Source organism: Rhizobium sp. 05L429 (genome assembly GCF_056397645.1).
On record NZ_JBFTNV010000003.1, the window covers coordinates 229,184 to 286,422 of the forward strand.

A 57,239-nucleotide genomic window follows, 5' to 3' on the forward strand; every position below is an offset into this window, starting at 1 on the left:
CTGCTGCTTGGCTACGGCTCAACGCCGCTTGGACCTGATGGAAAGCTGCGCACGACATCTGACGAGGCCGTCCAGGCAGCGACAATGTATCAGCGGCTGATGACGAAGGCGGCACCCGTCGGCGTTTCGGGTTTCAACTGGGCAGAAGCGCAGTCGGCCTTCCTGCAGGGCAAGGTCGGCATGTGGCTGGACGGCGTCGGCTTTGCTCCGCCGATCGAAAACCCCGAAAAGTCCCGCGTGGTCGGCAAGGTCGGTTACGGTGTCATGCCGAAGGGACCGAAGGCCCAGGCCGCTGCAACGACGGGTGACGGTATTGGCGTCACCGCGGCCAGCAAAAACAAGGAAGCAGCCTATCTGTTCTGCCAGTGGGTCGTTTCCCACGAAATGGGTGCACGCCTTCTGCAGGCTGGTGCGGGTGTTCCGTTCCGTAACTCGATTCTCGAAGATCAGAAGGTTCGCGAAGGCGTCACCATGCCGAGCGCCTGGGTCGATGCGGTCGTGGGCTCAGCAAAGGTTTCGCAGCTCGCCCTGCCGGTCATCATTCCGGTCACCGAGTTCCGCGACATCTACGGCGTCGGCCTGACCAACATGATCAGCGGCGCCGATCCGGCAGCAGAACTGAAAAGCGCAACGGCGCAGTTCGAACCCGTATTGGCCCGAAGCGAGGGATAATGGCGTCCGTAAGCATGGAAACCACGCGGTCGAAAGGCACCGTAAATGGCCGGAGCAAGCCTGGCAGGCTTGCTCCGAACTACTGGCCCTTCGTTGTCCCGGCACTCGTCGTCATTGCCGCGGTCATCGTCTTCCCGTGGGTGTTCACGCTCTGGATGAGCGTGAACAGCTGGACGCTGGGCCAGTCGGTGGTTTTCGCGGGGCTGGACAATTACAGCCGGCTGCTGGTGGACATGCGCTTCTGGGAATCGCTGTGGCACACCACGCTCTATACGCTGCTTGCGGTCGTCGCCCCGCTGTTTCTGGGTACACTGGCAGCCCTGATTTTCGACGCGCAGTTTCCGTTCCGCGGATTGCTGCGCGGCATTTTCGTCATGCCGATGATGGCGACACCCGTTGCCATCGCGCTGGTCTGGACCATGATGTTCCACCCGCAGCTCGGCGTGCTCAACTACCTGCTCTCCCTGATCGGAATCGGGGCCCAGGAATGGATCTACAATCAGATCAGCGTGATTCCTTCGCTCGTGCTGGTCGAAACCTGGCAATGGACGCCGCTGATCATGCTCATCGTGCTTGGAGGGCTCGCTGCCGTTCCGCGCGAACCCTATGAAAGTGCCGAGATCGACGGGGCAAATGCGTGGCAGAAGTTCCGCTATCTGACACTGCCGATGATAGCGCCCTTCCTGATGATCGCCGTCATCATCAGAAGCATCGATGCGGTCAAGAGCTTCGACATCATCTATGCGATGACGCAGGGCGGTCCCGGCACGGCCTCCGAGACGATCAACATCTATCTCTATAATACGGCCTTTTCCTATTACGACATCGGCTACGGGTCGGCGATGGCGGTCGTGTTCTTCATTATCATCGTCGCGCTTTCCTTCGTGCTGATGATGGTCCGGCAGCGCGCCAACTGGTCCGACACGGAGTCACGCTGATGAAACGCAAGACGATCGACCGCATCGGGCTGCTGTTTGTCGCCCTTGTCATGGTCTCGCCGGTCATCCTGTTTTTCCTCTGGATGATTTCGCTGTCGCTGAAATACGAAATCGACAACGGCGCCTACCCGCCGATATTCATCCCCGAGCGTTTTGCCTGGACGAATTACCTGAAGGTTTTCGAGGAGAACAATTTCTTCCTCTATTTCTGGAATTCCGTGTTGGTGACCGGTGGTGCGACTTTGCTTGCTCTGCTTATCGGCGTGCCCGCCGGCTATGGAATTGCGCGCCTGAAAGCGGAGCGGTCGGCGATGGTCATCATGATCGCCCGCATGACGCCTGGCCTGTCCTTCCTGATACCGCTTTTCCTGCTGTTCCAGTGGCTCAACCTTCTCGGCACGCTCTGGCCACAGATCATCATCCATCTCGTCGTGACGGTGCCGATCGTCGTCTGGATCATGATCGGCTATTTCGAGACGACACCGATGGAACTGGAGGAGGCAGCCAGCATCGATGGGGCGACATCCTGGCAGGTTTTCCGTCTGGTGGCGCTGCCGATTGCCAGGCCCGGCATCGTCGTCGCCTTCATCCTGTCGGTCATTTTCTCCTGGAACAACTTCGTGTTCGGCATTGTGCTTGCGAGCCGCGAAACCAGAACCCTGCCCGTCGCGGTCTACAACATGCTGTCATTCGAGCAGGTCAGTTGGGGGCCGCTTGCCGCGGCCGCGCTGATCGTCACGCTACCCGTGCTGGTGCTGACGATGTTTGCGCAAAAGCAGATCGTCGCAGGCCTGACGGCGGGCGCCGTTAAGGGCGGCTGAACCAAGCACCGAAAGGGACAATCAACATGGCTAATGTGAACATTCGAAACGTCCAGAAGCGCTTCGGTGCCGTCAACGTCATCCGGGACATCAGCGTCGACATCGCCGATGGGGAGTTCGTCGTTCTCGTCGGCCCGTCCGGCTGCGGCAAGTCTACCCTGCTGCGCATGATCGCCGGGCTCGAAGAGATGAGCGACGGAGAAATCCGGATCGGCGTCCGGGCCGTCAGCAATCTGCGGGCGCGAGACCGGGATATTGCGATGGTCTTCCAGAACTATGCGCTCTACCCGCATCTCAGCGTCGCCGACAATATGGGCTTTGCCCTGAAGCTGAAGAAGACGGATGCGTCGGAAATTTCTCAGCGGGTCAACAAGGCCGCAGGCATCCTCGGCCTCGAAAAGCTGCTCGATCGCTATCCGAAACAGCTCTCGGGCGGCCAGCGCCAGCGCGTCGCCATGGGCCGCGCACTGGTGCGCGATCCGCAGGTCTTCCTTTTCGACGAGCCGCTTTCCAATCTCGACGCCAAGCTGCGCGTGCAGATGCGTGCCGAAATCAAATCCTTGCATCAGCGCATCAAGACAACGACGATCTACGTCACCCACGACCAGATCGAAGCCATGACGATGGCCGACAAGATCGTCGTGCTGCATGACGGCGTGGTCGAGCAGGTCGGAGCTCCGCTTGAGCTTTACGATCGGCCAGCCAACCTCTTCGTTGCCGGTTTCATCGGCTCACCGTCGATGAATTTCATCGATGGCAGGATCGAAGAGGGTGTTTTCCGGACGGAGAAAGGCCTGACCTTGCCATTGCCTGATAGTATCAAGAGTGCGCCGCCTGCCGGCCAGTTGATCTATGGTATCCGCCCGGAGCATATTCGCGCCAGCCAGGGCGGGATTGCCGGTCGCGCCGAGATCGTCGAAGGAACGGGATCGGAAATCTTTGCCAAGCTGGATTGCGGCGGCGAACAGATTTCTTGCCTCTTCCGCGAACGTTTGGCGATCAATTACGGCGACACCGTCTCCATCTCGATCGATCCGGCAAGCGTCCATCTCTTCGACAAGTCGACTGGTCGGCGCGTTTGAACCCGATCGCTCCTGGTATGGGCAGCAAGCCGCGCCACGTCCTGTGCGTCGGGGCGGCCGTCCTGGATACGTTGTTTCGGGTCAGGACAATTCCGCAGACGCCCGGCAAGGTCCTGCCCTACGAGATGCTGCAGGTGGCTGAGGGAATGGCTTCCAGTGCGGCCTTTGCCGTCGTGCGCCTCGGCGGCATGGCAAGTCTCTGGAGCGCCGTCGGCGACGATCAGGCCGGGCAGCAGATCCTGTCGGAACTGGAGCAAGCGGGCATTGATGTCCGCGGCATCGTCCAGGCTCCCGGTGCCCGCTCAGCCGTTTCGACAATCCTCATCGACGATAACGGAGAGCGCCTGATCGTCCCCTTTTACGACCCGCGCCTGCATGAAGATGTAAGGGACGTAACGGCCGACGATCTCGCCGCATTCGATGCCGTGCTGGTGGATGTCCGTTGGCCCGCTTTCGCCCTCAAGGTCCTGTGCACCGCCAGGCAGGCGGGCAAGCCTGCGATCCTTGACGGCGATGTCGCCCCGCCTGAGGTCATCGACATGCTGGCGAGACAGGCGGATCATATCATCTTTTCCGAGCCTGCAGCCCACAGCCTTTCAGGGATCAGTGATCCTGCCGCCATGATCCCGCTTCTGAAGCTGCGTTATCCGCAGGCATTGGTCGTCGTTACTGCCGGCGAGCGCGGCAGCTACTGGTGGGACGAACAAGCAGCCTGCGTCGCCCATATGCCTGCGTTTCGCGTCAAGACCGTCGACACGCTTGCGGCCGGAGACATCTTCCACGGCACCTATGCGCTGGCGATTGCCGAAGGACTATCGATCGACAGTGCCATTCAAATGGCTTCGGCCGCCGCCGCATTGAAATGCAGTGTCTTTGGTGGACGGCTGGGCGCGCCCGACCGGGCTGGTGTTGCGGCCTTGTTGCGGCACGCTGGTTTCACGGAAACAGCTGACGCCTAGCGCCTGCGGGCAAACGAGATAAACCTCAGTCTTGGCTCACATAGGCGAGGTAGCGCTTCTTGCTCGGCTGCAGGTGATCGACACAGAGCTGCGCCAGAACCCAGTTGTCCCTGCCCTTCAGCATCTCGATCATCAGCCGGTGATGTTCATGCGAGATCTGCAGCGATTCCTTGCTCGACATGGAATTGGCGCGCACCGGCAGGCTGAGGCGCATATAGAGCTCGATCGACTGCACGAGATGTGAATTGCCGCAGGCGCCGAAGAGCGTCAGGTGAAACCTGTCATTCGTCTCGTGCACACCGCGCAGATAGCCGGATTCGACGTATCGGCCATGCTCTTCGTGCAAGACCGTCAATTCAGAGATCAACTCGTCAGGCGCCGGCAGCGGAATCCAGAGTGCCGCCTGCCGCTGCAGCAATTCGCGCACGTCATAGATCTCCTGCACCTGCCTTGATGTCAGCGAACGCACGGTGGCGCCCTTGTTGCGCTCGCGTACGACGATGCCCATCGTCTCCAGCTGGACGATCGCCTGGCGCGCGAAGTGTCGCGTCACATGGAAGCGCGCAAGCAGCGTGTCCTCCGTCAGGCGGGTGCCGGGGGCCAGCCGTCCGAAGATAATGTCCTCTTCAAGTGCGCGCACGATGCTCAGATCGTCGTGCTCGATCTCGTCTTCACGGCTTTCATTGAGCGTCTGCATCAACAAGTTCTCCGGCAATGCGCCATCTTATCGCGGTTTGCGTTCGGGGTCGAACCGGCTCTGCCGATAGATGTCTTCGACGAGCGCCAGCGTCTTCAGATTATCGTCAGGCACCGTCTCCATCGCCGCACGGCCCTCCAGCCCGTCGAGGAAATGCGCAATCGTTGCGTCGTAAGCGCCCTGATAGACGGCATCCGCATCGAACTCCTCCACGCGCCGCATATGACCTTTTGCAGAAAGACGACTTCCATCCAGTTCCAGCGTTGCCTGCGTGCCGGATATCCGCAGATGGTCGCGCGGTGCCGGCGGCGCGCCGTGCACTGCCAGATTGGCGTTTACCGTGACGATCACCCCGTCGTCCAGACGGCGCAGGACGACAGCGGCGACATCTTCGGCAATAATGTCGTCATTGCTGCGCTCGAGCCTTGCGGCGACCACTTCCATTTCGCCCAGCAGGTAGCGAAGCGCATCCAGATGATGAATCATCACTTCCATGACCAGCAGACGCTGCTGCCTGCGGAAAAACGGCTGGCGTATAAGGGCAGGCCTGTTCCCGTCGGCGTCGGCAATCATGCCGCTCGAGAAGAATTCAAACTGAACCTGCCTGATATTGCCGGCCAGGCCTTCATCCAGCCAAGCCTTTAGCCGGCGGTAATAGGCGCGAAACCGCCAGTTCTCGTGCACCATCAGACGGATGGAAGATGGCAGGCCTGCAACGAGGGCGACCGCTTGATCATAGTCGGGCGCGAGCGGTTTTTGGCAGAGGATATCGATGCCCTTTGCCGCTGCCAGTCGCACGAGATCCACATGCGCCTCGCGCGGGGCGCAGATATCGACGGCGTCGAGCGCTTCTTCCGCCAGCATAGCCTCTGCGCTCGCGTAATTGCGAGCAATGCCGAACTTGCCGCTTTTGGCCGCGCGGGCTTGCCCAGAGGGATCGGCGATCGCCACGATCTCCGCACGAGCCGACTGCTTTGCCCACGCAGGCAGGTGATAGTCGCTGACCCAACCAGCCCCGATGACTCCTACCCGCCTTCGTTTTACATCCACGACAAACCACTCCCGTTCCATTTTATCGATAATTTAGCCTTCATCTCCCAGAAAGCCAATGCACACAATGAAGGAAAAACTGTAAATACCTCGAATTATCTTGAGTTTTCTCAATTAAATTCCATGACGAGAGCAACAGGCGCAGCCGCAACCATATCTTCTTTATTGACAATCTCGCATATCGCTTTAGGCTTGGCCTCGACTTAAGGGATGAGGGAGGAACAATTGTCGAGCGGTCTTCGTCGCAAGCTGACGAGTTACGGCGATCAGGGTTTTTCCCTTTTCCTGCGAAAGGCTTTTATCAAAGCCATGGGCTATTCGGACGATGCTCTGGATCGCCCGATCGTTGGCATTGCCAATACCTACAGCGATTTCAACCCGTGCCACGGCAATGTCCCACAGCTCATCGAGGCTGCCAAGCGCGGTGTCATGCTGGCGGGTGCCATGCCGATGGTCTTTCCGACCATATCCATCCATGAGAGCTTTGCCTCGCCGACCTCGATGTATCTGCGCAACCTGATGGCGATGGAGACAGAGGAAATGATCCGTGCCCAGCCGATGGATGCGGTGATCCTCATCGGCGGCTGCGACAAGACCCTGCCGGCTCAGATCATGGCGGCCGCCAGCAGCGAGATCCCGGCGATCTTCCTACCGACCGGGCCTATGGCTGTCGGTCATCACAAGGGCGAACGGCTTGGCGCCTGTACCGATTGCCGCCGCTTCTGGGGACGTTTTCGTGCCGGCGAAATCGATGAGGCCGAGATTACGGACGTCAACAACAAGCTCGCCAGTTCCGTCGGCACCTGCACGGTGATGGGAACGGCAAGCACGATGGCCAACCTGACAGAAGTAATGGGTCTTTGCGTGCCGCGGGCGGGATCGGCGCCAGCGGCTGAATCCGAACGTGTGCGCCTCGCCGAGGAGACCGGACGCGTCGCCGCCGGCCTGGCAACCGATTCGGATGCGCCCCTTGTGCGCGATATCCTGACACCTGCGGCGATCCGTAACGGTCTCGTCGCGCTGCAGGCGATGGGTGGCTCCACCAATGCCGTCGTCCACCTCGCCGCCATCACTGGCCGGCTCGGCCAACGTCTCGATATGGCCGAGCTTGACAGGCTCGGCAAGATCATCCCGCTGCTGGTCGATCTTCAGCCCTCCGGCCAGCATTATATGGAACAATTCCACGAGGCCGGCGGCGTGCAGGCGCTGCTGAAGGCCGTGCGCCACGAGATCGACGGCAATCAGCGGACGGTCTATGGAAAAACAATCGGCGAGGTGATCGATAGCGCCCCCGACGAGCCGGGTCAGACCATCATCCGCACGGTAGAAAAGCCACTGAAACCCATCGGCACGATTGCCGTTTTGTCCGGTAACCTCGCCCCCCGCGGCGCAGTCATCAAACAATCGGCCGCATCAAAGGACCTGCTGCAGCATGAGGGGCGGGCTGTTGTCTTCGATTCCGTCGAGGACATGACTTTGAGGATCGATAGCGAAGAGCTGGACGTGAGGGCCGATGATGTTCTCGTGCTGCGCAACGCCGGTCCCAAGGGAGCGCCGGGCATGCCGGAGGCCGGCTATCTGCCGATCCCGCGCAAGCTCGCGCGGCAGGGTATTAAGGATATGGTGCGCATCTCCGATGCCCGAATGAGCGGCACTGCCTTCGGCACCATCGTGTTGCATATCGCACCGGAGGCCGCCGCCGGCGGACCGCTGGCAATCGTCAGGACGGGCGACCGCATCCGCCTGGACGTCGCTGAACGGCGAATAGACCTTGTCATCGACCAGGCCGAATTCGACCGGCGCATGGCAGAACTCGGCGACGTATCCAGAGCCGAACCACCGCGCGGCTATGCGAAGCTTTACCATACCCGCGTGCTGCAGGCCGACGAAGGCGTGGATTTCGATTTCCTCCAGCATGAGGAGTTTGAGGCGAAATGAGCATGGTGGATAGCGAAGCGCCACCCTGCCTTCCCCGCCTGCCGCTGACGCGCCTTCCGTCAAACCCGCTGCCACAGGACACGATCGACACGCATTTCCACGTCTTCCGTGCGGATGCGCCGCTCAATACACCGCGAAGCTATACGCCTGACATCGCAACGACTGCCGACTGGATCGCCTTCGCCGACCAGCTCGGTATCGGCAGGGGCATTCTCGTCCAGCCAAGCGTCTATGGACTTGACAATCAGGTGCTGATCGAGGCGCTAACTGCCTTCCCCGACCGCCTGCGCGGTATCGTCGTCATCGAGCCCGATGCGAGCCCTGGCGAGATTGTCCGACTCGACCGGCTTGGTGTCCGCGGCGTGCGCATCAACACCCGTAACAAGGGCGGCCTGCCGCTTGCCGCCGCCGAAACGCTTGCATCGGAAATACGCGATTTCGGCTGGTCGCTGCAGCTGCAGGTCAGCCCGGAACAGATCACCGGGCTCGCTGGGCGTCTGCGGGATCTTGAGGTTCCTTTCGTCATCGATCATCTGGGCTTCATACCGCTCGCCGACGGTGCTTGGCGGCAGCATCTGCCGGCGCTCCAGCGGCTGGCCGATAGTCCCGGCGGCTACATCAAGCTGACAGCCCCCTACCGGCTGACGCGCGAGCGCGGCTATCCAGGTTTTGCCGAAGTGGTGAAGGCGCTTGGCACCAGCCATCCGGAAAAGCTGCTCTGGGGCAGCGATTGGCCGCACACCGAACTCTGGAGCGATATGCCTGATGATGCCGAGTTGATAGACGGGATGCAGGACGCCATTGGTACCCCCGCGCTTGCCCGCAAAATCTTCGTCGAAAACGCCAAAAAACTCTTCTTTGATCGCTGAACGGCAAATGCCTTGACGATGGCCAAGAGCACCTATGTGATTGTTGTCGCACGCTTTGCCGGAGCGGCTGCGAGTCGGCAGGTGTCATGATCCGCGCGATCTGGGCGGTTGGGGGAAATGTGAGCAAGAGCTACGATTTTATCATTGCCGGCGGCGGGTCTGCTGCCTCCGTTGCGGCCATGCGGCTGGTGCGGGATTTCGGATTTTCGGTGCTGATCATTGAACGCGGGCCGCGTGACACAGCAAAGCTGATGTCCTTTCCAGCCGGCTATATGAAATATCTCGCCCGCGACGATTTCCTCGAAATGCACCATACGGTGCCACAGCCACAGCTTGGCGGCCGTGGGCCGATCGTGCCGGTCGCCAGGGCGCTCGGCGGTGGCAGCGCGGTCAATGCCATGGTCTATATGCGCGGCCAGAAGGAGGATTACGATAGCTGGTCCGCCTATCTCGGCAACGGGACCGAGTGGTCTTATGCCGACATGCTGCCGCACTTCAAAAATATCGAGGCCAATAGCCGCTTCAACAACGAATTCCACGGCATTTCCGGCAATCTGCGCGTTTCCGAGCCGCGCCATATCTCGGATACGACCGAGGATTTCATCCTCGCCGCGCAAGGGCTCGGCCACCCCTATAATCCCGATTTCAACGGCGTCAGGCAGAATGGCGTCGGCATCATGCAGCACACCTTCGCCAAATGGGGTCGCCGGACCGAGCGGTCGGATGCGAAGAAAGCCTTTCTCGATCCGCTGGCTAGCGACAAGAAGCTTGAGATTATTACAGAAGCGCGCGTCGACCGCCTGATCATCCGGAACGGCCGCGCGGTCGGCGTTGCCTATACGCGGGGCGGCCAGACCCACGAAGCCACGGCCGAACGTGAGGTGCTTGTCGCGTCGGGAACCTATAACAGCGCCAAGCTGCTGATGCTTTCAGGGATCGGCCCTGCCGATCACCTGCGCGAACACGGCATCAAGGTGGTCGCCGACCTGCCCGGCGTCGGCGCCAATCTGCAGGATCACCACGAAGTTCCCGTCATCGCCACTACGAAGGGCAAGTCCGGCTATTTCGGCGAAGACAAGGGCTGGCCGATGGTCCGCAACGGCTTGCAATACCTGCTCTTCGATTCCGGGCCTGTGACGACGACGGGGATCGAATCGTGCCTCTTCTACGACCCCGATGGCGGCGAGCGGCCGACGATCCAGCTCTATTGCGCACCGATCGTCTATCTCGATCGCGACGTCTCCTCTGCCAAGCCGACCTGGGGCGTGACTTTCACCTCCTGCCTGCTGCGGCCAAAGGCACGCGGCAGCGTGAAATTGCGCTCGGCCAATCCCGCCGACCAACCGCTCGTCGACTGCAATTTCTTCGGAGATCCCGATGATCTGCGGCTGACTCTCGCGTCCTTGAAGACGGCGCGGCAGCTTCTGGAAACGGAACCCTTCCGCTCGAAGATCGCAATGGAGATCCTGCCCGGTAAGGCGCTGCAGGACGAAGACGCGCTGACGAAATTCGCAGGCCAGACCGTCAAGACGAACTATCATCCCTCGGGCAGTCTGCGCATGGGGCCGGAGAGCGACCCCATGGCTGTGGTCGACGGTACGCTGAAGGTCCGCGGGCTCGAGGGGCTGCGGGTGATCGATTGCTCGATCATTCCCTTCATCCCGTCAGGCAATACAAACGCACCGGCCATAGCGATCGGCTCCAAGGCAGCCGATATGATCCGCAGGGATTACCATTGAATGCCGCTCATTTTGACGCTATATAACGTCAATAACATTGGCATGGAGATGGATCATGGGCCTCGCGCAATATGCGGATGATGGGCTGTTTGCACCGCGCAAGATTGCCGATGCTTTCCGCACGACCAGTGAGGAGATTGCTCGCACCGCCGGTCTCGGCAAGGATGCCATCCAGCGCAAGGATCGCATCCGTTCCGACAAGACGCAGCGACGCCTGCGCGAAATGATCGAAGTCGTCAACAAGGCCGAACCCCGCTTCGGCTCGGCGCTGATGGCCTATGCCTGGTATCGCTCCGAGCCATTGTCCGGCTTTTCGGGCCAGACAGCCATGCAGCTGGTCCGCGACGGACGGGCCGACGAGGTCATGGATTATATCGATGCGATCGACGCCGGCGTTCACGCCTAGTCGCTTATGATGCGCTACCAAGGAAAGCTCTACCGTGCGCTGAACCCGGTCTATGCGCGCCAGCCGCTTTCCGGTCGCGGCGCCGAACTCTATGGCGGCCGGTTCAATCCCAAGGGGATGCCGGCGCTCTATACGTCCCTGTCAGTTCTGACGGCGCTCCGGGAGGCCAACCAGGTCGGCAGCCTGCAGCCGACCACCCTCGTCTCCTACGAGGCCGAGATCGAGCGCATCTTCGACGTCAGGGACGAGACCGCCCTTCAGGCGTTCGGAATGGACGCTGCAGCGATTACCGGGGCGAGCTGGCGCGACGAGATGAAGGTGAATGGAGAAGCAAGAACGCAGACCTTTGCGCGCCGGCTGGTGTCCGACGGCTATCACGGACTGCTGGTCAGAAGTTTTGCTCCCGCGGCCAGAATCGACGATCTCAATCTCGTGCTGTGGTTATGGAGCGAGAAAGCTCCCTGCCGCCTGACCCTGATCGACGACGAAGGCAGATTGTCCTGACCGCGTGGCGCGACCAGCGCCGGCTATGTAACCGGCGCTGATCGTCTATTGGTCTCTCAAGCGGCACGGACCTTGCTCGGCCGCGCCCATTCCGGCAGCCAGTCGCCATGAGTGGCAAGCAGCTCATCCACCAGCGACCAGATCTGGTCGAGGTCGAGTTCGGCAGCCGTGTGCGGGTCCATCATTGCGGCATGATAGATGTGCTCCGGGTTTTCCGTCATCAGCGCCTGGACCGTCAGTTCCTGGACGTTGATGTTGGTGCGCATCAGCGCGGTCAACTGCGGCGGCAGATCGCCGATATAGGTCGGCTGGATGCCGGAGGAATCGACGAGGCACGGCACTTCTGCGGCGCAGTTTGCCGGCAGCGAGGTGATGCAGCCATTGTTGCGGACATTGCCGTAGATGACCGAGGGTTCGCCAGTCCAGACCGAATTGATGATCGAGGAGGCATATTCCTTTGATGACTGGACCTCGATCTTCTCGGCCGAGCGATAGGTTTCCGCCTGCCCCTTCCAGCGGGCGATCTGCTCGATGCAGCGCTTCGGATATTCATCGAGCGGAATGCCGAATTTCTCGATCAGGTCCTCGCGGCCTTCCTTGATGAAATAGGGCGTGTATTCGGCGAAATGCTCCGAGCTTTCGGTGACGAAATAGCCGAGCCGCGTCAGCATCTCGTAACGCACCTTGTTGGGGCAACGCGGGTTCCAGCCGGGCTTCGGCGCACGTCCCTCACGATAGGCGCGCACGAGATCGGGATAGAGGTTCTTGTAGGAACCATCCGGCTGACGATGCTCAAACTTCAGATAGAAGGCCATGTGATTGATGCCGGCCGAGCGGTAGCGGATTTCCTCGTAGGGAATGTCGAGGTCGTGGGCGAGTTCCATTGCCGTGCCCTGCACGGAGTGGCAGAGACCGACCTGCTTGATGTCAGGATATTTCTCTGAGATCGCCCAGGTATTGATCGCCATCGGGTTTACATATTGCAGCATGATGGCGTTCGGGCAGACGGCGCGCATGTCCTCGCAGATCTTCCAGAGATGCGGCACGGTTCTGAGACCGCGCATAATGCCGCCGACGCCGAGCGTATCGGCGATCGTCTGGCGCAGGCCGTATTTCTTCGGCACTTCGAAGTCCGTCACCGTACAGGGCTCGTACCCGCCGATCTGGAAAGCGACGACGACGAAATCGGCACCCGACAGCGCCTTACGCTGGTCGCCATAGGTTTCCGCCTTCGCCTTCACGCCAAGCGTCGAGATCAGCTTGTTGACGACGATGGCGCTTTCTTCAAGGCGCTGCGGGTTGATATCCATCAACGCGATCGTGGCGCCTGACAGCGCCGGACGCTGCAGGATGTCGCCAACGATGTTCTTCATGAAAACGGTGGAGCCAGCTCCGATGAACGCTATTCTGGGATTTGCCATATGAACCTCCGGCATTCTGAAATCAGGCTACGTCAAAAGCGGCTTTGACGAGCCGTTCGGTGTAGGGTGTCTTGGGGTTGGAAAGGACTTCGTTGACAGGGCCCTCTTCCATGATCTTGCCGCGCTGCATGACGATGACACGGTGGCAGAGGGCGCGCACGACCTTCAGGTCATGCGAAATGAAGAGATAGCTGAGGCCCCGCTCATCCTGCAGCTTGCGTAGCAGTTCGATGATCTGCGCCTGAACCGACAGGTCGAGCGCCGAGGTGGGCTCGTCGAGCAGGATGAATTCCGGCTCCAGCGCAATTGCCCGCGCGATGGCGATGCGCTGGCGCTGGCCGCCGGAGAATTCATGCGGGAAGCGCGAGAGGATATTGCCCGGCATGCCGGCGGACACTAGCGCTTCGCGAACCCTGTCCAGACGTTCACCCTTGGTAGCGCCGAGCTTGTTGACGACCAGCCCTTCCTCGATGATCTGACCGATGGTCATGCGCGGATTGAGTGACGAGAACGGGTCCTGGAAGACGACCTGCATGCGCGAGCGCAGGGGCCGCATTTCCGCCCGTGACTTGCCGTGGATCGGCTGGCGATCGAAATAGATCTCGCCATTGTCCGTGTCGCTGAGCCTGAGCAACGCCTGGCCGAAGGTCGTCTTGCCCGAGCCGGATTCACCGACCAAGCCCAGTGTCTCATGGCGCCGCAGCGTCAGATTGAGGCTGTCGACGGCGACCAGTTCGCGCAGCTCCGGCTTGAAGAAGCCGCCATGGCGCATCATGAAGGAGACACGCACGCCACGGGCGTCGAGAATGATATCCGATCCCTCCGGTAGTGGATTGGCCTGGCCGCGCGGCTCGGATGCCAGCAGATGCTTGGTATAGGGATGCTGGGGATTGGCGAAGAGCTGCTCGGTTATATTGTGCTCGCGCATCTCGCCATGCTGCATCACGTAGACATAGTCGGAGAACTTGCGCACGACCGTCAGGTCATGAGTGATGAGGATCACCGCCATCCGCAACTCCGTCTGCAGATTGCGGATGAGATTGAGGATCTGCGCCTGGACGGTGACGTCGAGCGCCGTCGTCGGCTCGTCGGCGATCAGGACATCGGGATCATTGGCAAGCGCCATGGCGATCATAACACGCTGCCGCTGGCCGCCCGAGAGCTGGTGCGGATATTGCCGCAGCCGCGCTTCAGGATCGGGGATCTGCACCTGCTTCAAGAGTTCCAGCGCCTTGGCATCGGCCTGCTTGCGGCTCATCTTGCGGTGGACGCGGATTGCCTCGACGATCTGGCTGCCGATCGTATAGATCGGGTTCAGCGAACTCATCGGCTCTTGGAAGATCATCGAGATCCGGTCGCCGCGCAGCTTGCGGCGAGCCTTCTCGGAGAATTTCAGGATGTTGGCACCGTCATATTCGACGCTCGAGCGCGGCGAGATGACCGCACGCTTGGACAGCAGCCCCATGACGGTGCGCGCCGTCACCGACTTGCCGGAACCGGACTCGCCAACGATGGCGATGGTTTCGCCGCGGTAGAGCTGGAAGGAAATATCCTTCACGGCCTCGACGGTGCCGTGCTCGACCTTGAAATTCACGCCGATATTGCGCGCGTCGATAACAGGACTTTCCTTGCGTCCGTCATGGTCGTGACGGACGGGCGGGGCGAAGGAACTGACGAGAGCAAGAGCCATCTTCATCACCTCAATAGGGATCGACCGCATCGCGCAGACCGTCGCCCAGCGCATTGAACGCAAAGACGGTGATCAGCACGAAGGCGACGGGGGCGAGAATCCAGGGATATGTTCCGATGACGGAATAGTTCGCCGTATCCTGCAGCATCAGGCCCCAGGAAATCAGCGGCGGCTTCACGGCAAAGCCGAGGAAACCGAGGAAGGATTCGAGCAGCACGACGCTCGGAATGTGGATGGTGACGGCGACGATCACGTGGCTCATCACGTTCGGAAAAATATGCTGGAAGATGATGCGCCGGTCGGTGGCGCCAACCGCCATCGCCGCCCGTACATATTCGATGCGCGCCAGCGCCAGCGTCTTGCCGCGCACCTCGCGCGACATCTGCGCCCAGCCAAGCGCCGACATGACGAAGATCACGAAGGCGAGGAAAACATTGGTCGGCGCGGTGATCGGGATCAGCGACGTCAGCGCCAGATAGAGCGGCAATTGCGGGAAGGCGAGCACCAGCTCGACGAAACGCTGCACCCAGACATCGAAGGCGCCGCCGTAATAACCCGAGACCATGCCGACGGTGGTACCGACGACCGTGACGATAAAGACTACTGTCAGTGCGATCATCAGTGAGATGCGCGAGCCGATGATGGCGCGCGACAGGACGTCACGACCGAACTTGTCGGTGCCGAGGAAATGCACCGGCTGGCCATCGACCGTGCCGAAGAAATGGCGATTGGCCGGGATGAGACCGAGTAGATTGTAGTCCGCCCCCCTGACGAAGAAGCCGAGCAGACGCGGATTGTCATAGTCCAGGCCGACGACCGGCTGGAAGGTAACCGGATCGAGTTCTTCGGAATCCGCCAGCGCATAGACGCGCGGCCAGACAAGATTGCCTTCCTTATCATGGATGCTGATGAGCTGCGGCGGCGCAAAGCCGACATCGGTCGCCTTTGGATCCAATGGCGCAATGAAATCGGCAAATATCGCCATGATGATCAGCAGGCCGACAAGGATGAGGCCGATCATGCCGGTCCAGGAGCGCCGCAGGCGGCGCCAGACCAGCGCCATATAGCTCTCATTGCCGTGGCCGCTATTCTTAACTGCCTCTTCATGCGGCGGGGGTGGGGAAGAGTCGAAGGCAAACATATCAGGCTCCTCCATATTGACGGACCCGAGGATCGAGCATGACAAGCAGCATATCGGCGATAATGTTGCCGATGATCAGCGTTGCCGACAGCACCAGCATGAAGGTGGCGGTGACATAGACATCACCGATCGCCATGGAGCCGACGATGGCCGGACCAACGGTCGGCAGGGCAAAGATGATCGCGGTTTCGATCTCGCCGGTCAGCATGTAGGGAAGCACGACGCCCTGATACATGACAAGCGGATGCAGCGCGTTCGGAACGGCATGGCGCATGACGACCGCGCCACCCGAGAGCCCCTTGGCACGTGCCGTCTCAACATATTGGGCATTCAGCGTATCGAGCAGGTTGCCGCGCATGACGCGCATATTGTAGGCCAGCCCGCCGAAGGTAGCGATCGCAACGACCGGCCAGACGTGGCTGACGAGATCCATGAATTTCGCCCAGGACCACGGCGCCCCGCCATATTGCGGCGAGAAGAAGCTGCCGATTTCCGTGACGTTGAACTGGAAGACCAGCAGGTAGACGATGATCAGCGCCATCAGAAAGCGCGGTACCGTCATGCCGAGGAAGGCGACACCCGAGAGCAGGTTGTCGATCCAGCTATATTGGCGAGTCGCCGCCCATATGCCGAAGCTGATACCGAGGATCGATGCGAAGATGTGGCAGACCAGCGCCAGGGCCAGCGTGCGCGGCAGGCGCTCGCCGACCACATCGGCAACCGGCTTGTTGTAGAACATGCTGTAGCCAAAATCGCCTTCGGTCACGATGCCCTTGATCCAGTTCACGTACTGGATGACCAGCGGCTTATTGAGTCCATGTTCGACGCGGTAGGCCTCGGCCTGCGCATCGGCCTGAGCGAAGGAGGCTCCGCCCTGATTGATCAGCTGCGAGCGGATGTAGTCGGCATAGTCGCCGGGCGGCGCCTGAATGATGGCAAAGGTCACCACGCTCAGGATGAAGAGGACGGGGATCGCCGAAGCGATGCGCATGAGCAGGAATCGTAACATCGAACGGTTCGCTTCTCCTTGCCGCCAGTCGCTCGTCTCCAGCGCGGCCGGCTCGTTGATTCTGACCGGCCGCGCGCTGCACGCGCGGCCGGAAGTTTCGTCTTTCGGGAGGGAGCTCTTAGTTCACGGGACCCTTGTCTCCGGGCTTGCCGGGAAGCTGACCAGGGAAGAGTTCGTACTTGCCCTGCTTGTCAGCAGCCACCCAGAGGCGTTCGCGGATGACGGAGTCTTCAGCCCAGTTGAACATCATGATCGGCGTGCCCTCAGGGATGTTCGAAAAGCGCTTGTTGATAATCAGCGCGCCCGGATATTCCGTGAGGCCGACCGTATCGACATGTTCGGTCGCGGTCTTCTGGTACTGCTTCATGAGCGCGACACGTTCGTCATTGTCCTGGCTCGCACGGAACTTGTTCACGATGTCGGCAAGGTCCTTCTCGTAAGGCAGGAGATCGAGCTGGTCACCCTTGCCGGCGCGATGGTGCCAGCTGGTGCGTGGGCCGACAGCGGCAAGCTGTTCGGTATTCTGCACCACGGAGGCGAGCTCCGACGTATTACGCTGGATCAGCCAGTCGAACTGGCCGGCATAATGCGCATTGTCGCGCTTCGGACCATCAAGAGCATTGATGATGACCTTGATGCCGAGCTTCTCCATCTGGCCGACGACACCTTCGGCAAGGCTCTTGTCGGTGGCATAGCCGTTATTGACGAGAAGCACGATTTCGACGTCCTTGCCGTCTCCGGTTCCGGCCGGGAAGTTCACGAAGCCGTCGCCATCCGTATCCTTCAGGCCGACCTTAGCAAGCAGTGCCTTGGCCCCCGCAAGATCGAAAGGATAGTAAACCGTCGAATTGCGGTCATAGAAGCTGGTGCCCGAAGACAGACCGCCTGCATAGATCGCCGTGAACGGTCCCTTGACGAGAGAGTCGCCGATCGCCTTGCGGTCGAACGCCATAGTTACGGCCTTACGGAAGTCTTCATTGCGATTGAGCTCGCGGATTGCCTGGCTGCGGGCATCCGGATCACCCCAGCCATTGGCAGAGAGGTTCATGCGCAGGTTATAGCCGATGAGGCGCGGACCGAAGGCGAGACGCGCCGGAGCGGTCTTTTCGGCGGCGCGCTTCAGCGACGCCACGAAGTTTTCCGGCTGCTCGAGGTTCGAGAAGTCGGCGGAGCCGGCAACGGCCTGCACGTCACGGTCAGCCCAGGTCGAGAGCTTGTAGTGCAGTTCGTTGAGATAAGGCAGCTGATTGCCCTTCTCATCGACCTTCCAGTAATAGGGGTTGCGGCGCATGACGATGATATCATCAGGCCGGTATTCGACCGGCACCCAGGCGCCCATGACCGGCATATTCATGAATTCCGGCGGGAAGGCATTCTTGAACTGGTCGTAGGTGTTCTTCGAATATTTCGGATGCTGAGGCTTGAGGATGTGCGACGGCCCCGGGCAGAAGTTCGGATAGGCCATCGTATAGAGATACTGCTTCGGGAAGGCTTCCTTGAAGGTCCATTCGACCGTGTAGTCGTCGATCTTCGTGAGCGTGGTTCCCTCGCCGAAAGCCTCCGGCGACGCACCGCCGCCGAGCGGCGAGACGTTCGGATCGATGACTTCGTCTTCCCAATAGAACATGATGTCATCGGCATTGAATGGCGCCCCGTCTGACCACTTGGCGCCTTCCACCAGGTGCATGGTCAGCTTGTGGCCGTCCTGCGACCATTCCCAGCCCTTGGCAAGGTTCGGCAGCGGCTCGGTATCCTTGGCCTCGACCTGGAAGAGCGGCGCGGTGCGCGTCAGGCATTCGGAGAGGCCGATATCGATGCCACCCCAGCCCTGTGTCTGGCCGGCACCGTAATTCCAGCCTTCCGGCCGGCCGCCGATCACATGGCGCATCGTATCGCCGTAGACGCCGGTGCCATCAGGCATATTTTCGGTCTTGAAGACCATTGGTTCCTTTGGAAGGCGATCCTTGACTGCCGGAAGCTTGCCGGTGGCGACGAAGTTTTTCGTCAGCCAGTCCGGTTCGTGATATTCCGGCAGCGCCTTGAACTCCAGAATGGAGTCGCGGGACACATATTTGATCTTGCCTTCCGCCGGGAACGCGGGCGGAGCCGGAGGTACTGTCGGCTCGGATGCGTAGGCATTGATGGCGGCGACTGAAACGCCAAGCGCCAGTCCTGCCAGGATGCCGATCTTACGGAAATTCGTCATCGTCTCTCCCTCTTGTTCGGAGCGCTTGCAGCGTCTCCGCTTCTCCTCAAACGGCGATGGAAAAAGCCTCGGTGCGGCGGATCTTCCTCCCGTAGACCCTGCCGCAGCTTCCTCCATCCACGACTTAAACGGCCTGCTTCAGCGCCGCCTTTTCGACGCGAAGTTCTTCAATGGAGCGAACATTGCGGCGTGCAGCCCCTTCCCACTCCCTCGTCTTGACCTTTGAATTCGCCAGCCGCTCCTTGGCAGCCGGCACGGCATCGGCATATTGCGGCAGCCAGCGGGCCTGGGCGACGACCATTTCGTCGACCATCTGCCAGACCTCCTCCGGCGTCGAGACGGCGCCGACCAGCGGATCGTGCAACACCGCGAGCTTCAGGAGATCGATATCGCCTGATATTGCCGCATGCACCGACATGCGCTGGACATTGATCGACGAGACACAGGTCGCCGCACAGGCTTCCGGAATGGTGATGCCGGAGACCATGTTAATACCGAAACGATCGACGAAGCCGGGCGACTCGATGATGGCGTCGGACGGCAGGTTGGTAATGACCCCGGTATTCTTGACGTTGAAGTGGCCGCGATAGACCCGGCCGGTCTCCAGCGCCTCGAGAATGTGGCTCGCGTGTTCGTTGGAGCGCTTGGCCGGATCGATCGGCTTTTCGGCCGAAGCGAGGAATTGCGGGAATTCCGTCTCGAACCAGTTGCGGGTCTCGGTCGAGTGGCGCAGATAGCCGCCGGTTTCGCCGTGGATCCAGTCGGACATGTCGATCCAGCGGGTAATTTCGTCCGGCCGCTTGCGGTACCAGGGCAGGTATTCGGAGAGATGGCCGTTGCTCTCGGTCGAATAGACGCCGAAGCGCTTCAGCACGTCGATGCGCAGCTTCTCCTGCTGCGAATAGACCGGGTGCGCCTCGAAGGCGGCAATCAGCTCGTCCTTGCCGATCTTGCGGCCGTTGAGGCGCAGATCGACGAACCAGGTCTGGTGGTTGATACCCGAGCAGATGTAGTCAAGCTCGCCTTGCGACTTGGCGCCGAGCACTTCGGCAATCTGCTCCGCACCATGCTGAACGCCGTGGCAGAGGCCGACCGTGTCGACCTTGCCATACTCGATGGCCGCCCAGGTATTCATCGCCATCGGGTTCGCGTAGTTCAGGAACTTCGCACCCGGTGCTGCGACCTCCCGGATATCCTTGCAGAAGTCGAGGATGACCGGAATGTTGCGCTGACCGTAAAGAATGCCGCCGGCGCAGATCGTATCGCCGACACACTGGTCGATGCCGTATTTCAGGGGAATTCTGATATCGTCGGCATAGGCTTCCAGCCCGCCGACGCGCACGCAACTGATGATATAACGTGCGCCTTCAAGCGCCTTGCGGCGATCCGTCGTCGCTGTCACCTTGGTCGGCAACTTGTTTGCCTCGACGATCTTGTCGAGAATTGCCTTGATCATCTGGAGGTTATGCTCGCTGAGGTCGGTCAGCGCGAATTCGATGTCCTTGAATTCCGGCACGCAGAGAATGTCCGTGAAGAGCTTCTTTGTGAAGCCGACGCTGCCTGCCCCGATAATAGCGATTTTGAAACTCATATCCTTCACCTCGATCCGATCAAATGCTAGGTAGAAAGGCGGTTAAGGAGGGCTGGTCGGCACGCCTTGCGTATGTCGTCCAAAATACAGAAAATCGTACCTGTATTCCTCCCGGCCGTTCTTTCGACCGTGATCTCTTCCTCTTGTGAGACGGGATTATGCGCATATTCGGCAGGGCGGCCAGAGAAGGATTATGCTTTCGAGGGTAATTTTGTGCTGCAGGAATTGATCGCCAACGGACAGTCGATGAGGACGGTTTCGCTGCCACGCGGACGCCAGCGTCTGCACGCCATGCCGACGAGCGCCGGATATGAGGTGCGCGAGGCCGAAACCTATGACTGGGACGGTAGAAAGCGCGGCCAGACGCCGTTCACGGTGCTGCAGCATACGATCAGCGGCACCGGCCGTCTGCGCTACCAGAACCGCAACTACAAGCTCCAGAGCGGCGATACGATGATGGTGATGGTGCCCCACAATCACCGCTACTGGCTCGAAAAGGGCGAGCGCTGGGAATATTTCTGGATCTCGATGAACGGCGAGGAGACGCTGCGCATCCACAAGATGGTGCTGGCTTTAGCAGGGCCGGTGCTGAAACTGCAGCAATCGACCGTCGATCATCTGGCAGATTGCAGCCTGCGTCTCGTCAGGGGTGCAAACACGCCGGGCTCCGCCTCGGCGATCGCCTACGAAGCCGCCATGGCGTTATACGACGACATCTTCGGAGCGCCGGCCTTCATGGCCGAACAGAGCGTCATGCAGCCCGTGATCGACCATATCAATATCAATCTGGAAAAAACGCTCCCGGTCAGCGAGCTTGCGGCGATCGTCGGTTTGAGCCGCGCGCACTTCTCCCGCAGCTTTGCGGAAAGCGAAGGTGTGCCGCCCGCCGAATATGTCCTGCAGCAACGGTTGCAGCGCGCCGCAAAGCTGTTGACCAAGGCGGACTTCCTTCCGGTCAAGGAAGTCTCGATCATGTGCGGCTTCGAGGATGCGAACTATTTCGCCAAGGTCTTCCGGCGCGTTTATGGCATCACGCCAACCGAATTCCGCACGACAGGCATGTATGCGAGCATCGGCCGCAGCCGGTAGGGGTTGGAAACCGATCGGACTATCCCGCAAACGCCCACGCGCTATCGAAGTTTAAGGGGGCGGCATTTTGTGGCGTCATGTCGAACCGCGACGTGCGGGTTGCCTAAACTAACCGGCATGTCGAACGCAATCTGCACGATCGCGTCGATGGGAATGTCAGTACTATCGCCGGCGCCGCACATGCTCGACCAGGGCACGCAGCTTCGGGGCGAGATTACGCCGGTTGGGAAAGTAGAGGAAAAAGCCTGCGAACGACGGGCAATACTCTTGCAGAAGAGGCACCAGTTCGCCGGATGAGACATAAGGCCTGAAGGTCTCTTCCATGCCAAACGTGATGCCTCCCCCCGCCCGGGCCGTGCGGATCATCAACCACATGTCATTGGTGGTGATCTGAGGATTCACCGCCACATCGAACTCACGTCCATTCTCGCCAAACTCCCAACGATAAGGTGCGGTATGGGGTGCGGGACGCCAGCCGATGCAGCGATGCTGGGCCAGTTCCGAGGGATGCGAGGGCTTCCCGAAACGCTCGAGATAGGAAGGCGCGGCAAACGCGCACTGACGTTGCTCGCCGGATGCCGGGACGGCGATCATATCCTGGTCGATCACTTCGCCCAGCCGCACCCCCGCGTCATATCCCTCCGCCACGATATCGAATTCCTCGTCCGTGACGGTCACATCGATTTGAACGGCAGGATAGGCGTCAGCAAAGCCCGACAGCAGCGGCCCTGAGATGAACCGCTCCGCAATCGAGGACACTGCCAACCGCAAAAGGCCGTTCGGAGCGATTTCCTGATCGGCGGTGGCCTCAAGGGCTAGACCAACTTCGGAAATGGCCGGCGCCACGCGCTGATAAAGTTGCTCGCCAGCTTCCGTCAAGCTGACGCTCCGTGTCGTTCGCTGAACGAGTGCCACGCCGAGCCGGTCTTCGAGGCGACGGATCGTCTGGCTCACCGCCGACCGCGTAACACCCAGATGCTCGGCGGCCGCGCGGAAACTCTTCGCCTCCGCGACGGCCAGAAAAACAGAGATGCCATTCAGATCCACAGCCATTGGTTAGATGAAGTTACCAGAGTGGTTATGATTGGGCAAGTTGTCCGCTCTTTTGGGAGCCTGTACGTTTGGCTCGGTAAATTGGAGATGGCAGACAAGATGATGCTGAATAACTACAAGCTGCTGGGCCGTTCGGGCTTGCGCGTTTCGCCCATAAGCCTGGGCACCATGACCTTCGGATCGGAATGGGGTTGGGGTGCCGACAGTGCCGAAGCCCGTCGTATCTTCGATCTGTATGTCGATCGGGGCGGCAACTTCATCGATACTTCGGTGAACTATACCAACGGCGGCGCCGAACGCCTCCTCGGAGAATTCGTCGGCGACAAGCGTGAGCGGCTCGTCATCGCGACAAAATTCACGATGTCACGCGAGCCCGGCAACCCCAATGCGGGCGGAAACCATCGCCTCAACATAATACGGTCTGCCGAGCAGAGCCTCAGACAACTCGGAACGGATCGCATCGATCTCTTCTATCTGCATGGATGGGACATGACGACCCAGCCGGATGAGGTGATGCGCGCCCTCGACGATCTCGTTCGGTCGGGAAAGATCCTCTATCTCGGCATCTGCAATACGCCCGCATGGCGGGTCGCGCAAATGCAGACGCTCGCAGACATGCGCGGGTGGTCGCCCTTCGTCGCGCTCCAGATCGAGTACAGTCTTGTGGAACGCACCGTCGAGCACGAGCTCCTACCGATGGCCGCAGCCTTGGGCCTCGGCGTCCTTCCGTGGTCCCCGCTAGGGGGCGGCGTGCTGACCGGCAAATACTCCCGAGCGGACGTTCAGGATTCACGAGAGGCAGCCGTGTCCCCCAGCCGCAAGGGCGTTATCGCTTCGTCCGGGCATCTGAACGAGCGCTCGATCGAGATTGCGCACGAGGTTCGCGCGGTTGCCGAGGAAGTGGGGTCGACACCGTCCCGGGTGGCCCTTGCGTGGACACTGGCGAACCCCTCGGTTGTGTCCCCCATCATGGGCGCCCGCACTGTTGCCCAGGCAGAGGACAATCTCGGCGCTTTGGACGTGGTGCTGTCGCCAGACCACCTCGATCGCCTGAACCGGGTAAGCGACCCAGATCCGATATTCCCGGCCCGTTTCGTGGAACGCCCATTGGTCCAGCAACTCATCTTCGGCGAAGCTTCAGTGGCTCGCCGCATCTGAGCAGACAAAGAGGACCAACATGCATGAAGGCGTGCGGCCACGGCGGTCTTTCTCGCTCTTCATCAACCCGAAGAAAGGAATGATACCATGACCTTTTCCTCACTGCCTAACCACCTTGACAGGGCGTGCCGCAAATTGCTGGTCGCTTCAGCATTCCTGGCCATCATCGGACCGGCGCATGCCGAAACCGCGCCAGGCGCCGGTGTGGAAATCCAGGACACCGCCGTGGAGACACAGAACAAGGCCATCGTTCGCACGGCATTCGAGAAATGGCGTGCAGGTGGCAACGTCTTTGCCGAGCTTCTCGCGCCCGACGTCGTCTGGACAATCCACGGCTCCGGCCCGGTGGCCGGCACCTACCGCAGTCTCGAGGACTTCGTCGAGCGAGGGTCAGGGCCTCTTACTAGCCGTCTGACGACCCCCGTGTTGCCGCAGGTGCATAATATCTTTGCGGATGGAGACATGGTCATCATCCGCTTCAACGGGTCGGCCACGACAACCTCCGGCGCACCTTATCGCAACCAGTTCGTTTGGATATTCCGGATGAAGGACGGCTCTGTTGTCGAGGCCGAGGCCTTTCTGGACCTCGTCGCCTACCAGCAGGTTGTCGAAAACAACGAGCCGCGTGCACGATAGCGGTCACAGTCCGGCTGTGGTTCGGCCTCTCGCATCGCCCGCCGGACCCTGCGCACACTGCAATTCATCATCGCAACCAGAATATCAACAGGCGTTGAGGAGCCCGACCATGAGGTATGCATTTGCAGTCCTGATGACGGCCACGTTCTTGAGCCAATCCGTACAAGCTGAGGAAGCCAACTTGAAGACAAACCATCCCTATACCGGCATGTGGGTGACCGATGACGGTCATGTTCGCCACGAACTTCTGCCGACCGGGCGTTATGTCGAGGCACGCGGTAGGCGCGAACGCGCCTATGAAGGGCGTTACGAAGTAATCGGCGTACATATCGAATATTGGGACGACACCGGCTTCACGGCCGATGGCGACTTCGTCGACGCAAACACCCTGCACCACGGCGGCATGGTTTTGCGCCGCCTTACGGACCGTACAAAACGCTAGCTGCGCCGTAAAAATGACATCCGCCGTTTTGGCACCGAGTTCCTCGCCTTCGTTGTCGGGGACAATCGCAAGAGCCTTGGCATGACACAGGATGAATTTTGGCAAGACGCTGGAGATCGTGCGCCGCATGTGTCCAAGGGCATGCAATGCCGGTGCATCTAAAGTTCGTACCATATGCGCGGGTCTTCACCTGACTGGATCATAAGCCAGCGAAGATCCGCATCCTTCCAGTTTCGGATCGCATTTGTCCGGTTGTCGAGCACCAGGTCGCCACGATCGGTCTTAACGACCAGAACCGCATGGCCCTTGCCGGTGGGCGTCTTGGTGACGGCGATACGCAGTGCCTTCGACGACCAGCCCATCGCGATCAGGTGGTCCCGCTTCGTCAGCGCAAAATCCTCGCAATCGCCGGACTTGACGTTCACCTGCCAGACATCCCCCTGATCGGATCGGTCGTCAACCGGGCGGATCGAGCGGTTGACCGAGGTGTTGACGGCCTGAAGCTGCTTGTCGGCAGAAGGGGTCAAGGGGATTTCGGAAGCCTCGCCGCGAGCAGTACACTCATCTGGATATCGCGCGCAAAACATCACATGCGCAAAAGGGGCGGCAGTCCGGCGTTTTTCGAGAATATAGCTGAATACCGGCGCCGTCTTCAAGCCGCGAGCAGCGCCAGCAGGACCGTCGGCTTCGGCAGTCTGAACAGCTAGCAGCGATGCAAGTGTCGCAACGATTGCCAGTTTGTGCCTAGACATTTGCTACCTCCGTGCACCAGTTCAACGACCGAGGCACAAGTCAATTGCCATCGGTGAAGGAACAGTCTCGTTCGATTGGCTGGAGCTATGTCCAGGATCGATGATTTCAGGCCTATGTCTCCAGAAACGATCGTCTTTCAAATACAACCATATGAATCTGTGATGGCAGATAACAATTTAAACTAGCGCACCGGATGGCCGTTTTCAATGGCGGCGACAAGCTGCCGGTTTAAAAAGCCAAGTAAACCGAACTAGGGGATCGTCACTCGATCAGGTTGTCGGCCATTGCACACTACCTCCGCGCCCGTCATGATGTTCTCACCCTCAGCGTAGACGGACAGACATGCGCATCTTCCTCGTTCGACACGGCGAATCTCTCGGCAACATCAGCGAGAGCGCCTACCGGCAGTTCGGCGATCACAATGTTCCGCTGACGGAATGGGGTTACCGGCAGGCGCTGGCGGCCGGGCGTGGCATCGCTTCGTATCTTGCAGCGCTGCCTGCCGCTGCGCCGAGGGCGACCATCTGGCATTCGCCATATCTGCGCACGCGCCAGACCAAGGACGCGATCGTCGAGGCCTTGCCAGCGGACACCATCAGCGATGTGCATGAGGATTATCTGCTACGGGAGCAGGATTTCGGCCTGTTTACGGAAATCTACGACCGCGCCGAGCAGCGGCGCAAATTTCCGGAAGAATTCGAGAAATGGGCGCGGCTTCGCAACAACAGCGGCAAGTTCTATGCCCGCCCGCCTGATGGAGAGAGCCGGGCAGATGTCGCCCAGCGGGTACGGATGTTTTTGCTGACCGTCATGCATGATATCGGCAAAGGCAACGACACCGCTGTTATCGTCGGCCACGGCGTCACCAACCGTGCCTTCGAGATGAATTTCCTGCATCACAGCGTCGAATGGTTCGAGCGCTCCGACAATCCGGGCAACGCCGATGTGACGCTGATCGAGGGCACGCATGCGGGCGGCTATCGCTCGACGCTTCTGCACAAGGCCGACGACCGTGACCCGGCCGGAGCGACGGAGATGCGCGGCGCTCATGGTTCGGAGCTGACGATCGCACCGAAAACCAGCGTCTAATGGCGATCAATGCCGCTGGGCTTGGCACCCTGCGACGGGTTGAACCGCTGAACTTCCTAGGGCAGCATCCCCTGTCGCCTAACCAGTGAAACGCGACAGTAGAGCAACAATCGATGCGGCCGCTTGATCATCAAGCTTGGCTCCGACATGGGCATCAATTGCCTTTGAATAGACGGCCCACATGCGTTCGCGAAGCAAGCGCCCTGCTTGCGTAATCACGACCCAACGGCCGCGCCCGTCTTCAGCAAAGGCTTCCCGGCTGACGAGGCCTTCGCGCTGCAACCGGTCGATCAGACGCGAGAGATTATACTGCGCAAGCAGGGTGCGTTCTTCGATCTCGAAGGGACGTAGTCTGCCCTCTTCGGCGCGCGCGAGTTCCCAGAGCACGTCGTACCAGCTGAGCGATGGCAGGCCGGCATTCTTGAAGTCTGTCTCTATCGCATTCAGCAGGCGTTGCTGGGCGCGCATGATGCTGATCCACGCCTGCGTCACAGGTTCCGATGGGCCGTTTCGATTCTTCATAGATGCAAGTACATCTATATTGACGGCAATCGCAAGGGTAATTATATGCATATGCATCTATAATTGGAGACAGACACCATGCCAATGGAAACGTCCGTGCCTTACGCAACCGCCCTGCTGCGCATCAGCCTCGGCACGATGTACCTCGCGCACAGCATCATTCTGAAACTCATGACGTTCGGCCTGGCGGGAACTGCCGGCTACTTCGTATCCGTCGGTCTACCCGGCTGGCTGGCCTATGTAACCTTCGCCGCCGAGGCCATCGGCGGCGCCCTTCTGGTTCTCGGCATACAGACACGTGCCGTGGCCCTGACGCTTATCCCCGCGCTCGCCGGCGCAATTATCTGGGTTCATGGAGCAAACGGCTGGTTCTTCACCGCGCCGGGCGGCGGCTGGGAATATCCGCTCTACCTTATCGTTCTCTCGATCGCGCAGGTGATGCTTGGCAATGGAGCCTTGGCGCTACATCCATCGCGGTCGCTCGTCGCCGCCCAGACCCCTTGAGGATCGCTGCCATGCGGAAATTCACGCTCATTTCCCACCATCTCTGCCCCTATGTGCAACGCGCCGCCATCGCGCTTGGCGAAAAAGGCGTTCCTTTCGATCGCGAGTTCATCGACCTCGATAACAAGCCCCATTGGTTTCTCGAGATTTCCCCCCTTGGCAAGGTTCCGCTTTTGCTGATCGAGGAGAGCGGACAGCAGACTGCGCTCTTCGAAAGTGCTGCGATCTGCGAATATATCGATGAGACGCAGGCCGGCGCGAAGCTGCACCCACACGATCCTTTGATACGTGCCCGCCATCGCGGGTGGATGGAATTCGGCTCGTCGATTCTGGCCGATCTCTGGGTCTACGAAACGACCAGCGACCTCGAAGTTTTGAAAGCAAGGGGAAAGGCGATCGCTTCCAGATTCAGCACGATCGAGGCGGAACTGTCTGGGGGACCATTCTTCGCCGGTGAGGGTTTCAGTCTGGTGGACGCCGTCTTTGCGCCGATCTTCCGCTATTTCGACGTCTTTGATGCGATCGGTGAAAATCATATCTTTGACGGTTTGGACAGGGTGCAGAAATGGCGAAGCGCGCTTGCAAAACGGCCGAGCGTTCGGCAGGCGGCGGCTGATGACTATCACGCGCGTCTTGTGGCTTTCCTTGAAAAGCATCAATCCGTGCTGCTGCGCGCAAGCACCGCTTAAGATGCATGCAGCCATCATCACCGCGAGGCCTCACTGCTTCGCGGTGAATCGATCGCACCAGGAGAAGGGCCGACGCCGCGCCGATTGCTTCGAGCTACCTTCGAAGACAGATCGCGATCATCTGATACTCACTCTGCAATCACGCCGCTGCGAACGGTATGATCGCAAAGCTGAGCACACTGTTGCGCCCTTCGGTTATAATTATTTTGCGTTCGTGTTTCCCGATTGTTTTGTGGCTGCCTTTAACGCGCCTTGCTGCAGATCTGCCTCATCGGCAACAATGGCGGCGGCCTCGTTGAGCAAGACGTCTTTTGCCTTCTTGCGGGCATTCTCAATAGCAATATCAGCGCTCAGGCTGCGCTCGTCTGACTGCAGGCCATCATCTCCACCAGGATCTTCGCCACCATCCGCTTGCGCTCGGGACTTCAGCCGATTTTCTCGCGCTGTCGCTTCTTTACGACGTTCGGCTTCGTTGAGGGAGACGACCCCTTTCTCGCGCTGCGCCTTAAGGTCGGCAATGTCCTTTAACAGGCGTTGGAAATCCGGATCGCTCTCAACCCGTGCATCATGCCGGCTTTGCAATGTCGGCAGCAACGTCGTGACAGTGTCGGAAGGCGCATAGTCCGCAGGCTTGATCTGCGCCCACGGCAGGGCATTGTCATAACTGGTTTCGCCGAAGACAGCCGGATCGGAAAGTCCCGGCAAGCTGATATCAGGTGTCACGCCGCGCAACTGCGTCGTACCGCCGTTGACCCGGAAAAACTGGGCAATCGTCACTTTCAACTCCCCGAATTCGGGTTTGCTGTTGCGAACCATTCGGTCCAGATTGAGGACGGTCTGGACCGTCCCCTTCCCGAAACTGGGTTCACCGATAATCACGCCCCGACCGTAATCCTGGATTGCCGCAGCAAAAATCTCCGAAGCCGACGCCGACCCGCGATTGATCAGGACACCCACCGGGCCTTTCCAGACAGGCGCTGCAAAATCAGCGTTTCTAATCTCGACCTTACCGTCGCTACCGCGTTGCTGAACGACCGGGCCGTTGCCGATGAACAGACCAGTCAAATCGATCGCCTCGTCCAATGAACCGCCGCCATTGTTGCGCATGTCTATGAGAACGCTGTCGACCTTCTCTTGCTTCAGTTCGCCGAGAAGCTTGGCGACATCGCGGCTTGCGCTTTTATAGTCCTTGTCTCCTTTGCTCTTGGCTTCAAAATCCTCATAGAATACCGGCAGAGTAATCACCCCGATTTTACGCGCGGCGTCGCCTCCGCCCACGGACAGAACCGCCTTGCTGGCAGCCTGCTTTTCGAGACTGATTTTGTCACGCACGAGGTTGACTACGCGATGCGTGCCATCTGCCCCGGCGTCCGCCGGCAGGATGTCCAGGCGCACGACTGAGCCTTTTTTCCCTCGTATGAGTTGCACGACTTCATCAAGGCGCGTGCCCACCACTTCCTTTATCGCTCCATCCTTGCCTTGACCAACGCCGGTAATGCGGTCTCCGACTGCGAGCTTGCCGGACAACTGCGCCGGGCCGCCAGGCACGAGCTCACGGATCGTCGTATAGTCGTCGCGATCCTGCAGCACCGCACCGATACCAAACAGCGAAAGCTTCATCGCGATATTGAAGTCAGCCGAAGCGGCCGCGCCGAAATAGTCGGTATGCGGGTCGATCGACGTTGCGTAGGCGTCCATGAACGACTGAAAAACGTCGTCGCTTTTATACTTCTGAACGCGCTCGAGGGTGTTGGCATAACGCTTGTCGAGCGTTTCGCGAATAGCTGCGTCAGTTTTACCGCCTAGTTTCAACCGCAACCAGTCGCTTTTGACGCGCTTGCGCCAAAGGTCATTGCTCTCGGCTTCAGACTGCGGCCAAGGCTCTTTATCGCGCAGCACGGAATAATCTTCCTGCGCGCCGAAATCGAAGCCCTGCTTAAGCAAATTGCGCGCGTAGTTCATGCGGTCGACAACGCGCTGTTCATAGGCGTTGAAGATCGCAAACGGGATCTTCAAGTCCTGCCGTTCGATGGCATCGTCGATCTCGCTGCGGTCAGCCATGAACCTGTCGACGTCCGCCTGCAGAAAGAGTGCGCGGTCTGGATCAAGCGATTTGATGAACCGATCCATGATCCTGGCCGACAAGGCGTCGTCGAGTGCAACGGGCTTGTAGCTGAAGCGCGTGAGAACTTGGGCACTCAACTGAGCGGCTTGCGCCTGTTGCTTCAGCGGGGCCAAAACAGGCGATGCGACTTCTGCATATGCGGACTGAGCGATTGCAAGAAATGCACCAAGAAAAACGTAGTGTATGCGCATTCAGCGATGATCCAATTCTTAATACCTGTTGCCGATGTGTGATCTAGGTGAGGCAATTATGGTCTTTTGGCAACCAAAATGGATCATCCGCGGCAATTCTTGCCGTTCTGATTGGCAACAACGTTGGATGGCCGGTAGCTTTTCTTGCCGTCTTCGCGGCTTCTTCGCTCCTTTTCCGCCCTATCGAATCAACTGCGATCGAAATGGCTGGACATCAATGAACATGTCAGGCGGCGGCATCCGTCCGAAGCAATAGGGACGGATCCGGTCGTTCTGGCCAATGGCGATCAGGATCGAGACCCTAAGTTTGCAACGAGCGGTCCGAGACCTTCGGCAATCGTCAGGTGGACGATGATGGCGTCGCGAAGGTGCGTGTAGGCCAGGTCCGCCAGCATCGCGGTTTGCACCACCGCCACGACGTCGCCGGCCTCCGAGCCGATCATGGTGAAGCCACGGATGCGATCGTCATCGGCACTCACGAGAACCTTCATGAAGCCCATCTCGTCATCGCTTGTGAAGTCCTGACCTGCTGAAGAAGACTTAGAAGCGACGAAAATAGTACACCAAGACTTCGCTGGCGCCCGGCGTAGCGACCCTGTCCACTTCAGCCGCAAGCACAGCAAGCACGTATTCAATCCTCTGTTTCGGAGGATATCAAGCCAGCGGCTACGATTGCAGGCTACGGGATCGCTCGGAACAAGATCCCAGCGGAGTGGACGGCGAGATGCCGTGCTGATCGCCGATTTCAATTCGGCCCCATAGCGCAATGGTGCGGCCGCGGTTCTGAAATGTGTCACGCCTTTATGCTCTGTATCCAGGCCTCGCTGTCGACCCGATCGCAACGCCCGGCCAGCTCTGCCGCTTGGGGAACGGAATCGAGAGCCTGCCGCTATAAAAGGTGACCATAATACTCTTGTTTTTCCTTTGGTAAGCGGGTTATACCGCCCGCGCCCTTAAAATCCCCTTGTTGGGGACCAGAAGAACAGGAAGTTCTCATGAGCGTTTTGAAGTCCCTTACGGTTCCCGCTTTCGTCGCCGTATTCGGCCTGATCGCGACACCGGCACTGTCAGCGCCGACCGGGTATCCACTGACGCTGGACAATTGCGGTGCGAAGGTCACCATTCAAAAGGCTCCGCAGCGCGCAATCGGACTTGGCCAGAACAGCGCGGAGATCATGCTGCTTCTCGGCCTTGAGGATAAAATGGCCGGTACGGCATTCTGGCCGAGCAAGGTTCTGCCTCAGCTGGCCGAAGCCAATGCGAAGGTCAAGCTTCTGACTGTCGAGTTCCCCACATTCGAGTCGATCTTGGCGCAGAACCCGGATTTCGTTGCAGCAGCGCTGCCGAGCCTGATCGGAGCGACCAGCAAGGTCGCCAAGCGCGAGGACTTCGACAAAGTCGGCGTGCCGAGCTACGTTTCACCCAGCACCTGCCTCAGCACTGAAAAGGTCAAGAACGAGTATGGCAGCCGCGACCAGCTCTGGAATATGGACCTGCTCTACAAGGAGATCGACGAGCTCTCGCAGATTTTTGACGTCTCCGATCGCGGCCAGGCGCTGATCGCCGATTTCAAGAAGCGCGAGGCGGATTTGCGCGCCGGCGTCTCCAGGGACGGCAAGCAGCTTTCCTATGTTTTCTGGTTCTCCAGCCAGTCGCCTTCCGCCGACGCCTATGTCGGCGGCAAGAACGCTGCATCCGGCTTCATCGCCGATCTGCTCGGCGGCAGGAATGCCGTCACTGCGGAAGCCGAATGGCCGACGCTCGGTTGGGAAAGCATCATCGCCGTCAATCCAGATGTCATCGTCGTTGCCAATCTCGACCGAAATCGCTGGGAACTCGACAAGCCGGAGGCCAAGATCAACTTCCTGAACACCGACCCGGCCGTCAGCCAAATGCCAGCCGTCAAAAACAAGGCCATCGTCGTCATGGACGGTCAAGCCATGAACCCGACAATCCGCACGATCTATGGTGCGGAACAGGTGGCCGAACAGCTGAAGGCCCTTGGCCTGATCAAGTGACCGCCTCGAACCGCTCCCTCCGGCATGTTGCCGCTTTCGGCGTCATCCTGTTGGCCTCCCTCGTGGCGGTCGGCCTCGTCGTCGGCGTCAGTGTCGGGATTGGCGATCTGCCGATCCCGCTCGCCACGACGTTTGCCGCCGTCACCAACAGGCTGGGATGGACGGCGGTGGAACTCAACCGCATCTACGAAACTGTGATCTGGGACTATCGTCTCAGCCGCGCGCTCGTTGCGGCCTTCTGCGGCGCTGGGCTGGCCCTGTCGGGTGCAATTATGCAGTCGCTGCTGCGCAATCCGTTGGCAGAGCCTTATGTTCTCGGTATCTCCGCCGGCGCGTCCACCGGTGCGGTCGCCATCGTCATCCTCGGTGTCGGCGCAGGCGCGGTCTCGTTGTCGGCCGGGGCTTTTGCCGGCGCCTTCGCGGCCTTCTTCTTCGTAGCGCTACTGTCGAACGGCACACGCGGCGGCGCTGACCGGACAATTCTCGCCGGCGTCGCCGCTTCGCAGCTCTTCAATGCCGCCACATCCTACGTGGTCACGACGTCAGGCAACGCGCAACAGGCCCGTGACGTCATGTTCTGGCTGCTGGGCAGCTTCGGGGGAGTGCGGTGGCCGGAATTCATGCTGGTCTCGGTCATCGTCGGTTTCGGGCTTGTCGTCTGCCTGCTCTATGCCAGGGTCCTCGATGCCTTTGCCTTTGGTGATGAAGCGGCCGCATCTCTCGGTATCAACGTCATCAGGGTCCGCATCGTGCTGTTTGCGCTAACGGCAATGATGACGGCGACGATCGTCAGCATGGTCGGCTCGATCGGCTTCGTCGGTCTTGTCGTGCCGCATGCGGCACGCTTCGTCGTCGGGCCGCTGCATGTCCGGCTGCTTCCGGCCTGCGCCATCGTCGGTGCGATCTTCATGGTGCTCGCCGATATCGCATCGCGCGTCCTGATCCCGCAGCAGGTTCTGCCGATCGGCGTGGTCACGGCACTGGTCGGCGTCCCTTTCTTCTCCGTCATTCTCTATCGGTTCCAGCGCACATCATGAGCATCAAAACCGAAAACCTCGTCTGGAAAATTGGCAGGAAGACCATACTTGATGGCGTCTCCTTCGAAGCACCGTCAGGCAAGATGCTTGGCCTCCTCGGACCGAACGGCTCCGGCAAGACATCTCTCCTGCGGCTTCTGGCCGGCCTGAAGCAGCCGCATGCCGGCCAGATCACTCTCGATCGGAAGAACATCAGGACCATCGGACGCCGCACGATCGCGCAACGCGTCGCCTTCGTCGAACAGCACGCGACGACCAACGCCAATCTCAGGGTTATCGACGTTGTCAAGCTCGGACGCTTTCCGCATCGGTCGATGTTTTCCGGCTGGACACTCGCCGACGACCAGATTGTCGAGCAAGCACTCGATCGGGCGGGCATGACCGGCAAGCGAAACGAACGCTGGCAGAGCCTGTCTGGTGGGGAGAAGCAGCGCACCCATATCGCAAGAGCCCTGGCGCAGTCGCCGAAAGAACTGATCCTCGACGAACCGACCAACCATCTCGACATCCAGCATCAGATCGGGCTGATGCGGCTGGTTTCCGGTCTGCCGGTGACGAGCATCGTCGCAATGCACGACCTCAACCACGCGGCCATGTTCTGCGACGAATTGATCGTCATGCAGAGCGGCAGAATCGTCGCGGCCGGCATGCCGGAAGACGTGCTGACCCAGGAACTTCTGCGGGATGTGTTTTCGGTCGATGCGCGAGTGGAGACGTCGCCGCATCATCCAAGGCCGCACATCCACTACCTCCCTTAAGGACGCCATGCTGCGACGGTGGAGCGGATGCGGGATTCCCAAGAGAACGGTCAGGGAGGACCCAACATCGGTGAATCCAGGTGCGGTCGGTTCAGTTCGACCCTGAACCGGTATTGTTTCCCACAGACCCGCTCGATCACCGCACTCAAGATGCGGTTCTCCTCATCGCAGAGAATGTCGCGGATCGGGCGATCGGCTGTCAGTTTGCCACAAGTGTCGGCGCAGAGACGGGCAAGATCTTTTCAGCCAATCACGCGCCTCAATGCAACGCGGCCACCCATTGTGGCCAAACCGTAGACGCTCGGCGCCCACGCCAAAGCGGGCGGCTTGCGTTGCCGGTGGCAAGCAGAACTAGTTATTCGTGACGGTCCGCCACGACATCTCCATGGATCTGCCCGGAAGCACGATTTGACGCAATCCTGCGACCGTAAGAGGTTTCCTTGGATCTCTCTTTTCCGGTTGCGCGCTTGAGATTTGCGCCGCTCTCTGAATCGAAGAGATGGAGGCGCTGAGGCTGGACAATCAGTGCCAGAGAGGAATGATCCTCGATTTCTACGTGATCCGGCAGATGCGCGATCGTTGCAGTCTCGCTTCCTTCCAATCTTCCGTAGGCATAAGTATCCGTGCCAATGCTTTCCGCGTAATCGACGTTTAGACGGACGGTGACGCTGCTTGCCGCCGCACCCTTGGCAAGTTCAAAATGGTTCGGCCGCACGCCGAGGATAACGGTCTGGCCGGCCGCCGTGGCTGCGCCTTCGATCGGCAGATATACCGGCCCGAAGCCCGGCACCTCCAGCGCGACGCCACCCGGCCCGGAGGAAAGCACACTGCCCTCAAAAAAGTTCATCTGCGGCGAGCCAATGAAGCCCGCGACGAATCTATTGGCCGGCGTCTCGAATAGTTCCAATGGCGTGCCGACCTGTTCGATGCGGCCTGCATTGAGGACGACAATACGATCTGCCATCGTCATTGCTTCGACTTGATCATGCGTCACATAGACCATGGTCGCGCCCAGCCTTTTATGCAGGCGGCTGATCTCGCCGCGTGTCTGCACGCGCAGTGCGGCGTCCAGGTTGGATAGCGGCTCATCGAACAGAAACAGCTTGGGGTTCCTGACAATCGCCCGACCGATTGCCACACGTTGCCGCTGGCCACCTGAGAGCTGCTTCGGCCGTCGGTCGAGGAGAGGCTCGATCGCAAGCATTCGTGCCGCCTCCATCACGCGCTGATCGATTTCGGCTCTACTCATTTTGAGGTTTTCGAGGCCAAAGGAAAGATTTTGGGCAACGGTCATATGGGGATACAGCGCGTAGGACTGAAATACCATCGCGATCCCGCGATCCCCAGGGGGTGCCGTCGTCACATCATTGTCGCCAATGATAATCTGGCCGGCGCTTACGCTTTCAAGGCCTGCGACGAGGCGAAGCAATGTCGACTTGCCACAGCCGGAAGGGCCGACCAGCACAACGAATTCCCCCTCGCCTACGTCGAGATCGACGCCATGAAGAATCGCATGATGGCCGAAGCTCTTCTTGACATCGTTCAACTTGAGACCGGCCATGAATCCATTCCTTTGACGCTATATCTGGAGGCGCACGGGCACGCCGATCTGTCGGTTGCCGTCCTTTAGTTGGCTTCAGTTTGCGTGGAACTAATTAGTTCGTCAAGATGACGAACGTAAATTTCTATGTCAACGAGATCTGCTTGACAGTCAGAGCGGCGGTGGCGGAAGGCGCCGTTGCTCCGGCAAGGTCTGGGGAGAGAAAAGCAGATTGTGGACATGGTTGAGGCCAATCGCAAGCGCGCCTAGCAGCGTTGCGCGCCCACCAAGAACACTGGCCTTCACATCGATGGCACAACGGCTTGCCTTCGCAATACCTTGCCGGACACGTTCTGTAATCAGCGGGTGGCGACCGATACTGCCGCCGAGGACGACTGTCTTCGGATCGACGATCGCATTGACGGAAACGACAAGGAGCGCGGCGATATCAGATACTTTGCCGATCACCTCGACAGCAATCGGGTCGCTGTTTTCGGCGAGTGCCAAGATGTCCCGGACTGACGTATCCTTGGCGCCTCCTGAGTGAGCATAGAGCTCGCTGATTCCACGGGCCGCAATCGCGCATTCCAAGGCGCCGCGTTCAAGGCTGTCCTCGGCATAGGGGTCCGCGCCGAACGGGATATAAGAGATTTCACCGGCGGCTCCGCTTGCGCCGCGCATCAGCTTGCCATCCTGCAGCACGCCCAGTCCGATACCCGTCCCCAGCGATATGAAAGCGACGGTATCGATCGCGGTCGCGCATCCCTGCCAGGACTCGCCAATAACCGCTGCATTAACGTCGTTTTCAAGCACGACGGGACAGCCAAGCCTGTCACTCAGCGTCCTGCCGATGTCGATGCCCTCAATATCGGTCAGATTTGGCGCCATGGAGAGCGCGCCGGTAACAGGATCAACCACGCCGGGTGTCGCTATTGCCGTCACGAGGACACGGTCCCTGGCGATACCCATATCCGCAAGCATTTTCGAAAGCATCGCTTGAACCTGATCGAGCAAGTGATAGCCACCGCGGCGGTCCGAGGGATAGTCCATTTCACCAACGACATTTCCCACAATATTGCCGAGAACGATGCGCGTCGTCGTGGCGCCCATGTCGACACCGATGGCGTAGCCGGCGTCGCCATTGACCTCATAGGTAATGGCGGTGCGGCCAATGCGGCCGCTGGTGACCCCTTTTTCTCGAACCCACCCACCCTCTTCCAGGGTCCGAATGACCTCGGACATCGTCTGCTTGGAAAGGCCGGTAATCTTGGAAAGCTCTGCACGCGAAGTGGGGCCGGCGTGAAGCAGAACATCCATGACAGCGCGAACGGAGATCTGCCGCAATACGGGAGGCGCGTTTTCGGTTAATGCCATATTCGAGCTATCTCGCCAGATCCGTCTTCATCGTTGCACCGGTGCTTGCTTTTTCCATGAAAGCCCGCCGATTTCAAACGGCTTGTTGACAGTTCACAGGAGCGGCAATAATAAATTCGTCAACCTGCCGAACAAATATCGCAAAGGATTGGGTTTGTCAAATATTTCAACCATTGCGTCAGCTTTGCGACAGCCCGATCGCATCTATCGAGCAGATGGAGCGGGCGCATCTCAAGGTCTCGTCGCGGGCGTCGACCTGGGCGGTACAAAGATCCTTGTGGGCCTTGCCGATCTTCAGGGGCGCATCCTGGCAAAGGTCGAAGAGCCGACCGAACACGGTGCGGGCGCACCCGTACTGCAGCAAATTCCACGGATGATTTTGTCGCTGCTGCAGCGGCATCGGGATCTCGGGCCTTTGCACAGGGCTGTCGTCGGCGTGCCAAGCGCCGTATCGCCCACCACTGGGCTCGCATCGCTTTCCCCTCATTTGGCAATTCCAGCCGATCAGCCACTTGCCGTGTTACTCGCAAAAGCCCTGCCCTGCCGCGTCGTGGTAGATAACGACGTAAACCTCGCAGCTTACGCAGAAGCTACACTTGGCAAGGGGCGAGATCGGCACTCCCTCGCATTCGTGGCTTTCGGAACCGGTGTCGGCATGGGCTTGGTTGTCGGCGGAACGCTTTTCCGTGGCCAGCATGGGCGGGCAGGTGAGCTTGGCTTGCTGCCGCTGGGCGCTGACCCCCATCAGGCCGCATCTCAAGCCCGCGCCGGCCTCTTTGAGGACCAGGTCGATTCACCTGCAGTGCGAAGCCTTTATGGCGACGGCACCCTGCCGGTCAGCGAGATCTTCGCGCGTGCTTCGGCCGGGGATGAGCAAGCGGCCGCTGTTATCGAGACGCTCGCGAAATCGGCTTCGGTTGGCATCGCCTCCGTGCAAGCGCTCCTTGATCCCGACCTGATCGTGCTGGGAGGCGGCATTGGCTCGCGCCCCGAATTTGTCGATGCCGTGGCACGGCATGTGTCTGTATTGCTGCCGTTTGCGACGCCGATAGAGGCAACTGGGATCGGCCCGGAAGCCGGCATGCTGGGCGCGCTCATGCTCGGCCTGAGCGACCTTGCACCCATCGAGAATATAGCGCCACAGGAGGCCGTACAATGAGCACACCGCAAGCGAAACCAGAAGTTCTGACACCGCTCGCTGATGGACAGCTTCGTTCCACGACACCCTTGCTCATTCCTTTCATGGCTCCGCGCCTGCAGGGCGATTGCCACCCGGAAGGCAAGATCGAGCTATCATTGTGGGGCGCCGGCAAGCTTGCAAATCTGACTTTCAAGGGTTGGAGTGCTCCGTTCATCTATGCCCCGAACCGCGTGGAAGCGCATGGCGGGGGACTCTATGTGGCGCAATCGGCGCCAGCGCTCTTCTTGAAGGGCGCAACGCTGCGGACCTTTATTCCCGCCCGCCGTTGCGCCTGGTGGGGCAGCGAGGCAAAGCGTGAGCCGGTGGAGCGGCAGGACAGCCGCCGCATTGCCCGTACCGGCTGGGGTGTCGTTATCGCCGAGCAGAGGTCAGATGGGATATTCGTCGCCGCGGGCGCAACGATCGAGGAAGCACAGGCAGCTCTTGATCTCGACCAGGCGCAACTGATGGCCGAGGCGAACGCCTATGTAGAGCGCTGTGATGCAATGCCGGAAGCGGATCCCTTGATGCGCAGCATGATCTCTCAGAGCCTGCATGCCGCGCTTTCCAGCATACGGCAGGACGAGCGTGGCGCCTTTGCCGGCCTTGCGGCCGGCCAGGCCTATAGCGCGCCGGCCCGTACCTACTATCGTGACGGCTATTGGACGCTCCAGGCTCTCCTCGACCGGGAGCCCGAGGCAGTCCGCGCGCAGATAGACCTTCTCGCACGGGGCGTGCAGCAAAACGGAGAAGCACCGAGCGGCGTCATCCTGACAGGACCCGGACAGGCCGAGGAATGGGAAAGCGTGCGGCGGACGCATCCAAGGATCAAGGAGGAGCACCTTCGGCCTGGCGACTGGTGGAGCGATCACTTCGACAGCCCGCTCTTCTTTATCCTGACGATCGGCGACTACGTCAGGACAACCGGTGACAGCTCTCCCCTTTCCCAATACTGGGACAAGGTAGTGGCGATCTTCAATCGGTATTGCAGCTTCGACGAAGCAGGAAACGGCTTGCCGATGAAGCCCCGGCACGATCGCGACTGGGCCGACAACGTTTACCGTCATGGCTACGTTGCCTATGACCTCGGCTTGTGGATCGGAGCGCTCGACGTCATCGCGCAGCATGGCGGCTTGGTTGAGCCATCGGTCGCCTCCGAGGCGGCCGCCGTGGCGAAAAATGCGCGCGCTTCGCTGGATGCGGCGCTGCTGCAACCGAGCGGCACCTACGCTGACTACGGAACCAAGGCGGATTTCGTCGAAGATCACCTGACGCTGGATAGCCTCACGCTCCTTCGCTTTCAGGCGGTCGCCCCGGAGAGGGCAAGAGCGGTGCTCGCCCGGATGCAGGAGACCCTGGAAAGCCGCAACAACAGCGAGCAGCCCTATGGCGATTGGGGAGTGCTTTGCGCCTTTCCGCCCTTCAAGCGCCCAAAGGACACACGCGAAAAATCCTACTTCGCCTACCGCTACCACAATGGTTCGGACTGGCCTTACCTGTCGGGCCTCTACGCGGAGCAGCGCCTCGCTTATGGGCTGGGCGACGCGGACTACCCGCTATTGCGCTGGTGGAAGACCTGCCTCGAGAACGGCTGGATGGGAGCGGTTGAATACTTCTCGCCACCTTGGGGACGCGGTTCGCTGCTTCAGGGTTGGAGCAGTATGCCGGCCTTCGCCGCTCTTGCCTATAAGGACAAGCTGGGGGCGACGATCTGCTGAACTCCCATCGACCGCCATCATGCGGCCTCCTTTTGTCACCTGCAGAATTGTCGATGCAAAAAAGCCGCCTCAAAGGCGGCTTTTTCAGTTCAATCCAGGGCCCTGCCCTATTCCTTCGTCGCGCCTGCCATCAAACCGTTCATCAACATACGTTGCAGAGCGGCGAACATTACAAGGACCGGCAGCACGGAAAGCACCGACATGGACAAAAGCCGTGGCCAGTTGATGCCAAAGCGCCCTACAGTATTTGCAAGCGCGACCTGGACAGTCCATTTATCCTGATCGCTGATGATCAGAAACGGCCAGAGATAGTCGTTCCAGCGCCATACGAGATTGAAGGCCAGCAGTGTACCGATCGCCGGTATGGCAAGCGGCACGATGATCCGCCAGAGTATGCGCCATTCCGGCGTCCCGTCGAGGCGTGCTGCCTCAAGAAGGCTGTCGGGAATGTTGGTGATGTATTGCCGCATCAGGAAGACACCGGTGGGCGTCGCTGCCGGCGCGATGATGATACCTGCGAGCGTATCGAGAAGATGGAGATCGCGCAGGACCAGAAAGACGGGGATCATGACGATCTGCAGCGGCACCATGAGCGACGACATGATGAGCAGGAAGAAGAGCGTATCGCCCTTGAACCTGAATTTCGCCAGGGCATAACCGGCCATGACGCTGATCGTGACGGAAAGAAGCGCCGAGAGTACGGATACGATGGCCGAGTTACGGAAGAAGATCAGGAACTTCGCGCGCGATACGGTATCAATGAAGTTCTGAAGCGTCGGCTGCACCGGAAAAATGGACGGCGGCCACTGGAAAATCTCCTGCTGTGATTTCAGCGACGAGAGAAAGAGCCATACCGGCGGCATAAGAAAGACAAAGAGGGTCAGTGCGACGAAGGCCAGGCGCCAGGGAGAGTAGATCCGCGTCATTTTTCACCCCGCGACATACGCAGCTGGAAGACGGTCAGAAGCAGGAGGATGATGAACAGAACCGTCGATTGAGCGGCAGCGACGCCGGCCTGCATCGGCTGCTGGAACGCTGTGTCATAAATCGTCTGAATAAGGTAAACCGTCGCCTTGCCTGGACCGCCGCCGGTCAAGGACACGACGAGTTCGTAGACTTTGAAGGCCTCGATCGAGGACAGGACCAGAACGACCGCCATCGTGGGCTTGAGGAGCGGTAAGGTGATATGGGTGAATTGCCGCCACTTGCTGGTGCCGTCGATTGACGCGGCCTCGTAGTAGTCAGTGGAAATTGCGGTCAGGCCTGCGATGAAAATCATCATGTTGAAGCCGGCTTGCGCCCATACCCAGGCAATGACCATCGCCACTTGAGCCATCGTGTCCTGTTCCAGCCATGGGATCGGAGCGATGCCAATCAGCGAAAGCAGGTAATTGACGAGGCCATTATTGAGGCCGAAGAGCCACCTCCAGGCAACGCCGATAATCAGCAGGCTGATCATCGACGGAAAGAAGACGACGGTGCGCACGACGGCAAACAGTTTGGTCTGTGGCGCCAGCAAAAGAGCCAGTGCCAACGACACGGCGATGTTCAGCGGAACCGCGATAACAACGAAGAGGACCGTCTTAAGCAGCGAATTCTGGAAATCGGCATTGCTCAGGAGGCCAATGAAGTTTTCCAGACCGACATACTGAGGCAGGGTGTTTGGCACCTGCGGAACGACCACCACACCGCGCTTGAAAAAGGCCATGAGCAGGCCCTGGACCAGCGGATAGAGCGTAAAAGTGATGAGCAGCGCCATCGTCGGCAGCATGAGCAAATAAGGCCAACCGAGGTTTGCCAAGCCGACCCGACGGCCCTTCGGCACTGGGTGGGGACCCAGCGCCGAACTGCCTTTTTCGATTATGACCGCAGTCACTTGCTAGCCTCAAGTGAGGCGTCGGCCGCCTTCTTGATCTGTGAAATGGCCTCCGCCGAGGAGATCTGTCCGGCGACGGCCTGGGTGACAGCCGTCTTTACGGTGCCCCAGACCGCTTGCATCTGTGGCCAAGCCTGGTCGGTCGCCGCATAAGCCGGGCTGGCGTTCAGCTCGTTCTGCATTGCCTTGATCGCTTCGGTCGCTGCCGGATTGTCGTATTTGACAGCCGGTGCTTTCAGATTTGCTGGTATCATGCCGAAGGTCTTGGCGTACTGCGCCTGAATTTCAGGAGAGGTGATCCACTTTATGAATTCAAGAGCTTCCGGAAGATGCTGGCTAGTATTGAAGGCGACGATATAGTCACCGCCATAGATCGACGAGGCCACGGTGCCGCGCGGTGTCGGCCCTGCCTGCCATGCAAAATGTGCATTCTCCGCCAATCCGGCGATCTGCCAGCTTCCCGACATATAGGCTACAGCCTGACCGGCGGTGAAAAGCTCCTTCGGGTTGTCCGAGCTTGCACCGGACCACAGGCCGGGCGGCATGGCAGCCTTGGTGATGTCGACGAACTTGTCGAGCGCGGTCGTCCACGCCGCCTCGTCCATAATGACCTTTACAGGCTCTTTCTCGCTGTAGATGTGGTTGCCGTATTGATACTCGTGAACGATCCAGCGGCTTGCCGAAACGTCCCAAACCAGCGGATAGCGGGTGCCGGACTTTTCGGCGACTTCCTTGATCTTCGGAACGAATTCATCCCAGGTCCAGCCGGTCGCCTCATCCGGAATAGCAACGCCGGCCTTCTTGAAGGCATCGGCGTTCAGAAAGATGCCGGTCGAGGTCACTCGGAGCGGTGCGGCGATGACCTTGTCGCCGAGTCTGGCACCATCCCCCCAGCCCTTGACGAAATCATTGATCCATTCGGGGCCGATCTCTTTGTTGAGATCGACGAGGAACGGACGAATGACCGGCTCCATTGAAGACGTGAGCGATAAATCCGGCATAATGCCGGAGGCCGCATACTGCTGGAATTTCTGAACCATGCCGTCATACGGCGTGATTTCAAGGTCGAAGGTCGTGTCTGGATGCTGTTTCGTGTACTGATCGAGCAGGGCGCGTGTGTTCGCCTCTTCCTGATCGTTGTCCACGTACCAGACGAGCTTTAGCTCTGATGCCGCCGCAAGCGAAATCGTCATCGCCATGGCAGTCGCAGTCATCATCAATGTCTTGAGCGGTTTCATATGGTTCCCCTTTTGGCTCCTCATTCCTAGAAACTCTGCAAACGATCGATCTGTATCCACTCCCTTCAGATCATTCTTTTGTTCGTAACCATGACGAATTAAATACGAGTTTTCGGCGGTGTCAATACAACAACATCGAGCGCGCCCATTTAGTTCGTCCTGTTGACGAATAAATTGCGACAGCTTAGTTGTTCCGAAAGCGAGAGGAGACCCAATGGATATTTCCGTCGAAGCAAATGGCGCTGATCTGCAGCAACTCATCGACAGGCTGACCGCCGTCGGTGGGGGAACTCTTCTGTTGCGAAGCGGGCGGCACCTCACGGGACCAATCCGTCTTGGCAGCGGCATAACCCTGTCGTTTGAGGTGGGCGCGACACTCGAGTTCATTGCCGACTACGAGCTTTACGCCGAAAATTCAGTGAGTGTGATCGCCGAGGGATCGGACCGTGCCTACATTGTGGCGCATGGCGCCCATGATGTCGCGATATTGGGCAACGGTACGATCGTTGCCTCAGGTGGCGCTTTCAACACCGGCTTCGATGAGACAGTCGGCACCTACACGCCGAGCGAAAAGCGCCCGAGGGTTCTGGTGCTCGAAGACTGCAGCAATGTCAGGCTCGAAGGCTTCGTCATCGAGGATTCCCCGATGTGGACGGTCCACCTCGTCCGCTGCCGCGATGTGATCGTCAACAGCATGAAGGTGTTCAACAATCGACAGCTCCCGAATACGGATGGGATTGTCATAGATAGCTGCGTGAACGTTGCCGTGAGTCAGGTCGTCATCAACACGGCTGATGACGGCATCTGCCTCAAGACCAGTCGGAGCGAAAAGGGCATCGGACGCTGCGAGAAGATCAGTGTCTCGGATTGCGTTGTCGAGAGCAACAGTTGCGCATTGAAGATCGGCACGGAAAGTTTCGGCGACATCCGCGACGTTCGTTTCGTTCATTGCAGAATCCAGGATTCGAACCGCGGCCTCGGCATTTTTTCGCGTGATGGCGGAACGATCGATAGCATTGTCTTCTCGGATATAGAGATTGACTGCCACGAAACCCCCGATGGTTTCTGGGGCTCGGGTGAGCCGCTGACGATTACGCAACTCGATCGCCGGCCCGAACTGCCGGCTGGGGCCGTCAGCAATGTGCGCGTTGAGAACGTCAGAGGCCGCTGCCACGGCCCCATCAATCTCTTCGCAGAGGCAAGTGGCGGGATTGCAGGGATCACCCTATGCAATATTCAATTGACGATGCAGGAAGGCCCGCTGGGAACTGCCCAGCAATATGACCTGCGTCCCACCAGCATCGACCTCTCCCCGCCCAAGGACGTCGAGGGGCGCGGCAATGCCTGGCTCCGAGGGACAGACGGAAAGATCATCGGCCTGGTCGACTACCCGGGAGGCATGCCGGGGTTCTTTGCGCACAATGTGTCCGGCTTGGTTATCGAGAACGTGGCGACGAATAGACCGGTCCCTCTTCCTCGGGGCTGGAATGCGCACGAGCGCGTCATCCTTGGCGGTGACGCGTGAGGCAGAACGCCTGATATCGCGCCGGATGTGTGGCGAGGGAGACAACTGTGAATATAGTTCAGTTAGCTGCAACCGGCTTCCTCGCAGGGGTCGTCGCCTTGACCGGAGCCCCTCCCGCCGAAGCCGCCACCGCCCGCGTGAGTGCGGCCACTCAGGTGCGATCGGGACCCGGCACCTCCTATCGTGCGGTCGGCCAGGTGCGCAAAGGAGACAGGGTGAACGTAACCCGCTGCTCGTCGGCGCGCAGGCGGTGCCACATACAATCACGGCATTCGCGCAACGGCTGGGTCAACTCCCGGTTCCTCGATCGCGTTTCGGGTATCCCCGGCGGAGGGCGCGGCAGCGTATGCTTCCATGGCGCCCGCGGATATGTCTGCCTGGGTCGATAGCGATCCGACGACACAACACGTGTTTCAGCTCGAAAGCCTGTCGTTGGCAGTTTGGTGTCGCGACCCAACGGGTCGCATACCCGCCGGCTTGGGCCGCTTGACCTTCTGTTCTTCCTTCATTTCTCTTTGAATGTTTCGCAACCTTGTCCGCTTTGAGTTGCCGCAAGGGCGGCGAGCAGCGATTTCCAGTTTGCATCATGCTTCGAAACGTTGTCGTCTCGAGCCCAAACCTTGACCCTCTCGGCCGCGACCTCGTCCTGGTATGCCTCTGTTATTTCGTTGTGTAGCGTCAGAACGAGCGTTTCTACGTCCTTAGCAGAGAGGACGCTGGTTTCTGACTGGTTGGACGGATTGGCGAACGATAGCGAATTGGGAAGAAGCCAGTGCGTCCCGATCCCCCCGTCCCGGAAAACAGGTGGCATGGCGATCTCGTGTATGTTGGCCTCGGACTGATGGTCGCAATACAGTTTCTCGATTGCCGAGCGGAGTTCCGTCTCGAGACCCAGGCCCAGTTGGCCGCCGGCGCCGAGAACCGAACCAAACCCGAAGCTCTCGCTGTAGCGACCGGCCGAAGCCGAAACATCGGCGATGACGACATGCAAGGGCGGCAATGTCTGCGATGGCTGCAGGGAGGTTTGAAGCGCGCCTCGGATGGCATAGTAGAGTGTCATGGCGCCGCGGTTCTCGACGGCTCCACCATCAGTAACCCAATATCGGGTTTGCGGTTGGCCCGGAGCTTCAACATCGATTGCAGCGTCCGGAAACACCGGCGGAAAGTTGGCACTCAATGCCGCCGCACGCGCGATCGATATATCAGCATTGTCGAGCGTAACGATCTGCATGCGCAGTGAACCATCCGATACCAACGATGCAGGCGCTGCAAGATTGGTCAGCACCAGCCGGCCACCCGCCCCGGCCGCATCGAGAAAGTCTCGGCATGCCGTTGCTCCCCTGGCGAGGGACAGTCCCACCCCCTCCTTGCACGGACGGCGCGGGTCGGGAAAAGATCCGACGATCGCCGTATTGAGCATGAGGCCGAAAGACGGCTCCTCCATCGTCGCCGCCCCCATATGGCAGACGAAGGATTCAGCGAGAATGGCACCCAGTCGCGACCGTGCAGGCATCCAGCCTTGGACACTTTGGTCCGGCATCTTGGCTTCATCGCAGGTCGACTGAGCCCAGTGCCAGCGTCCAAGGGCGATGCGCATATCGCTTGCGCCGTCGATGGCATATTCGATGAAAGGCAACGCCATGGCCTGCGAAAAATCGTTCCAAGCGTCCTTGTCCATGTTTGCAAGCGGTCGCCGCAGTTCCTGCTCGTGGAGCGCAAAATAGCCAAGCGCAGCACTGCCACCTGACACGCCGCTGACCAGCACGACGTTGCAGATCTGGTCGTGCTCGGCAAGGCCGCGCAGAAGCGAGGCGGTATAGATCGCCGCACGCGTGCCGCCGCCGGAAGCGACAAGGGCAATTCTCGGCGTGGTGGGCAAGAGCGGATTGCAGCTGCCGTTCGGTTGGCCGCTTTCAAACAACAGAGCTGCCGGCTGCTTGCTTACGTGCCTGTCGGAGCGGATCGCCAGTTCCGCAGGCTGCACCGCCCGTTTGAAGGTGAAGTAAAGGGGGCCACCCAGAAGACCATAAGCCAGGGCGCCGACAAGCACGGGATAGACGAGCGTCGACCGCTGGAAATTGCGCAGGCTCGCCAGCAGATCGCCGGCCGGGGCCTGATCCGCGGGCAGACGTTCCAGCTGGGTGCGAAATTGCGTGAGAACTTCCGCAGGCGTCATGAACTGAATCGCCCTGTTGGATGTGGCTTTCGTCTGCTTCTCGTACCGATCCTCATAGAGGCCTTCGATCTTCAGTCGTCCGGCGCCATGCAGCGCGATTTTGCGACCACGGTTCCGCACCGTGCTCAGGGTCTCGGGCCCTTCATAGTCATAGTCGATCTCGACCGGGGTAATGGCGCGCCAGTCCTTGTCCATCAGGCGGATGACCCGGCGCGCAACGAAGTGGTCGCACCAGAAGGCGTAATACCAGGCAAGCGCATAGGCGAGCGCGATATAGCGCATGATCGTCGTGTTACCGTAGCCTCCAGAGCCGGCGTTGAAGAGATAGGTGATGTAGTGAACGTCCGCGAGGCGAAGGACCGCGACGATGATGACCAGGACGCTGATGGCCCGTTGCGGACCTATGAAGAAAAGGCGCCCGTTGGTCAGCAGGATCTCCATCAATCGCTCGAAGAGGATGCCCAGAAAAATCGCGAACCAGCAGGCAATCGCCGTCAGGAAGAAGGCGTACCAGAGATAATGGTCCGGCACGAACAATGTCAGCAGTGATCCAGGCAGAAGGATCTCGATGGGATAGCGGATTGGAGCAATGGTGAAGGCTGATGCCAGAGCGGCAAGCGGACCACGTCCCATGAAATCGTAACGGTTCTTCGGCAGGAAAAGCTCCACCCTTGCAAGACTGTCAGCGAGACCACCTCCCGCGTTGGCGCGGAATAAGGTCAACGAGATCAACCAGGCAATGCTCAGGGCAATGATCAGCGCAAAGGCAATCGCGACACCGATATGCAGGCGCGGCCGCACCGTCATCGTGCCATAGGCCTCCGGATGCGAACTGACAATGACGAGTACGGCCACTGTGACAAGGATGACGAGCTGCCCGGCAAGCAGATACTGGTTAAACACCGGATGTCGGGCGCAAGCCAGATTCAATGCAAAGAGAGACAGGAAGCCGATGGCAAGCAGCCCGAGATTGCCCCAACGCATCTCGATCGTCGGACCAAGCGCCATCGCGAGCACAAGAACGCCGGCAAGTACGGGAACGAACCAGGCATAGCCGTCCGGCGCCAGCCATCGCCAGGCGAGGCGGCGCCCCGCTGGCAACGGCTGATTGAGCCAGGCATCGAACCGTCGCCACAAGCGAACGAAAGCCCTCACTCGTTCGCCCAGCCAGTTGTATGCACTGGATTCCGGCTTGCTCTCTTGTTCATCCATCGGCGTGGTTCCAGTCACGAATATCGCTCGGAGAGAATGACATCGGCCGCCTTCTCGGCGATCATGTAGACGGCCGTGGCCAGAAAATAGCCGGGGATCCGCGGGAAGACGGAAGCATCGACCACGCGCAGGCCTTCGACGCCGTGCACCCTGAATCTGCTGTCGATCACGCCCCCTTTGTCGCGGGGGCCGATGGCGCAGGTGCCGCAGGCATGATGGCCCCAGGCGTTTTCTGCGACATAGCTGCGAAGCGCCTCGTCACTCTCGTGCTGCCGGCCAGGCTCTTCTTCGCTTGCGATGAGATCGTCCATCGCATCGTTGACCTTCCTGACAAAGCGGATGGCATGGACGACGGCATCGAGGTCGAGGTCGTAATTGCCGGTTCCCTCGAAGAAGGAATGAAATACGACAGCAGGCAGGGCCGCGGGATCGGCACTTCTCAGCCGCACCGTTCCGCCCTGATTTTCGGTATAGGCCTTGAGGATCGCCCAGGTCATGTAATCCGACTTCCGGATGCGCTCGGAATAGTCAGGATAATAGCCGCGGAAATCGGCAAGCAGCGAGAAGCAATGCAGGTCCGGTGCGCTCAGCGTGTCGCGGGATTTCAGTGTCAGGGAAAACATGACGCCGTTGCTCGTATAGTTGCCGATACGAAATCTGCGCCACCGTCGGTAATGGGCGTCGCGGGTCGTATAGGTGACGCCCTTCAGCGCCGACCAGGGCTTGTTCACCCGGCTGACAACGCCGACTTCGTAACGGTCCTGCAGGTTTCGCCCGACACCCGGAAGCGCCTCGACGACGGAAATCTTGTGTTCGTTGAGATGGCCGGGATCGCCGATGCCAGAGAGCATCAGAAGTTGGGGCGAGGCAAAGGCGCCGCCTGACAGGATGATCTCGCGGCCGGCCCGAAGGACCTCCTCGCGCCCGTCCCCATCAACGCAGCGAATTGCCACCGCCCGCTTGCCGTCAAATTCGATGCGCGTGACCGTGGTGTTCAGGCGGAGTGTCAGGCGGTCGGGGTGTCGCTTCATCACATCGAGCAGCCGCTCGCGCGGCCCGTGCCTTGTGTGGCGGCGCGTTGCAAGCGGGGTGACGCGCACGCCACAGGCGCCGACGTTCCAGTTCCGGTTATCGTTCGGGTCGATCTCGGTCGTCTCCCAATCGGACCCCCGCTTGCCGAAGGCATCGGCGGCCGCACCGACGCAGCGCAAGAGCGCCCGCCACAGCGGCCAGTCGCGCAAGGCCCGCAGCGGCAGCGCTCGTTCCGTCGTCATCCACCCCCACCATCCGTGGCCCGTCGGGTTGAGACCCGTTGCGGCGGCAAGCCATCGCCACAGGAAGAAGCGGTATCGGCAGCGCTCGATACGCTCGAAATAACCCTGCATATGCGAGGCCTTCCAGCTTTCGTCGCCGGTGATCGCAAAGATGTGGTTCCAGTCGCAATGATTGGGCCGGACGATGATCATCGCATGATGGGCAGTGCAGCCGCCGAGCCCGCGCACACGCGGATAAAGCACGCCGTCCTTTTCCTTGGAGTAGCGCCAGTCGCGCTCCTGCATCTCCTGATTTTCGTAGTGGCGCACCCAATGGTTCTCAGCCATGCCGGGATGTTCCGAGGCAAAGGCATGAAAGGCCGGCACGCGACAGGCATCGGCAAGCGGCATGTCGGAGCTGTCGTCCGTCTTCGCCAGAGGATCGCCGCCGGCTTCGATGACGAGCACCGACCGGCCCTCTTCGGCAAGCCGTGCAGCGAGGACGGCACCGCCTGCCCCGCTGCCGATGACGATATAATCTTGGGTCGGCCGGCCGGACATCGTCAGAACTGCTTCAGATAGGAGATCAGAGCATTCTTGTCCGGCTGCGGCAGATCGGCGCCGAATGCATGCCCGCCATTGACCACATAGTCAGGGCATTTGCTCAAGCCCACCAGGCGGTCGATGAGCTTGGTGTCGCGCACCACCTTCTCGGCATTGGCGAGCACGGCGGGATCGGCAAGCTCCTCCGGCGTGCATTGCCCGCCGAGCTCGGCGAAGGCGCCGATCAGCGCCGGACCGTTAGCGATCAGACGCTTGTAATTGGCAAACTTGTCCTCCTCGTCATTGTCCGGCAGCAGCTCGGTATTGGTCAGCGCATTGACCGGGAAGCCGGCCGGGAACGGGCCGATGGTTATCGAACCGTCCTTCTTGAAGGCCCAGCCGGCGACCTTGTTCAGCACGCCGGTGAAGGGCCGCACCTTGTCGGGCACGAAGCCCGCCGGCACGATGAGGCAGGAGGGAGCGCTGGTGCGGTAGATATAGCCCGGCACCGGCGCTTCAGTCACCTTGTCCATGCGGCGCGTCTGCGGCGAAAGCATCTGGCGGATCGACCGGTCGAAGACCCCCAGCCTGTTTTCGACGCAGGGCAGATAGGGATCGCCGGCATCCGCCGCCGGGCAGGCGGTGCCGCGACCGGTGCCGTAGCCGCCGGCATGGTCCTGATTATAGTAGTCGGTGCCGTAATAGCTGTCCTCGTGGCCGACCGAATTGTTGAGCAGGAAGGGTGCGGTCGACCAGAGGCTGACCAGCGAGGGCGGCCTCAGATAGCCGCGCCCGTTGCCAGCCGCCTGCAGCGGCGTTGCCGCGCCCGAAACCGGATGATTGACCGTAACCTCATGCGGCGGCGGCAGCGACTTGTAGGTGGAGGAGGTGAAATTATCCCAGATATCACCCGAAAGTCCGTTGGTCGCGATCGCACTGCAGGCATTGGTGCGCACGACATCCATCGGCACGCGCCGTTCGGTCGAGAGGTAATTGCCGTCGAGGAAATCCTTTCCGTCCGCATCCTTTTCGGTGACGAGCTTGACCATGCCGCGCTTGAAGGCATCCGACTGCGCCCAAGCCCAATAGCGGTCCCAGCATTCGCGATAATGCGGGCCGGATCCGCCGCTGGCACATATGCCCTGATCGACGCCGAGGTCGGGCGTCGGCACCGGCTGCTTGCTCGAATGGCAGGCTGCGCAATTTTCGGCAAAGACGATCTTCCCGCGCTCGACCTCGGCCGGATCACGCGCTTCGAGCACTTTTTCTCCGACCGGCGTGTCCTTCAGGTGATCGGCTCGGGCGGCGACCAGGAAGAATATCGCCATATCAGGCGTCATTGCTTCGGTCGCCTGCCAGTAGACCGAGTTCTTCTGGGCGTCGGCGATGCGGATCGGCGAGATCTTCTGCCCGCCGAGGAAGGGGCGAAAATGCAGGAGCCATTCTTCGCTGAAGAGGCCGATATTGAGATAGACGCGATTGAGGGCGCCGAGCGTGCCGACGGAATCGGCACCGTCCTTCAGGACGCGCATCGAGGCGACGGTGCCCGTTGCCTTGTCGTAGAGGGAACCGAAGGCTGCGGTTTGCGGATAGTCTTGCGCCTGCTTGTTGTCCTTCTCGTCTCCCTTGATGATTTCCTTGCCCGTCTTCGCCCCGATGCGCAATCGCTCCAGGACGTCGTAGACAGCATTCATCGTGCGGGGGTTATTCATGTAATCGCTCGACACCAGCGAGGTATCGAGGGAGCCCGGCGGGTTCGTATGGAACAACTGGAAGAGGAAATTCCTCTCGTTCTCAGCTGGTTCCCCCGCCGCCGCGCGCGGTTTGGTATTCCAGAAGAAGATGCGGTCGACCCAGAAATACTGGGCGCCGGGATTGGAGGAGATTTCAGAGAATTCCGGGCTCTCGACGTTCTTCGGCGAATTGATCGGATTGGGACCAACATGGCAGAAGGCGCAGGACATGCCGACACGATAGGGTCGCACGAGATCCTTGTCGTTGTAATATGAAGGATCGGTGTAGTAGCGCAGCGGATCCCAATGTTCGGCGGCCTTGCTGTCGAAATCGGGATTGGGGAAGAGGCGCAGGCCCATCACGCCCGTCGGCTCGCCGTAGTAGGAGCCGACCGGGATCTTCTTCTCTTCGCCCTTCACCTTGACCGTTGTGCCGCGCGAGCCGATCTGCACGCCGGGATAGCGGGTGTCCGCCTCGGCATTGCCGCCGAAACTGTCGGCAGCGCAGTCTTTCTTGCGCTGATCGAGCCACAGCCCCCAATGATCGGGATCCGCTCTCTCAGGGGTATTGTAGCAGGGTTCGTTGACCAGTCCGAGATAACGGAAGCGGTTGTCGCGGCCATAGGCCATCGTCGGATGGGACGAGATGGTCTTCAGCAGATCGAAGGAGCCGATCGTCGAGCGGGCGGCGAAATCCCAAAAGCGGTCGTTGCCGCCGGTCCAGACGATCCAGGCATTCTGCCCGCGGATCGCCGCCTGGCGGACGGCTTCCGGATCGAGCCCGGTGGCGGCGGCGACCTCCTTGATCTCGGCGGGATAATCGGCGCCGGCTGCCGGCGACAGCAGAAGGCCCTTGTCCATTGCCGCGAAGTACGGCTCGCCCGCCCCGGGAAATTCCGCGACAGTGCGATGCGCTGTCTTCGCCTCATCTTCGACATGGCCGAACTGGCTGGAATCCGGTTCGATCAGCCACCAGACGATGAGCGCAACCGCAGCAATGGCGACGACCGCGAGGGTGACGACGGCTGCTGCCGTCCAGGCGAGAAACCGCACGATGCGCTGTCTGACGTTTGCCATCGACCCCTCCTGATGGTCAAAGTGTCTTCAGATAGGAAAGCAGCTGCTCCTTCGCCTCCGAAGGCAAATCCGTGCCCCAGAGATGACCGCCATTCCCGTTGCCCTTAAGGTTCGTATCGTAGAGTGTGCCGTGCCGTTCCCCCGGCGTACCTGCTGCACTCAGGAAGCCGCCATTCTCGGCATCCACCAGATCGTAGCCGCGATAGAACTGCTTCGGCCGCTCGGCAGGCGGAAGAAGCAGGGCATGCAACGTCGGAACGCTGCCGTTATGCAGGTAGGGACCGCGCAGCCACAGGCCGCTAAGACCTGTGGCGACATAACCGTCGGTCTTCTGGAAATTGGCAAAACCCCAAGCATAACGCGGTTCATAGGCCGCATAGCGGTCGCGGGCTGCGGGGGTCCACATGTCCAGGCGATGGCGGTCCGTACCGAGCTCGACGATCGAGATCGGCGTCCGGTAGCGGGCGCCCTTGGCATCGTGGCAGACGGCGCATTGCGCGGTATAGATCGCACGGCCTGCGTCGACCGCCGCCGCATCGACATGATAGGGGTCGCCTGCCGGCTTGAGGGGAGAAAACGGTGACGGTGGCGGACCCTGCAGGCGGATGAAATCCGTGATGCGGCGCAGACCCTCTTCGGCCCCCCCGTAGGATTTATAGGTCATTCCGTCGCCGATCGCGCCGGAGACCACCGTCTCGTAGAGATCGGTCTGCAATCCGTCCCAGTGGAGTGAAAAGCGGCGCGTATTGGTGGCGGCGACATCGGCAAGCGACCACAGGGGCATCATGTCGGAATTGCCGATCGTGCCGTCGTCGGCAAGCCGGAGGTTCTGGAACTTGACCGGGTTGAAGGGATCGATCCGGCCGGGACCCCAGTCCGGCCTATCCTTCATCCAGGCGAAGCTCCGCCCCTGTTCCTGAAGGGCCGACCGGGTCGCGGGGATCAGAACGAACCGGTAGAGCGCCCGCTCCCAGACCGGCATGTCGTAGATCCTGCCGATCTCCGCCATCACCCGGTCGGCGGTGAAGCGCGGATCGGCGCCGACAGCGATCAGGAAGCGGATATAGGCCTGCGGGTTGACCCTGGTCCCTGGACCCGCCTCGACCAGCCGTGCCGGCTGGTCGGCATGGAGCCGGTAGCTGCCTTGGTGACAGAAGGCGCAGTTCGGAGCGACGCGCTCTATGACGCCGAGCGTTTTCACCGACAGGCCGACCGGAACCTCATCGCCAGCGCGCCAGTAGAGGCCGAAGGCGCCGTAGCCGTCCGCGCTGGCCGGCAGATGTTCGGGAAAGAGCTGCGGCAGGACCCGCCAGATCCAGTAGGGAATTCCCTGCGCTTCTTCGTTGCCGATCGAACCGTGATTGAAGACTTCTGCGAGATCATTCGTCCTCGGCTGGGCGACGGGCCGGAAGAGCAGGAAAAACAGCGCGAAGGCGCCGACGACGAGCAGGATCAGAACGGCGAAAAGCCATTTCCAGAAGGCACGCCTCATGCCTGTCTCCCTTCGGCGATGTTCTGCTCAAGCTTCAGGATGCGCAGGAGACAGAAGAGCGTCGCAATGCCGATCGACCCGTCGAGGAAGACGCCGGCGAGATAGCCGATCGGCTGGCCGAAGGCGAAGACGGCGAGAAAGAAGAAAACAGTGCCGAGCGTGCGGGAGGGGAAGACCGCGAGCCAGGCGAAAACGCGGTAGCGGTCGATATCGAGCGTCGCCGGAATGTAGAAGATCGACAGGATTCCGAGCAGCAGCCCTGCAAATCGCGGCCAGATCAGCTGGTTGACGGTGATGCCGAAGACGCCGAGGATCCATTCCGGACAGAAGATGAGCGGCAGGACGAAGGCGAAGTTCAAAAGGATGCCGATCCAGACGAGGACCGCATGCCGTGCCTTCCATTTGCTGAGCGATCGCGACTGGATCATAGCGTCTTCATATACTCGACGAGGGCGTCTTTTGCCGCATCCGGCAGCTCCGTGCCGTAGCGATATCCTTCGTGGCCGGCATTGCCATTGCCGGGCCGCGTCGTGTCATAGCGAAAGAGATCGCCGCCCGCCGACTGATCCGAACGATAGCCCACCCTGGCGAGATCGAACTCGTCGCTGCCGCGCAACCAGACGGACGGCCGCCTGGCGCTCGGCTCGAGCAAATCGCGCAAGGTCGGCACCGAGCCGTTGTGCAGATAGGGCGAGCGCGCCCAGATGCCGTCAAGCGGGTGGTTGGCATAACCGTCCGTCTTGTGGAAGCGGCTGAAGCGCCAGGGATAGCCTGCATAGAGCAGATTCTGCTCGGCGGCGAAATTTTCGGTATAGGAGGTCCAGCGCCCCGCGTCGGTGCCGATATCGGCGAGCGGAACCGTCTTGCCAAGTCGCGTGAAGCTCTGCCTGTCATAGCTGTAGTCCTTCGCATCCCTGAAGCCGTGGCAATCGGCGCAATAATGCAGGAACAGGGTCTTGCCCTCTCCCGCCTTCGCCTGATCGATGCCGGCTACGACGGGAAACGGCGGCGAAGGCAGATCCCACATCCAGTCCTCGATGCGCGCAATCGATGCCCGGTCGACCGTCACGGGCGTCACACCGGCGCCAAGTGCGGCGCTCAGGTTTCGTTCGGCCACGGAGTCATTGTTTCCGTCCCAATGGAGGTTCATGCCTTCGCGCGGGCGCTGGCGCCAGATGGCGGGATAGTCGGAAGAGCCGTTCAGCGCCGCGCCGCTGATATGGGCCTCGTCCATCGGAAAGTTGAACTGCAGTGCCTTGTAGGGGTTGAACGTGTCCACGCGGCCCGGCCCCCAATCCTCCTGGCGCTTGACGAAATCAAGCTGGGTGCCGAGATCGAGGAACGCATTCTTGACCCTGGGGAAGACCACGTGGCGATAGACCAGCCGCTCGAAAATATTGAGATCACCGCCGACCTTGGGGTCGTCGATCGTCGCAATCAGCGCGTCCGCGGTAAAGCCGGGATCACGGCCGACATCGATGAAGAAGCGAATGAATTCCTGCAGGCGCAAATTATTGGATGGCGCGCCGGGAATGAGGTGGCGAACCGGATCGCCGGCCAGATGATAGGTGCCGACATGGCAGACGGAACAGTTAAGCCAGACCCGCTCGATGCCTGAGACCACGCGGCGCGATACCCCGATCGGAAGGTCGTCGCCGGGCTTTTCGTAGAGGAAGCCGAAGCGGCCCCAGCCCTCCGGCCCGAGCTTGTCGGCATACATGACCGGCAATGCCTTGAAGACCCAGTAGGGTGGTCCTGTCGCCGTCTCGCTGCCGATCGAGCCATGCATGAAATGGTCGGCCTGGTCGCGGAAGGCGACGACATACTGATTGACGAAAACCAGGTAGTAGACGACCGCAAGCAACAGCAGCACGACGATCGCCAACCACCAGCGCCGACGCCGGGCGACTGCGATCTCGACGGGCGTTTTGCGGTCGTTGTCGCTGCTCATGAGTCCACTCCGAATGCGCGGGCGATGGCGCGTCTCAATGGAAGGTCGGCGGCTCGAAGACCGACATGACCTGCTTGATCATCTTGCCGTAGCGATCCTCGAAGTTCGTCCCGTCAAAGCGGCTGAGGTCGTAGCAGCCGAGCGGGTTTTCGAGATCGTTGAGCAGACACTTGTTGCAGTAGGTGCATTCCTTCTCGGGGCCGTTGTCACCGGCGAGGATCTTCGGCAGGTCGTTGTTGGCGATCAGCGGACGGGCCATGGTGACGCCGTCGCAAGCTTTCGAGCGGATGGCCTCGGCGATCCTGTCGGCGTGCTGGAAGCCACCCGTACAGAGCACCTTGATATCGGGATCGATCTTGCTGATCGCTTCGGAAACCGAGCGCGCATAATCGAGATTGATGCCTTCGATGACCTTGCCCCTGCGCCAGCGCCACAGCGCCTGGAAGGCACGCCCCAGGATCGGATTGGAAAAGATCGCATAGTTCATCGGCGCCCGCGTGCCCTGCGAGAGCATGCCGTCGTACCAGCGGTGAAGATCGTTCAGCGGCAGGTCG

At 60.1% G+C, this 57,239-nt stretch carries 49 protein-coding genes (2 of these 49 running past the window's edge); 24 read left to right on the forward strand and 25 right to left on the reverse strand.

All coding sequences use genetic code 11. The features are described from left to right. The 5 genes in view from AC1DNW_RS04345 to AC1DNW_RS04365 are tightly spaced (at most 26 nt apart) and all read left to right on the forward strand, a layout consistent with a single transcriptional unit that may run on beyond the window. Positions 1-672: the 3' portion of an ABC transporter substrate-binding protein gene (locus AC1DNW_RS04345; protein ID WP_477852037.1), read on the forward strand. Its footprint begins 660 nt before the window's first position; the window shows 672 of its 1,332 coding nt (coding positions 661-1,332); its start codon lies off the left edge, out of view; it ends in the stop codon at positions 670-672. Further along, the gene (locus AC1DNW_RS04350) at positions 672-1,610 is read left to right on the forward strand and encodes a carbohydrate ABC transporter permease (protein ID WP_477852038.1); all 939 of its coding nucleotides are present in this window, start codon (positions 672-674) and stop codon (positions 1,608-1,610) included. Before AC1DNW_RS04345 ends, AC1DNW_RS04350 begins: the two co-directional genes overlap by 1 nt. Then, positions 1,610-2,431: a carbohydrate ABC transporter permease gene (locus AC1DNW_RS04355; protein WP_113298710.1), complete on the forward strand. Its 822-nt coding sequence runs from the start codon at positions 1,610-1,612 to the stop codon at positions 2,429-2,431. Before AC1DNW_RS04350 ends, AC1DNW_RS04355 begins: the two co-directional genes overlap by 1 nt. 26 nt (positions 2,432-2,457) lie before the next feature. Then, positions 2,458-3,513, forward strand: coding sequence for an ABC transporter ATP-binding protein (locus tag AC1DNW_RS04360; RefSeq protein WP_477852040.1), 1,056 nt, complete (start codon positions 2,458-2,460; stop codon positions 3,511-3,513). A 17-nt stretch (positions 3,514-3,530) separates the two neighbouring features. Then, entirely contained in the window at positions 3,531-4,472 is a 942-nt protein-coding gene (locus tag AC1DNW_RS04365) for a sugar kinase (protein WP_477852042.1), read from the forward strand. Between the two features lie 25 nt (positions 4,473-4,497). Here AC1DNW_RS04365 and AC1DNW_RS04370 read toward each other — a convergent pair whose 3' ends face one another. Together AC1DNW_RS04370 and AC1DNW_RS04375 are read right to left on the reverse strand one after the other, a co-directional pair. Then, the gene (locus tag AC1DNW_RS04370; protein ID WP_477852043.1) at positions 4,498-5,169 is read right to left on the reverse strand and encodes a GntR family transcriptional regulator; all 672 of its coding nucleotides are present in this window, start codon (positions 5,167-5,169) and stop codon (positions 4,498-4,500) included. A 27-nt stretch (positions 5,170-5,196) separates the two neighbouring features. Next, positions 5,197-6,219, reverse strand: coding sequence for a Gfo/Idh/MocA family protein (locus AC1DNW_RS04375; protein WP_477852044.1), 1,023 nt, complete (start codon positions 6,217-6,219; stop codon positions 5,197-5,199). Positions 6,220-6,444: 225 nt separating this feature from the next. On the opposite strand from AC1DNW_RS04375, the gene AC1DNW_RS04380 reads away from it, so the two are divergent. The 5 genes from AC1DNW_RS04380 (at position 6,445) to AC1DNW_RS04400 (ending at position 11,675) form a co-directional block, all read left to right on the forward strand. Beyond that, positions 6,445-8,157, forward strand: coding sequence for an IlvD/Edd family dehydratase (locus AC1DNW_RS04380; protein WP_477852046.1), 1,713 nt, complete (start codon positions 6,445-6,447; stop codon positions 8,155-8,157). Next, a complete protein-coding gene (locus tag AC1DNW_RS04385) occupies positions 8,154-9,026 on the forward strand; it encodes an amidohydrolase family protein (RefSeq protein ID WP_477852047.1) in 873 nt (290 codons plus the stop codon). The genes AC1DNW_RS04380 and AC1DNW_RS04385 overlap by 4 nt, the downstream gene beginning before the upstream one ends. Positions 9,027-9,112: 86 nt before the next feature. After that, entirely contained in the window at positions 9,113-10,765 is a 1,653-nt protein-coding gene (locus tag AC1DNW_RS04390; protein ID WP_477852048.1) for a GMC family oxidoreductase, read from the forward strand. A gap of 55 nt (positions 10,766-10,820) precedes the next feature. Beyond that, complete coding sequence (locus AC1DNW_RS04395) at positions 10,821-11,171, forward strand: MbcA/ParS/Xre antitoxin family protein (RefSeq protein WP_113298702.1); 351 nt, start codon at positions 10,821-10,823, stop codon at positions 11,169-11,171. Between the two features lie 9 nt (positions 11,172-11,180). Continuing rightward, positions 11,181-11,675, forward strand: a complete 495-nt coding sequence (locus AC1DNW_RS04400) for an RES family NAD+ phosphorylase (protein ID WP_477852119.1) — start codon at positions 11,181-11,183, stop codon at positions 11,673-11,675. 56 nt (positions 11,676-11,731) lie between these two features. Here the strand turns inward: AC1DNW_RS04400 and melA (AC1DNW_RS04405) are convergent, their stop codons facing one another. The 6 genes from melA (AC1DNW_RS04405) to melA (AC1DNW_RS04430) form a co-directional block, all read right to left on the reverse strand. After that, on the reverse strand, positions 11,732-13,096 hold the full coding sequence (gene melA, locus AC1DNW_RS04405; protein ID WP_477852049.1) for an alpha-galactosidase: 1,365 nt from the start codon (positions 13,094-13,096) through the stop codon (positions 11,732-11,734). 22 nt (positions 13,097-13,118) lie between these two features. Further along, positions 13,119-14,786, reverse strand: a complete 1,668-nt coding sequence (locus tag AC1DNW_RS04410) for an ABC transporter ATP-binding protein (RefSeq protein WP_477852050.1) — start codon at positions 14,784-14,786, stop codon at positions 13,119-13,121. Positions 14,787-14,796: 10 nt separating this feature from the next. Then, positions 14,797-15,927 carry an ABC transporter permease gene (locus AC1DNW_RS04415; protein ID WP_113298700.1) on the reverse strand — a complete coding sequence of 377 codons (1,131 nt, stop codon included), beginning with the start codon at positions 15,925-15,927 and terminating at the stop codon, positions 14,797-14,799. A gap of 1 nt (position 15,928) precedes the next feature. Then, positions 15,929-16,936 carry an ABC transporter permease gene (locus tag AC1DNW_RS04420; protein WP_477852051.1) on the reverse strand — a complete coding sequence of 336 codons (1,008 nt, stop codon included), beginning with the start codon at positions 16,934-16,936 and terminating at the stop codon, positions 15,929-15,931. 118 nt (positions 16,937-17,054) lie between these two features. After that, complete coding sequence (locus tag AC1DNW_RS04425; RefSeq protein WP_113308874.1) at positions 17,055-19,142, reverse strand: ABC transporter substrate-binding protein; 2,088 nt, start codon at positions 19,140-19,142, stop codon at positions 17,055-17,057. A gap of 124 nt (positions 19,143-19,266) precedes the next feature. After that, positions 19,267-20,733: an alpha-galactosidase gene (melA, locus tag AC1DNW_RS04430; protein ID WP_477852052.1), complete on the reverse strand. Its 1,467-nt coding sequence runs from the start codon at positions 20,731-20,733 to the stop codon at positions 19,267-19,269. 213 nt (positions 20,734-20,946) lie between these two features. Here melA (AC1DNW_RS04430) and AC1DNW_RS04435 point away from each other — a divergent pair, with 213 nt between their 5' ends. Beyond that, the gene (locus AC1DNW_RS04435) at positions 20,947-21,822 is read left to right on the forward strand and encodes an AraC family transcriptional regulator (protein ID WP_113298696.1); all 876 of its coding nucleotides are present in this window, start codon (positions 20,947-20,949) and stop codon (positions 21,820-21,822) included. 162 nt (positions 21,823-21,984) lie between these two features. On the opposite strand, the gene AC1DNW_RS04440 is transcribed toward AC1DNW_RS04435, so the two are convergent. Further along, entirely contained in the window at positions 21,985-22,875 is an 891-nt protein-coding gene (locus AC1DNW_RS04440; RefSeq protein ID WP_477852054.1) for a LysR family transcriptional regulator, read from the reverse strand. Positions 22,876-22,974: 99 nt separating this feature from the next. Here AC1DNW_RS04440 and AC1DNW_RS04445 point away from each other — a divergent pair, with 99 nt between their 5' ends. The 3 genes from AC1DNW_RS04445 to AC1DNW_RS04455 all read left to right on the forward strand — a co-directional run bounded on the left by AC1DNW_RS04445 (position 22,975) and on the right by AC1DNW_RS04455 (position 25,111). Next, positions 22,975-24,033, forward strand: a complete 1,059-nt coding sequence (locus AC1DNW_RS04445) for an aldo/keto reductase (RefSeq protein WP_477852120.1) — start codon at positions 22,975-22,977, stop codon at positions 24,031-24,033. 87 nt (positions 24,034-24,120) lie between these two features. Further along, complete coding sequence (locus AC1DNW_RS04450; RefSeq protein WP_477852055.1) at positions 24,121-24,669, forward strand: nuclear transport factor 2 family protein; 549 nt, start codon at positions 24,121-24,123, stop codon at positions 24,667-24,669. A 109-nt stretch (positions 24,670-24,778) separates the two neighbouring features. After that, positions 24,779-25,111, forward strand: coding sequence for an Atu4866 domain-containing protein (locus tag AC1DNW_RS04455; protein ID WP_477852057.1), 333 nt, complete (start codon positions 24,779-24,781; stop codon positions 25,109-25,111). A gap of 158 nt (positions 25,112-25,269) precedes the next feature. On the opposite strand, the gene AC1DNW_RS04460 is transcribed toward AC1DNW_RS04455, so the two are convergent. Beyond that, a complete protein-coding gene (locus AC1DNW_RS04460) occupies positions 25,270-25,863 on the reverse strand; it encodes a transglutaminase-like cysteine peptidase (protein ID WP_113298691.1) in 594 nt (197 codons plus the stop codon). A 343-nt stretch (positions 25,864-26,206) separates the two neighbouring features. Here AC1DNW_RS04460 and AC1DNW_RS04465 point away from each other — a divergent pair, with 343 nt between their 5' ends. Then, positions 26,207-26,953 (forward strand): histidine phosphatase family protein, encoded by a 747-nt coding sequence (locus AC1DNW_RS04465; protein WP_477852058.1) that lies wholly within the window; start codon positions 26,207-26,209, stop codon positions 26,951-26,953. Between the two features lie 78 nt (positions 26,954-27,031). On the opposite strand, the gene AC1DNW_RS04470 is transcribed toward AC1DNW_RS04465, so the two are convergent. Next, the gene (locus tag AC1DNW_RS04470; RefSeq protein WP_477852060.1) at positions 27,032-27,475 is read right to left on the reverse strand and encodes a MarR family winged helix-turn-helix transcriptional regulator; all 444 of its coding nucleotides are present in this window, start codon (positions 27,473-27,475) and stop codon (positions 27,032-27,034) included. Positions 27,476-27,553: 78 nt separating this feature from the next. Here AC1DNW_RS04470 and AC1DNW_RS04475 point away from each other — a divergent pair, with 78 nt between their 5' ends. Together AC1DNW_RS04475 and AC1DNW_RS04480 are read left to right on the forward strand one after the other, a co-directional pair. Further along, complete coding sequence (locus tag AC1DNW_RS04475; protein ID WP_477852061.1) at positions 27,554-27,979, forward strand: DoxX family protein; 426 nt, start codon at positions 27,554-27,556, stop codon at positions 27,977-27,979. Positions 27,980-27,990: 11 nt separating this feature from the next. Continuing rightward, positions 27,991-28,668, forward strand: coding sequence for a glutathione S-transferase family protein (locus AC1DNW_RS04480; protein ID WP_477852062.1), 678 nt, complete (start codon positions 27,991-27,993; stop codon positions 28,666-28,668). A gap of 201 nt (positions 28,669-28,869) precedes the next feature. On the opposite strand, the gene AC1DNW_RS04485 is transcribed toward AC1DNW_RS04480, so the two are convergent. Continuing rightward, on the reverse strand, positions 28,870-30,984 hold the full coding sequence (locus AC1DNW_RS04485; protein ID WP_113298687.1) for a carboxy terminal-processing peptidase: 2,115 nt from the start codon (positions 30,982-30,984) through the stop codon (positions 28,870-28,872). A 287-nt stretch (positions 30,985-31,271) separates the two neighbouring features. After that, complete coding sequence (locus tag AC1DNW_RS04490) at positions 31,272-31,781, reverse strand: hypothetical protein (RefSeq protein ID WP_477852063.1); 510 nt, start codon at positions 31,779-31,781, stop codon at positions 31,272-31,274. Between the two features lie 198 nt (positions 31,782-31,979). Between AC1DNW_RS04490 and AC1DNW_RS04495 the strand changes: the two genes are divergently transcribed. Genes AC1DNW_RS04495 through AC1DNW_RS04505 form a run of 3 tightly spaced genes read left to right on the forward strand, consistent with a single transcriptional unit; the run spans position 31,980 to position 34,797 of the window. Beyond that, on the forward strand, positions 31,980-33,002 hold the full coding sequence (locus AC1DNW_RS04495; RefSeq protein ID WP_477852064.1) for an ABC transporter substrate-binding protein: 1,023 nt from the start codon (positions 31,980-31,982) through the stop codon (positions 33,000-33,002). Further along, positions 32,999-34,039, forward strand: a complete 1,041-nt coding sequence (locus tag AC1DNW_RS04500; RefSeq protein WP_477852066.1) for a FecCD family ABC transporter permease — start codon at positions 32,999-33,001, stop codon at positions 34,037-34,039. Before AC1DNW_RS04495 ends, AC1DNW_RS04500 begins: the two co-directional genes overlap by 4 nt. Next, positions 34,036-34,797 (forward strand): ABC transporter ATP-binding protein, encoded by a 762-nt coding sequence (locus AC1DNW_RS04505; protein WP_113508131.1) that lies wholly within the window; start codon positions 34,036-34,038, stop codon positions 34,795-34,797. The genes AC1DNW_RS04500 and AC1DNW_RS04505 overlap by 4 nt, the downstream gene beginning before the upstream one ends. A 355-nt stretch (positions 34,798-35,152) precedes the next feature. On the opposite strand, the gene AC1DNW_RS04510 is transcribed toward AC1DNW_RS04505, so the two are convergent. Both AC1DNW_RS04510 and AC1DNW_RS04515 read right to left on the reverse strand, forming a co-directional pair. Continuing rightward, positions 35,153-36,358: an ABC transporter ATP-binding protein gene (locus AC1DNW_RS04510; RefSeq protein WP_477852068.1), complete on the reverse strand. Its 1,206-nt coding sequence runs from the start codon at positions 36,356-36,358 to the stop codon at positions 35,153-35,155. Positions 36,359-36,508: 150 nt separating this feature from the next. Further along, positions 36,509-37,654 (reverse strand): ROK family protein, encoded by a 1,146-nt coding sequence (locus AC1DNW_RS04515; protein ID WP_477852069.1) that lies wholly within the window; start codon positions 37,652-37,654, stop codon positions 36,509-36,511. On the opposite strand from AC1DNW_RS04515, the gene AC1DNW_RS04520 reads away from it, so the two are divergent. Both AC1DNW_RS04520 and AC1DNW_RS04525 read left to right on the forward strand, forming a co-directional pair. Further along, positions 37,653-38,870, forward strand: coding sequence for an ROK family protein (locus AC1DNW_RS04520; RefSeq protein ID WP_477852070.1), 1,218 nt, complete (start codon positions 37,653-37,655; stop codon positions 38,868-38,870). The two genes, AC1DNW_RS04515 and AC1DNW_RS04520, sit on opposite strands and share 2 nt — an antisense overlap. Further along, entirely contained in the window at positions 38,867-40,609 is a 1,743-nt protein-coding gene (locus AC1DNW_RS04525) for a GH116 family glycosyl hydrolase (RefSeq protein ID WP_477852071.1), read from the forward strand. The genes AC1DNW_RS04520 and AC1DNW_RS04525 overlap by 4 nt, the downstream gene beginning before the upstream one ends. A gap of 107 nt (positions 40,610-40,716) precedes the next feature. Here the strand turns inward: AC1DNW_RS04525 and AC1DNW_RS04530 are convergent, their stop codons facing one another. From AC1DNW_RS04530 to AC1DNW_RS04540, 3 genes are read right to left on the reverse strand one after another with little or no spacing between them, the layout of a single operon-like run. Continuing rightward, positions 40,717-41,535 carry a carbohydrate ABC transporter permease gene (locus AC1DNW_RS04530; protein ID WP_113298679.1) on the reverse strand — a complete coding sequence of 273 codons (819 nt, stop codon included), beginning with the start codon at positions 41,533-41,535 and terminating at the stop codon, positions 40,717-40,719. After that, the gene (locus tag AC1DNW_RS04535) at positions 41,532-42,485 is read right to left on the reverse strand and encodes a carbohydrate ABC transporter permease (protein WP_477852072.1); all 954 of its coding nucleotides are present in this window, start codon (positions 42,483-42,485) and stop codon (positions 41,532-41,534) included. The genes AC1DNW_RS04530 and AC1DNW_RS04535 overlap by 4 nt, the downstream gene beginning before the upstream one ends. After that, positions 42,482-43,723, reverse strand: a complete 1,242-nt coding sequence (locus AC1DNW_RS04540) for an ABC transporter substrate-binding protein (RefSeq protein WP_477852073.1) — start codon at positions 43,721-43,723, stop codon at positions 42,482-42,484. The genes AC1DNW_RS04535 and AC1DNW_RS04540 overlap by 4 nt, the downstream gene beginning before the upstream one ends. A gap of 214 nt (positions 43,724-43,937) precedes the next feature. On the opposite strand from AC1DNW_RS04540, the gene pglB reads away from it, so the two are divergent. Beyond that, entirely contained in the window at positions 43,938-45,248 is a 1,311-nt protein-coding gene (pglB, locus tag AC1DNW_RS04545) for a polygalacturonase PglB (RefSeq protein ID WP_477852075.1), read from the forward strand. A 155-nt stretch (positions 45,249-45,403) separates the two neighbouring features. Next, positions 45,404-45,637, forward strand: a complete 234-nt coding sequence (locus AC1DNW_RS04550; RefSeq protein WP_477852121.1) for an SH3 domain-containing protein — start codon at positions 45,404-45,406, stop codon at positions 45,635-45,637. A gap of 116 nt (positions 45,638-45,753) precedes the next feature. Here the strand turns inward: AC1DNW_RS04550 and AC1DNW_RS04555 are convergent, their stop codons facing one another. The 7 genes in view from AC1DNW_RS04555 to AC1DNW_RS04585 are tightly spaced (at most 34 nt apart) and all read right to left on the reverse strand, a layout consistent with a single transcriptional unit that may run on beyond the window. Continuing rightward, the gene (locus AC1DNW_RS04555) at positions 45,754-48,636 is read right to left on the reverse strand and encodes a patatin-like phospholipase domain-containing protein (protein WP_477852077.1); all 2,883 of its coding nucleotides are present in this window, start codon (positions 48,634-48,636) and stop codon (positions 45,754-45,756) included. A gap of 14 nt (positions 48,637-48,650) precedes the next feature. After that, positions 48,651-50,450 carry a GMC family oxidoreductase gene (locus AC1DNW_RS04560; protein ID WP_477852078.1) on the reverse strand — a complete coding sequence of 600 codons (1,800 nt, stop codon included), beginning with the start codon at positions 50,448-50,450 and terminating at the stop codon, positions 48,651-48,653. Positions 50,451-50,452: 2 nt separating this feature from the next. Beyond that, positions 50,453-53,242: a hypothetical protein gene (locus AC1DNW_RS04565; RefSeq protein WP_477852080.1), complete on the reverse strand. Its 2,790-nt coding sequence runs from the start codon at positions 53,240-53,242 to the stop codon at positions 50,453-50,455. Positions 53,243-53,258: 16 nt separating this feature from the next. Further along, positions 53,259-54,734 (reverse strand): c-type cytochrome, encoded by a 1,476-nt coding sequence (locus AC1DNW_RS04570; protein ID WP_477852082.1) that lies wholly within the window; start codon positions 54,732-54,734, stop codon positions 53,259-53,261. Then, positions 54,731-55,162 (reverse strand): hypothetical protein, encoded by a 432-nt coding sequence (locus AC1DNW_RS04575; protein WP_113298670.1) that lies wholly within the window; start codon positions 55,160-55,162, stop codon positions 54,731-54,733. The genes AC1DNW_RS04570 and AC1DNW_RS04575 overlap by 4 nt, the downstream gene beginning before the upstream one ends. After that, complete coding sequence (locus tag AC1DNW_RS04580) at positions 55,159-56,685, reverse strand: c-type cytochrome (RefSeq protein WP_477852084.1); 1,527 nt, start codon at positions 56,683-56,685, stop codon at positions 55,159-55,161. The genes AC1DNW_RS04575 and AC1DNW_RS04580 overlap by 4 nt, the downstream gene beginning before the upstream one ends. Positions 56,686-56,719: 34 nt before the next feature. Next, on the reverse strand, positions 56,720-57,239 hold the 3' end of the coding sequence (locus tag AC1DNW_RS04585) for an NADH:flavin oxidoreductase (RefSeq protein WP_113298668.1). The gene runs 866 nt beyond the window's last position; the window shows 520 of its 1,386 coding nt (coding positions 867-1,386); its start codon lies beyond the right edge, outside the window; it ends in the stop codon at positions 56,720-56,722.

What these genes read in the sequence shown, in the direction of transcription:
- AC1DNW_RS04350 (WP_477852038.1), top strand. Translation starts at nt 672, where the DNA reads ATGGCGTCCGTAAGCATGGAAACCACGCGGTCGAAAGGCACCGTAAAT.
- AC1DNW_RS04355 (WP_113298710.1), top strand. Translation starts at nt 1,610, where the DNA reads ATGAAACGCAAGACGATCGACCGCATCGGGCTGCTGTTTGTCGCCCTT.
- AC1DNW_RS04360 (WP_477852040.1), top strand. Translation starts at nt 2,458, where the DNA reads ATGGCTAATGTGAACATTCGAAACGTCCAGAAGCGCTTCGGTGCCGTC.
- AC1DNW_RS04365 (WP_477852042.1), top strand. Translation starts at nt 3,531, where the DNA reads ATGGGCAGCAAGCCGCGCCACGTCCTGTGCGTCGGGGCGGCCGTCCTG.
- AC1DNW_RS04370 (WP_477852043.1), bottom strand. Translation starts at nt 5,169, where the DNA reads ATGCAGACGCTCAATGAAAGCCGTGAAGACGAGATCGAGCACGACGAT.
- AC1DNW_RS04385 (WP_477852047.1), top strand. Translation starts at nt 8,154, where the DNA reads ATGAGCATGGTGGATAGCGAAGCGCCACCCTGCCTTCCCCGCCTGCCG.
- AC1DNW_RS04390 (WP_477852048.1), top strand. Translation starts at nt 9,113, where the DNA reads ATGATCCGCGCGATCTGGGCGGTTGGGGGAAATGTGAGCAAGAGCTAC.
- AC1DNW_RS04395 (WP_113298702.1), top strand. Translation starts at nt 10,821, where the DNA reads ATGGGCCTCGCGCAATATGCGGATGATGGGCTGTTTGCACCGCGCAAG.
- AC1DNW_RS04400 (WP_477852119.1), top strand. Translation starts at nt 11,181, where the DNA reads ATGCGCTACCAAGGAAAGCTCTACCGTGCGCTGAACCCGGTCTATGCG.
- melA (WP_477852049.1), bottom strand. Translation starts at nt 13,096, where the DNA reads ATGGCAAATCCCAGAATAGCGTTCATCGGAGCTGGCTCCACCGTTTTC.
- AC1DNW_RS04410 (WP_477852050.1), bottom strand. Translation starts at nt 14,786, where the DNA reads ATGGCTCTTGCTCTCGTCAGTTCCTTCGCCCCGCCCGTCCGTCACGAC.
- AC1DNW_RS04415 (WP_113298700.1), bottom strand. Translation starts at nt 15,927, where the DNA reads ATGTTTGCCTTCGACTCTTCCCCACCCCCGCCGCATGAAGAGGCAGTT.
- AC1DNW_RS04420 (WP_477852051.1), bottom strand. Translation starts at nt 16,936, where the DNA reads ATGTTACGATTCCTGCTCATGCGCATCGCTTCGGCGATCCCCGTCCTC.
- AC1DNW_RS04425 (WP_113308874.1), bottom strand. Translation starts at nt 19,142, where the DNA reads ATGACGAATTTCCGTAAGATCGGCATCCTGGCAGGACTGGCGCTTGGC.
- melA (WP_477852052.1), bottom strand. Translation starts at nt 20,733, where the DNA reads ATGAGTTTCAAAATCGCTATTATCGGGGCAGGCAGCGTCGGCTTCACA.
- AC1DNW_RS04440 (WP_477852054.1), bottom strand. Translation starts at nt 22,875, where the DNA reads ATGGCTGTGGATCTGAATGGCATCTCTGTTTTTCTGGCCGTCGCGGAG.
- AC1DNW_RS04445 (WP_477852120.1), top strand. Translation starts at nt 22,975, where the DNA reads ATGATGCTGAATAACTACAAGCTGCTGGGCCGTTCGGGCTTGCGCGTT.
- AC1DNW_RS04450 (WP_477852055.1), top strand. Translation starts at nt 24,121, where the DNA reads ATGACCTTTTCCTCACTGCCTAACCACCTTGACAGGGCGTGCCGCAAA.
- AC1DNW_RS04455 (WP_477852057.1), top strand. Translation starts at nt 24,779, where the DNA reads ATGAGGTATGCATTTGCAGTCCTGATGACGGCCACGTTCTTGAGCCAA.
- AC1DNW_RS04460 (WP_113298691.1), bottom strand. Translation starts at nt 25,863, where the DNA reads ATGTCTAGGCACAAACTGGCAATCGTTGCGACACTTGCATCGCTGCTA.
- AC1DNW_RS04465 (WP_477852058.1), top strand. Translation starts at nt 26,207, where the DNA reads ATGCGCATCTTCCTCGTTCGACACGGCGAATCTCTCGGCAACATCAGC.
- AC1DNW_RS04470 (WP_477852060.1), bottom strand. Translation starts at nt 27,475, where the DNA reads ATGAAGAATCGAAACGGCCCATCGGAACCTGTGACGCAGGCGTGGATC.
- AC1DNW_RS04475 (WP_477852061.1), top strand. Translation starts at nt 27,554, where the DNA reads ATGCCAATGGAAACGTCCGTGCCTTACGCAACCGCCCTGCTGCGCATC.
- AC1DNW_RS04480 (WP_477852062.1), top strand. Translation starts at nt 27,991, where the DNA reads ATGCGGAAATTCACGCTCATTTCCCACCATCTCTGCCCCTATGTGCAA.
- AC1DNW_RS04485 (WP_113298687.1), bottom strand. Translation starts at nt 30,984, where the DNA reads ATGCGCATACACTACGTTTTTCTTGGTGCATTTCTTGCAATCGCTCAG.
- AC1DNW_RS04495 (WP_477852064.1), top strand. Translation starts at nt 31,980, where the DNA reads ATGAGCGTTTTGAAGTCCCTTACGGTTCCCGCTTTCGTCGCCGTATTC.
- AC1DNW_RS04505 (WP_113508131.1), top strand. Translation starts at nt 34,036, where the DNA reads ATGAGCATCAAAACCGAAAACCTCGTCTGGAAAATTGGCAGGAAGACC.
- AC1DNW_RS04510 (WP_477852068.1), bottom strand. Translation starts at nt 36,358, where the DNA reads ATGGCCGGTCTCAAGTTGAACGATGTCAAGAAGAGCTTCGGCCATCAT.
- AC1DNW_RS04520 (WP_477852070.1), top strand. Translation starts at nt 37,653, where the DNA reads ATGACAGCGCGAACGGAGATCTGCCGCAATACGGGAGGCGCGTTTTCG.
- AC1DNW_RS04515 (WP_477852069.1), bottom strand. Translation starts at nt 37,654, where the DNA reads ATGGATGTTCTGCTTCACGCCGGCCCCACTTCGCGTGCAGAGCTTTCC.
- AC1DNW_RS04525 (WP_477852071.1), top strand. Translation starts at nt 38,867, where the DNA reads ATGAGCACACCGCAAGCGAAACCAGAAGTTCTGACACCGCTCGCTGAT.
- AC1DNW_RS04530 (WP_113298679.1), bottom strand. Translation starts at nt 41,535, where the DNA reads ATGACGCGGATCTACTCTCCCTGGCGCCTGGCCTTCGTCGCACTGACC.
- AC1DNW_RS04540 (WP_477852073.1), bottom strand. Translation starts at nt 43,723, where the DNA reads ATGAAACCGCTCAAGACATTGATGATGACTGCGACTGCCATGGCGATG.
- pglB (WP_477852075.1), top strand. Translation starts at nt 43,938, where the DNA reads ATGGATATTTCCGTCGAAGCAAATGGCGCTGATCTGCAGCAACTCATC.
- AC1DNW_RS04555 (WP_477852077.1), bottom strand. Translation starts at nt 48,636, where the DNA reads ATGGATGAACAAGAGAGCAAGCCGGAATCCAGTGCATACAACTGGCTG.
- AC1DNW_RS04560 (WP_477852078.1), bottom strand. Translation starts at nt 50,450, where the DNA reads ATGTCCGGCCGGCCGACCCAAGATTATATCGTCATCGGCAGCGGGGCA.
- AC1DNW_RS04565 (WP_477852080.1), bottom strand. Translation starts at nt 53,242, where the DNA reads ATGGCAAACGTCAGACAGCGCATCGTGCGGTTTCTCGCCTGGACGGCA.
- AC1DNW_RS04570 (WP_477852082.1), bottom strand. Translation starts at nt 54,734, where the DNA reads ATGAGGCGTGCCTTCTGGAAATGGCTTTTCGCCGTTCTGATCCTGCTC.
- AC1DNW_RS04575 (WP_113298670.1), bottom strand. Translation starts at nt 55,162, where the DNA reads ATGATCCAGTCGCGATCGCTCAGCAAATGGAAGGCACGGCATGCGGTC.
- AC1DNW_RS04580 (WP_477852084.1), bottom strand. Translation starts at nt 56,685, where the DNA reads ATGAGCAGCGACAACGACCGCAAAACGCCCGTCGAGATCGCAGTCGCC.